The 55,594-nt window shown below is 66.5% G+C and carries 54 protein-coding genes and 5 pseudogenes (1 of these 59 cut by a window edge); 23 read left to right on the forward strand and 36 right to left on the reverse strand.

Annotated features, from left to right (window positions below):
• Positions 1-123 precede the first annotated feature (123 nt).
• The 3 genes and pseudogenes from EJ105_RS14675 to EJ105_RS14685 form a co-directional block, all read right to left on the reverse strand.
• A pseudogene (locus EJ105_RS14675) lies at positions 124-282 on the reverse strand (DUF736 family protein); the annotation flags it as partial.
• A 659-nt stretch (positions 283-941) separates the two neighbouring features.
• On the reverse strand, positions 942-1,382 hold the full coding sequence (locus EJ105_RS14680) for a hypothetical protein (protein WP_250166924.1): 441 nt from the start codon (positions 1,380-1,382) through the stop codon (positions 942-944).
• A 139-nt stretch (positions 1,383-1,521) separates the two neighbouring features.
• On the reverse strand, positions 1,522-1,689 hold the full coding sequence (locus EJ105_RS14685) for a hypothetical protein (RefSeq protein ID WP_250166925.1): 168 nt from the start codon (positions 1,687-1,689) through the stop codon (positions 1,522-1,524).
• Positions 1,690-2,004: 315 nt separating this feature from the next.
• On the opposite strand from EJ105_RS14685, the gene EJ105_RS14690 reads away from it, so the two are divergent.
• Positions 2,005-2,568, forward strand: a complete 564-nt coding sequence (locus EJ105_RS14690) for a flavin reductase family protein (RefSeq protein WP_250166926.1) — start codon at positions 2,005-2,007, stop codon at positions 2,566-2,568.
• Positions 2,569-2,927: 359 nt separating this feature from the next.
• On the opposite strand, the gene EJ105_RS14695 is transcribed toward EJ105_RS14690, so the two are convergent.
• Entirely contained in the window at positions 2,928-3,203 is a 276-nt protein-coding gene (locus EJ105_RS14695) for a chromate resistance protein ChrB domain-containing protein (RefSeq protein WP_250167111.1), read from the reverse strand.
• On the opposite strand from EJ105_RS14695, the pseudogene EJ105_RS14700 reads away from it, so the two are divergent.
• From EJ105_RS14700 to EJ105_RS14735, 9 genes and pseudogenes are all read left to right on the forward strand, one after another.
• Positions 3,093-3,553: pseudogene (locus tag EJ105_RS14700) on the forward strand (chromate resistance protein ChrB domain-containing protein). The gene EJ105_RS14695 and the pseudogene EJ105_RS14700 overlap by 111 nt on opposite strands.
• 47 nt (positions 3,554-3,600) lie before the next feature.
• Positions 3,601-3,705 (forward strand): hypothetical protein, encoded by a 105-nt coding sequence (locus EJ105_RS27840; RefSeq protein WP_347881321.1) that lies wholly within the window; start codon positions 3,601-3,603, stop codon positions 3,703-3,705.
• Positions 3,706-3,757: 52 nt separating this feature from the next.
• Positions 3,758-4,939 (forward strand): annotated as a pseudogene (locus EJ105_RS14705) (MFS transporter).
• 340 nt (positions 4,940-5,279) lie between these two features.
• The gene (locus tag EJ105_RS14710) at positions 5,280-5,675 is read left to right on the forward strand and encodes a hypothetical protein (protein WP_250166927.1); all 396 of its coding nucleotides are present in this window, start codon (positions 5,280-5,282) and stop codon (positions 5,673-5,675) included.
• A 138-nt stretch (positions 5,676-5,813) separates the two neighbouring features.
• Complete coding sequence (locus EJ105_RS14715) at positions 5,814-7,712, forward strand: DUF3141 domain-containing protein (protein ID WP_250166928.1); 1,899 nt, start codon at positions 5,814-5,816, stop codon at positions 7,710-7,712.
• Positions 7,713-7,714: 2 nt separating this feature from the next.
• Entirely contained in the window at positions 7,715-8,326 is a 612-nt protein-coding gene (locus EJ105_RS14720; RefSeq protein ID WP_250166929.1) for a Spy/CpxP family protein refolding chaperone, read from the forward strand.
• 64 nt (positions 8,327-8,390) lie between these two features.
• A complete protein-coding gene (locus EJ105_RS14725; protein ID WP_250166930.1) occupies positions 8,391-8,684 on the forward strand; it encodes a DUF2933 domain-containing protein in 294 nt (97 codons plus the stop codon).
• Positions 8,681-9,355, forward strand: coding sequence for a methyltransferase family protein (locus EJ105_RS14730; RefSeq protein ID WP_250166931.1), 675 nt, complete (start codon positions 8,681-8,683; stop codon positions 9,353-9,355). The genes EJ105_RS14725 and EJ105_RS14730 overlap by 4 nt, the downstream gene beginning before the upstream one ends.
• Positions 9,348-11,726, forward strand: a complete 2,379-nt coding sequence (locus EJ105_RS14735; protein ID WP_250166932.1) for a heavy metal translocating P-type ATPase — start codon at positions 9,348-9,350, stop codon at positions 11,724-11,726. Before EJ105_RS14730 ends, EJ105_RS14735 begins: the two co-directional genes overlap by 8 nt.
• Positions 11,727-12,203: 477 nt before the next feature.
• On the opposite strand, the gene EJ105_RS14745 is transcribed toward EJ105_RS14735, so the two are convergent.
• The 4 genes from EJ105_RS14745 to EJ105_RS14760 all read right to left on the reverse strand — a co-directional run bounded on the left by EJ105_RS14745 (position 12,204) and on the right by EJ105_RS14760 (position 18,001).
• Complete coding sequence (locus EJ105_RS14745) at positions 12,204-13,127, reverse strand: SLOG family protein (RefSeq protein WP_250166933.1); 924 nt, start codon at positions 13,125-13,127, stop codon at positions 12,204-12,206.
• Positions 13,128-13,425: 298 nt separating this feature from the next.
• Positions 13,426-14,472, reverse strand: coding sequence for a DUF7146 domain-containing protein (locus EJ105_RS14750; RefSeq protein ID WP_250166934.1), 1,047 nt, complete (start codon positions 14,470-14,472; stop codon positions 13,426-13,428).
• Between the two features lie 62 nt (positions 14,473-14,534).
• Positions 14,535-16,631, reverse strand: coding sequence for a ParB/RepB/Spo0J family partition protein (locus EJ105_RS14755; RefSeq protein ID WP_250166935.1), 2,097 nt, complete (start codon positions 16,629-16,631; stop codon positions 14,535-14,537).
• Between the two features lie 173 nt (positions 16,632-16,804).
• Positions 16,805-18,001, reverse strand: coding sequence for a DUF932 domain-containing protein (locus EJ105_RS14760; protein ID WP_250166936.1), 1,197 nt, complete (start codon positions 17,999-18,001; stop codon positions 16,805-16,807).
• 449 nt (positions 18,002-18,450) lie between these two features.
• Between EJ105_RS14760 and EJ105_RS14765 the strand changes: the two genes are divergently transcribed.
• From EJ105_RS14765 to EJ105_RS14775, 3 genes and pseudogenes are all read left to right on the forward strand, one after another.
• Positions 18,451-18,732 (forward strand): ribbon-helix-helix domain-containing protein, encoded by a 282-nt coding sequence (locus tag EJ105_RS14765; protein WP_250166937.1) that lies wholly within the window; start codon positions 18,451-18,453, stop codon positions 18,730-18,732.
• Positions 18,729-19,013, forward strand: coding sequence for a type II toxin-antitoxin system RelE/ParE family toxin (locus EJ105_RS14770; protein WP_250166938.1), 285 nt, complete (start codon positions 18,729-18,731; stop codon positions 19,011-19,013). Before EJ105_RS14765 ends, EJ105_RS14770 begins: the two co-directional genes overlap by 4 nt.
• Positions 19,014-19,185: 172 nt before the next feature.
• A pseudogene (locus EJ105_RS14775) lies at positions 19,186-19,770 on the forward strand (HAD-IC family P-type ATPase); the annotation flags it as partial.
• A 385-nt stretch (positions 19,771-20,155) separates the two neighbouring features.
• Here the strand turns inward: EJ105_RS14775 and EJ105_RS14780 are convergent.
• The 5 genes from EJ105_RS14780 to EJ105_RS14800 all read right to left on the reverse strand — a co-directional run bounded on the left by EJ105_RS14780 (position 20,156) and on the right by EJ105_RS14800 (position 24,828).
• Positions 20,156-20,440, reverse strand: coding sequence for a copper-binding protein (locus EJ105_RS14780; RefSeq protein ID WP_250166939.1), 285 nt, complete (start codon positions 20,438-20,440; stop codon positions 20,156-20,158).
• Between the two features lie 21 nt (positions 20,441-20,461).
• Positions 20,462-20,935, reverse strand: coding sequence for a cupredoxin domain-containing protein (locus EJ105_RS14785; protein ID WP_250166940.1), 474 nt, complete (start codon positions 20,933-20,935; stop codon positions 20,462-20,464).
• Between the two features lie 35 nt (positions 20,936-20,970).
• Positions 20,971-22,371 carry a multicopper oxidase family protein gene (locus tag EJ105_RS14790; RefSeq protein WP_250166941.1) on the reverse strand — a complete coding sequence of 467 codons (1,401 nt, stop codon included), beginning with the start codon at positions 22,369-22,371 and terminating at the stop codon, positions 20,971-20,973.
• A 13-nt stretch (positions 22,372-22,384) separates the two neighbouring features.
• Positions 22,385-23,794, reverse strand: coding sequence for a TolC family protein (locus EJ105_RS14795; RefSeq protein ID WP_250166942.1), 1,410 nt, complete (start codon positions 23,792-23,794; stop codon positions 22,385-22,387).
• 494 nt (positions 23,795-24,288) lie between these two features.
• On the reverse strand, positions 24,289-24,828 hold the full coding sequence (locus EJ105_RS14800) for a hypothetical protein (protein ID WP_250166943.1): 540 nt from the start codon (positions 24,826-24,828) through the stop codon (positions 24,289-24,291).
• A 193-nt stretch (positions 24,829-25,021) separates the two neighbouring features.
• Here EJ105_RS14800 and EJ105_RS14805 point away from each other — a divergent pair, with 193 nt between their 5' ends.
• Genes EJ105_RS14805 through EJ105_RS14815 form a run of 3 tightly spaced genes read left to right on the forward strand, consistent with a single transcriptional unit; the run spans position 25,022 to position 25,854 of the window.
• Complete coding sequence (locus tag EJ105_RS14805) at positions 25,022-25,285, forward strand: hypothetical protein (RefSeq protein ID WP_250166944.1); 264 nt, start codon at positions 25,022-25,024, stop codon at positions 25,283-25,285.
• A gap of 57 nt (positions 25,286-25,342) precedes the next feature.
• A complete protein-coding gene (locus tag EJ105_RS14810) occupies positions 25,343-25,582 on the forward strand; it encodes a hypothetical protein (protein ID WP_250166945.1) in 240 nt (79 codons plus the stop codon).
• The gene (locus EJ105_RS14815) at positions 25,570-25,854 is read left to right on the forward strand and encodes an FUSC family protein (protein ID WP_250166946.1); all 285 of its coding nucleotides are present in this window, start codon (positions 25,570-25,572) and stop codon (positions 25,852-25,854) included. The genes EJ105_RS14810 and EJ105_RS14815 overlap by 13 nt, the downstream gene beginning before the upstream one ends.
• A 97-nt stretch (positions 25,855-25,951) precedes the next feature.
• Here EJ105_RS14815 and EJ105_RS14820 read toward each other — a convergent pair whose 3' ends face one another.
• The 8 genes from EJ105_RS14820 to EJ105_RS14855 form a co-directional block, all read right to left on the reverse strand.
• The gene (locus EJ105_RS14820; protein ID WP_250166947.1) at positions 25,952-26,665 is read right to left on the reverse strand and encodes a plasmid pRiA4b ORF-3 family protein; all 714 of its coding nucleotides are present in this window, start codon (positions 26,663-26,665) and stop codon (positions 25,952-25,954) included.
• Positions 26,666-26,752: 87 nt separating this feature from the next.
• The gene (locus tag EJ105_RS14825; RefSeq protein ID WP_250166948.1) at positions 26,753-28,132 is read right to left on the reverse strand and encodes a tyrosine-type recombinase/integrase; all 1,380 of its coding nucleotides are present in this window, start codon (positions 28,130-28,132) and stop codon (positions 26,753-26,755) included.
• 572 nt (positions 28,133-28,704) lie between these two features.
• A complete protein-coding gene (locus EJ105_RS14830) occupies positions 28,705-29,529 on the reverse strand; it encodes an ABC transporter ATP-binding protein (RefSeq protein WP_250166949.1) in 825 nt (274 codons plus the stop codon).
• Positions 29,526-30,566 carry an ABC transporter substrate-binding protein gene (locus EJ105_RS14835; protein WP_250166950.1) on the reverse strand — a complete coding sequence of 347 codons (1,041 nt, stop codon included), beginning with the start codon at positions 30,564-30,566 and terminating at the stop codon, positions 29,526-29,528. The genes EJ105_RS14830 and EJ105_RS14835 overlap by 4 nt, the downstream gene beginning before the upstream one ends.
• A gap of 224 nt (positions 30,567-30,790) precedes the next feature.
• Positions 30,791-31,615 carry an ABC transporter permease gene (locus EJ105_RS14840; RefSeq protein WP_051678713.1) on the reverse strand — a complete coding sequence of 275 codons (825 nt, stop codon included), beginning with the start codon at positions 31,613-31,615 and terminating at the stop codon, positions 30,791-30,793.
• A gap of 11 nt (positions 31,616-31,626) precedes the next feature.
• Positions 31,627-32,466: a fumarylacetoacetate hydrolase family protein gene (locus EJ105_RS14845; protein ID WP_250166951.1), complete on the reverse strand. Its 840-nt coding sequence runs from the start codon at positions 32,464-32,466 to the stop codon at positions 31,627-31,629.
• Complete coding sequence (locus EJ105_RS14850) at positions 32,463-33,221, reverse strand: DUF4286 family protein (protein WP_250166952.1); 759 nt, start codon at positions 33,219-33,221, stop codon at positions 32,463-32,465. Before EJ105_RS14850 ends, EJ105_RS14845 begins: the two co-directional genes overlap by 4 nt.
• Before the next feature lie 11 nt (positions 33,222-33,232).
• The gene (locus EJ105_RS14855) at positions 33,233-34,276 is read right to left on the reverse strand and encodes an NAD-dependent epimerase/dehydratase family protein (RefSeq protein WP_250166953.1); all 1,044 of its coding nucleotides are present in this window, start codon (positions 34,274-34,276) and stop codon (positions 33,233-33,235) included.
• Between the two features lie 294 nt (positions 34,277-34,570).
• On the opposite strand from EJ105_RS14855, the gene EJ105_RS14860 reads away from it, so the two are divergent.
• Complete coding sequence (locus EJ105_RS14860; RefSeq protein WP_024278050.1) at positions 34,571-35,425, forward strand: IclR family transcriptional regulator; 855 nt, start codon at positions 34,571-34,573, stop codon at positions 35,423-35,425.
• A gap of 25 nt (positions 35,426-35,450) precedes the next feature.
• Complete coding sequence (locus EJ105_RS14865) at positions 35,451-36,860, forward strand: enolase-like domain-containing protein (RefSeq protein WP_250166954.1); 1,410 nt, start codon at positions 35,451-35,453, stop codon at positions 36,858-36,860.
• Between the two features lie 587 nt (positions 36,861-37,447).
• Here the strand turns inward: EJ105_RS14865 and EJ105_RS14875 are convergent.
• The 15 genes and pseudogenes from EJ105_RS14875 to EJ105_RS14950 all read right to left on the reverse strand — a co-directional run bounded on the left by EJ105_RS14875 (position 37,448) and on the right by EJ105_RS14950 (position 51,307).
• A pseudogene (locus tag EJ105_RS14875) lies at positions 37,448-37,842 on the reverse strand (enoyl-CoA hydratase-related protein).
• Positions 37,843-37,910: 68 nt separating this feature from the next.
• Positions 37,911-38,198: a Clp protease/crotonase-like domain-containing protein gene (locus EJ105_RS14885; RefSeq protein WP_250166956.1), complete on the reverse strand. Its 288-nt coding sequence runs from the start codon at positions 38,196-38,198 to the stop codon at positions 37,911-37,913.
• A gap of 34 nt (positions 38,199-38,232) precedes the next feature.
• Complete coding sequence (locus EJ105_RS14890) at positions 38,233-38,439, reverse strand: tautomerase family protein (protein WP_250166957.1); 207 nt, start codon at positions 38,437-38,439, stop codon at positions 38,233-38,235.
• Positions 38,440-38,528: 89 nt separating this feature from the next.
• Entirely contained in the window at positions 38,529-39,842 is a 1,314-nt protein-coding gene (locus EJ105_RS14895; protein ID WP_250166958.1) for an MmgE/PrpD family protein, read from the reverse strand.
• Between the two features lie 62 nt (positions 39,843-39,904).
• The gene (locus EJ105_RS14900; RefSeq protein ID WP_250166959.1) at positions 39,905-41,056 is read right to left on the reverse strand and encodes an epoxide hydrolase family protein; all 1,152 of its coding nucleotides are present in this window, start codon (positions 41,054-41,056) and stop codon (positions 39,905-39,907) included.
• A gap of 14 nt (positions 41,057-41,070) precedes the next feature.
• The gene (locus EJ105_RS14905) at positions 41,071-42,150 is read right to left on the reverse strand and encodes a glycerol dehydrogenase (protein WP_284145467.1); all 1,080 of its coding nucleotides are present in this window, start codon (positions 42,148-42,150) and stop codon (positions 41,071-41,073) included.
• A 17-nt stretch (positions 42,151-42,167) separates the two neighbouring features.
• On the reverse strand, positions 42,168-42,962 hold the full coding sequence (locus EJ105_RS14910; protein WP_250166961.1) for an SDR family NAD(P)-dependent oxidoreductase: 795 nt from the start codon (positions 42,960-42,962) through the stop codon (positions 42,168-42,170).
• Positions 42,963-42,968: 6 nt separating this feature from the next.
• Positions 42,969-43,949, reverse strand: a complete 981-nt coding sequence (locus EJ105_RS14915; RefSeq protein WP_250166962.1) for a transketolase family protein — start codon at positions 43,947-43,949, stop codon at positions 42,969-42,971.
• Positions 43,942-44,721 carry a transketolase gene (locus tag EJ105_RS14920; RefSeq protein ID WP_250166963.1) on the reverse strand — a complete coding sequence of 260 codons (780 nt, stop codon included), beginning with the start codon at positions 44,719-44,721 and terminating at the stop codon, positions 43,942-43,944. Before EJ105_RS14920 ends, EJ105_RS14915 begins: the two co-directional genes overlap by 8 nt.
• A 123-nt stretch (positions 44,722-44,844) precedes the next feature.
• A complete protein-coding gene (locus tag EJ105_RS14925) occupies positions 44,845-45,558 on the reverse strand; it encodes an ABC transporter ATP-binding protein (protein ID WP_250166964.1) in 714 nt (237 codons plus the stop codon).
• The gene (locus tag EJ105_RS14930) at positions 45,542-46,285 is read right to left on the reverse strand and encodes an ABC transporter ATP-binding protein (RefSeq protein ID WP_250166965.1); all 744 of its coding nucleotides are present in this window, start codon (positions 46,283-46,285) and stop codon (positions 45,542-45,544) included. The genes EJ105_RS14925 and EJ105_RS14930 overlap by 17 nt, the downstream gene beginning before the upstream one ends.
• Complete coding sequence (locus tag EJ105_RS14935) at positions 46,282-47,325, reverse strand: branched-chain amino acid ABC transporter permease (protein WP_250166966.1); 1,044 nt, start codon at positions 47,323-47,325, stop codon at positions 46,282-46,284. Before EJ105_RS14935 ends, EJ105_RS14930 begins: the two co-directional genes overlap by 4 nt.
• On the reverse strand, positions 47,325-48,209 hold the full coding sequence (locus EJ105_RS14940; RefSeq protein ID WP_029557333.1) for a branched-chain amino acid ABC transporter permease: 885 nt from the start codon (positions 48,207-48,209) through the stop codon (positions 47,325-47,327). Before EJ105_RS14940 ends, EJ105_RS14935 begins: the two co-directional genes overlap by 1 nt.
• A gap of 148 nt (positions 48,210-48,357) precedes the next feature.
• The gene (locus EJ105_RS14945; protein ID WP_250166967.1) at positions 48,358-49,614 is read right to left on the reverse strand and encodes an ABC transporter substrate-binding protein; all 1,257 of its coding nucleotides are present in this window, start codon (positions 49,612-49,614) and stop codon (positions 48,358-48,360) included.
• Between the two features lie 121 nt (positions 49,615-49,735).
• Positions 49,736-51,307, reverse strand: coding sequence for a class I adenylate-forming enzyme family protein (locus tag EJ105_RS14950; protein WP_250166968.1), 1,572 nt, complete (start codon positions 51,305-51,307; stop codon positions 49,736-49,738).
• Between the two features lie 9 nt (positions 51,308-51,316).
• Between EJ105_RS14950 and EJ105_RS14955 the strand changes: the two genes are divergently transcribed.
• The 5 genes from EJ105_RS14955 to EJ105_RS14975 all read left to right on the forward strand — a co-directional run.
• On the forward strand, positions 51,317-52,462 hold the full coding sequence (locus EJ105_RS14955) for a quinone oxidoreductase family protein (RefSeq protein WP_250166969.1): 1,146 nt from the start codon (positions 51,317-51,319) through the stop codon (positions 52,460-52,462).
• Entirely contained in the window at positions 52,459-52,929 is a 471-nt protein-coding gene (locus EJ105_RS14960) for an acyl-CoA thioesterase (RefSeq protein WP_250166970.1), read from the forward strand. The genes EJ105_RS14955 and EJ105_RS14960 overlap by 4 nt, the downstream gene beginning before the upstream one ends.
• Before the next feature lie 74 nt (positions 52,930-53,003).
• Positions 53,004-54,173: an acyl-CoA dehydrogenase family protein gene (locus EJ105_RS14965; RefSeq protein ID WP_250166971.1), complete on the forward strand. Its 1,170-nt coding sequence runs from the start codon at positions 53,004-53,006 to the stop codon at positions 54,171-54,173.
• Positions 54,170-55,264, forward strand: a complete 1,095-nt coding sequence (locus EJ105_RS14970; protein ID WP_250166972.1) for an acyl-CoA dehydrogenase family protein — start codon at positions 54,170-54,172, stop codon at positions 55,262-55,264. The genes EJ105_RS14965 and EJ105_RS14970 overlap by 4 nt, the downstream gene beginning before the upstream one ends.
• On the forward strand, positions 55,261-55,594 hold the beginning of the coding sequence (locus EJ105_RS14975) for an enoyl-CoA hydratase/isomerase family protein (RefSeq protein WP_250166973.1). 473 nt of this gene lie beyond the right edge of the window; 334 of the gene's 807 nt are visible here — the first part of the coding sequence; the start codon lies at positions 55,261-55,263; its stop codon lies beyond the right edge, outside the window. Before EJ105_RS14970 ends, EJ105_RS14975 begins: the two co-directional genes overlap by 4 nt.

Consider the following 55,594-nt stretch of genomic DNA (forward strand, 5'->3'; position numbering starts at 1 on the left):
GCTCCGCTTCCCGCGGGGCGCCCACCTTCCAGCCCGCAATTATGCGGAGCAGAACCCCCGCCGAAACCGGCGGCAACACAGACCTTACAGGCCGGCGCTCTGCATAATCCCGCTCTCCGCATAATCGGCGCGGCCGACGAAGACCCGGTGGCTGGGGGCGTTCTCGCCGGTGCCCCGGACCTCGGGGACGATGCGCACGCCCCGGGCCTGGACCGAAAGGGTGACGATCTCGCCGTTGAACTCGTTCGCGCCGGTCTTCTTGAAGGTGCCGATGGTCGCCATGTTACGTCTCCTTGATGTCTGTCCCGAGCCCGCACCATGCGGTCTCGATGGGGATCAAAGGGCCGGAGGCGATCGACGCCGCACCCCGCCGGGGTCCCCGCTGCGCTTGCGCAACGGGGTGGCTCTGGGGCCGCAGCGCCAGCGAAGGATGGCAGCCAGGCGACTTTCTTGGTTCGCGCGAGGAATGGGGGATCCGGGGTCCCCGCACGGCGTGCCGTGTGGGGTGGTCGCCCAGGGGAAGAAAGTCGATCGGCGCCATTGCGGCACAGGCGATCGAGGCGCAGCCGTCGTCTGGCCAGATCCACCCATCGCAGAGGCCGCTTCGGTGCGCTCGGACCGACGGGAATCGATCAAGGAGACGTGGCGAGGCTCGCTGTACCGCTCCAAGAGCGGCGTGATGTTCAAGGGATCGGCTGCCCACCCAGGTCCGGGCACGGTTTGCATTGTCCTCGGTGTTCCCGGCTGCTCAGGGGTTCGATCCCTCCCGAGGTCCCCGGACGATCGAACGGGACGGCTTCCGGGGCAATGCATCGACGGGCCGGTTGCGGGTAGGAGCCGGCTTCGAGCCGAGCTTGAACACCTCGGCGTTGCCCGACACCGTGGCGATGACCGTAGAGCCGAAGCTGCCTTGTGCCCGCCGCCCCCGCCGAGAAAGGGGATCAGGCCCCGGTGATGTCCCGCCCGGGCGGTTCGGACGGGATCAGTGCCGTCAACCGCACGAATGCCACGATGCCAACCGCGATCGCACCTACGCCTGAGAAGACCAACTGCCAGGTCTCCGACGGCATGGTTTGCTTGACGATGCCATGGGTGGCGGCGTAGCCGGCGACGACAGCGGGAGCGACGAAGGCGAGCACGACGACGAGCTTCAGCCAGAGCGGCCGTACGAGGGCGAGCAAGAGCTGGCCGATGGCGAATGTCGCACCGGCGGCGACCAGGCCGACGATGACGGCGCCGAGCCAGCCTGTGCCGGAGCCGTAGGCCCAGGTGCCGGCGGTCAGCCCTAGGAAGAACGGCAGGGCAAAGACGGCGAGCGTGAACAGCAGCCAGCACAGAACGCCGATGGCCGCGAGCGACCCGAGGATGGAGAGGACGATCATGGTGGTGGTCTCCCGTGCAAAAAAGCTGACGGTTGCGCCTTCCACCACCACCGCGGCGCAGCCAGAATGATAGCCGAAATCGCACCGTTCCGGGAGCGGAGATCGTTGCGATTCCCGCTCATCGAAGTGGCCGCCCCGATCAAGGGGCGAAGGGATCGATCTCGCACAGGATCGCGGTGGCATCGCCATCGAACTCGTTGGCCGGCGTGACCGAGAGGCTGCCGTCGCCGGCTTCGAAGATGACAATGGCGACCATCAGCGTGGCGGCGAGGCTGAAGGCGAAGGCGTGAGCGTCTTTGAGGGACATGGTCCGGCTCCTGTTCCGAGCGGAGGGCCATCCCCCGCTGACAGGCGCCCGACGTGTCGGGCCGAGAGCCGCAGTCACCGCGAAGGCGTCAGCCGATGCGGCGGCACGCACCGCGTCGCCGACCCCTTGTGGGTTGATGGCCCGAGGCGATCGGTCCGACCAAGGATCAGCGCACAAAAGCGGGGGTGTGCTCTGCGACGGGGAGCCGGCGATCTTCACGGGCTCATGTTGAACATTGTCCCATCGCGCTGATGGCCGTACGGCCGCCGGCATCGGCCGATAAGCTGCTTTCGAGAACTGCCGAAAGGACCGGCGATGGCGCGATATCCGAAGAAGAGCGATTTCCCGGTGAGCCAGGTGCGCCACTATCTGGAGCCGGGCCCGGTCGTGCTGGTCTCGTCACGGTGGCAGGACAAGACCAACATCATGACGCTCGGCTGGCACACGGTTCTGGAGTTCTCGCCATCGCTGGTCGGACTGATGATCTCGGCCGGCAATCACAGCTTCCAGATGATCCGGGGCAGCCGGGAGTGCGTGATCAACCTGCCGACCACGGCGCTGACCGACACGGTGGTCGGCATCGGCAATACATCGGGTGCCGAGATCGACAAGTTCGCCCGGTTCGGGCTGACCGCCGAGGCGGCATCCGAGGTCGACGCGCCGCTGATCCGCGAGTGCCATGCCAGCTTCGAATGCCGCCTCTATGACGACGCGCTGGTGGAGCGCTACAACTTCTTCATCTTCGAGGTGGTGAAGGCGCATGTGGCGGCCTCGCCCAGGCACCCCGAGACGCTGCATTATACCGGCGACGGCGTGTTCATGGTCTCGGGCAAGATCATCAGCCGCCGGTCGTTGTTCCGCCCTGAAATGCTCGACTGAGGCTGCTCTTAGCTGGCTACGTCAAAACGCCTGCGGCTCGATGCTGAGGTGCAGGCATGAAGGCGCGTTCGGTTCACGCTGCTCGCGCCCTGGGCCGGGCAGGAGAGTGCAAGTCGTTGCAGGCGGTGACACGCGCCCCGACGCGGCAGGCTTCGCCGAAGGAGATGGCATACTCCCTCGTGGCGGCTTGCAGGCGTGCTGATCCGGCACGCCTGGGCTCGCGCCGGCACCTCTTGGGCGCCGTCCAGATTAGCCATGATGACTTCGTTGAGGTTACGCGCGGCTGGCGTGGAAATACTGGTAGAGCGTGTCGAGCACTCCGGCGCCCTTGGTGAGGCGCTGGGCATCGTCGGGTTCGCTCAAGGCGATGCCGGTGATGAGGCTGGCGATGCTCCGGCTTCCTCGCGGCCGAACTTGCCGTCCTTCAGGTCGATGTCGTGGATGATCTCGCCCACCGCCTGAAGGACGGGATCGGACAGGCCGGCTCGGCCGAGCAGCACGTCGAAGCTGCAGCGATCCCCCTCATGGGTGACCTCGCCCTCGAACATGTCGAAGCGCAGCTCCCCGGGTTTCGGGCCATAGTCCTTGCCGGGAACGAAGCGGATATCGGCATCGGGATCGATGAAGCGCCGGATCCTCCCCGCTTGGCTGGCGGAGCTCCAAAGGCGCCGCTTCCGGCAAGGAGACGGCTCGTGAAGTGGATCACCCGCGCCCGCCCGGTCATCGATCGCATTGCCTGCCCCTGGCTGATCGCGCGCTTCATCGACGCGGCGCCGGAATTCCTGTTCGCGCCACCTGACGAAGTAATCCGCAGGGCCGAGGAGACGGGAGCGACGCCGTTCGACGTGCCAGGCGTGACGTTCGGCCATGTGGGGAGAAGTGCAGCTTCGACGCCTTCGTGGCCACGTACGGCCTCGACAGCGATCCCGCCATTGCCACCCTCGCCGATATCGTGCGCGGGGCCGACATCGGCCGGCCGATCTGACGCCCCAGTCGGCGGGTCTTCTCGCCATCTCCAAGGGGCTGCGCGAGGTGACGCCCGACGACCACGACCTCCTGAGGCGCGGCTTTGTCATCTACGACGCCCTCTATGCCTGGGCGGGCGGGACCGGGGCGAAGTGGCTGGCGACGGTATGACGCCGGAGGAACGCGCGTGCACCAGCCCTTGAGCCCGCCCGGTGCCGCCTCCATGGCGATCTCCCCCGTCTCCGCCATCTATGCGGCGCGGGCGATGCGGGATTTCGGCGATGGCTTCGTGGCCGTGCTGCTGCCGGTCTATCTCTCCGCCATCGGCCTCGATGCCTTCGAGATCGGCGTGGTGGCGACCACGGCGCTGCTCGGCTCGGCGTCGATGACCCTCGCCATCGGCTTCGTCGGCCACCGCATCGACCAGCGCACGCTGCTGATCCTCGCCTCCGCGCTGATGGTGGCGACGGGCCTCGCCTTCACCCGGTCGGCGAGCTTCGGCGCGGTGCTGCTGGTGGCCTTCTGCGGCACCGTGAAACCGTCCTCCGGCAGCGTCAGCATCTTCGTGCCCCTGGAGCACGCGGTGCTCTCCCATCTCGTGGCGGACAAGGCGCGGACCTCCGCCTTCGGCCGCTACAGCCTGGTAGGCGGGCTGGCTGCGGCGCTGGGCGCGCTCGCGGCCATGAGCCCGGAACTGCTCGGGAACCTGGGCATCTCGCGCCTCCGCGCCCTGGAGGGCATGTTCGCGCTTTATGCGATGCTCGGCATCGTCGGCGGCTTGTTCTATGTCCGCATCCCGCGCGCTGCTGCCAATGCTGAGGAGAAGCCGCGGACTGCGCTCGGCCCGTCGCGGTGCATCGTCTACCGGCTGGCAGCACTGTTCTGCATCGATGCCTTCGCCGGCGGGTTGGCAGTGCAGTCCCTCGTCGCCCTGTGCTGTTCACCCGCTTCGGCCTGTCCCTGTCGGTGGCCGGGGTGTTCTTCTTCGCCTCGGGGGTCCTGTCGGCCTTCTCCTTCCCGGTGGCAGCGTGGCTGTCGCGGCGCATCGGTCTCGTGAACACCATGGTGTTCACCCACATCCCCTCCAGCCTCTGCCTGATCCTCGCTGCGCTGGTGCCGAACCTTGAGGTGGCTCTCGGCCTGATGCTGATGCGCGGGCTGCTCTCGCAGATGGACGTGCCGGCGCGCTCCTCCTACGTGATGGCGGTGGTGACGCCGCCCGAGCGCCCGGCCGCCGCCAGCGTCACCGCCGCTCGCCTCGGCGGTGAGCCCGGTGCTCGCGGGCGCGTTGTTCCAGGCCGGCTTCGAGGCATGGCCCTTAATTCTGTGCGGGGCGCTGAAGATCCTCTACGACTTTGCGCTGCTCTGGGCCTTCCGGCACATCAAGCCGCCGGAGGAGCGGTGACGGCGAGCGGGGGGCGGCGGACGAGAGGCATGTGCTGTGCTTACATCGGCCACCGTTTGTCACGGGGCCGGACGCAGTCATCGCCTGGGCCGAGGCGAGGCCTCACACGGCCCCTCGCCGCCTCGCGCGCGGGCTATGACGATATGCGGGTCCACCAGCTGAGCTTCGCCGACTGGGCGAAGGACGAGAGCTGCCCGATCGTGCGGGACGAACAAGGACCCGCCTGATCGGGGTTCAGCGAGAACCATGCGCACGTGATCTCGTCGGCGGGCACGTTGATCCTGCTCAAGGCGGTCCTTTCATGCGCGCCTATGATGAGGCATAGTTCGCCAGTGAGGCGATGGAGCACATGATCAGGCTTAGGTCCGCAGCGGGGTGGGTGAAGGTGCTGCCAGCGATCCTGGTGGCAATGGCCATGCTGTTCGGGCCCATCGCCAGCGCCTATTCCGCGCCGTGCCACGACGACAAGGATCCGGCATACAGCGTTATGGTGGATCATTCGCACCAGATCGCCTCGCCCGATCCCGCAGATCATCATTCGGACGAGCCGACCCAACCCGTTGACCACGGCAAATGCTGTAGCGTCTCGTGCAGCGTCTATGTGCCCGTGGCAGACGGCGTGGACCTGCACGTTCTGGATCTGGCCTTTGTGCGACAGCCCTTTGATCTCGCCAATCAGGCCGCGGACGGCCTGGCGGTCTTGCCCGGCCTCGATCCCCCGCGTTTCCCGAGCTGATAGCGGTCTCAACGCATTTCAGGCGTGAGGCGGACGCGCGAAGCGGCACCCGTTGAGGGTGCCGACGCGTCGACGCGCCGGAAGATGCCTCCGAAATCAGCGTCGGCCTTGTGCCGATGGGGAAACGAGGACCTTTCCATGTATGGTCGCGACACGCTTGCCGAGCCTATGGTCGGCACGGCTGCCCTTGGGCAATCCGGACCGACTGGCACCGGAGCCCCGCAGCAAACCTGCAATGCCCAAAGGGACGCCTTCTCCAGCGACCCCGGAACTTTCGCCCGCGATGCCCTGTCCTATGGCAGGGACGCGGCCGAGCGCTGGATCCTGTTCTGGGACACGCTTCGCCAGCGAGCCGACAACATGCTGGCGCACGAGCGCGCCGGAAAGCCGCCTTTGCTCGACTTCGACTATGAAGTCCTGCTCGATGCCCGCCGGTTCGAGCGCCCGGCAAATTATGCGCTCCTGCGCGTGACCCGCGTCGGAGATCAATGCCTCGACGATTGCCTGGACGCGGCCAAGCCGCCGGTGGTGATCCTCGACCCGCGCGCCGGCCACGGCCCCGGGATTGGCGGATTCAGGCAGGAATCCGAGGTCGGCATCGCCTTGCACCATGGGCACCCGGTCTATTTCGTCACTTTCTATCCCGAGCCTGCCGCAGGGCAGACGCTCGCCGACGTGCTTCACGCGCTGCGGCGGTTCGTCGAGGAGGTGTCACGCCGGCATTCCGGCGCCGCGCCCGTGCTCTATGGGAATTGCCAGGCCGGCTGGGCGGTGACGCTGCTCGCCGCGGACTGCGCGGGGCTGATGGGTCCCGTCGTTCTCAACGGGACCCCTTTGTCCTACTGGGCAGGCGAGACCGGCATCAACCCGATGCGCATCGCGGCGGGCTTCGAGGGCGGCGCGTGGCTGACGCACTTCCTCGCCGACCTCGGGGACGGCCGCTTCGACGGCGCCTTCCTGGTGCAGAACTTCGAAGGGCTGAAGCCCGAGGCGGTGTGGGAGAAGTACACGAACCTCTATGCCCACATAGACACGGAGCGGGAGCGGTTCCTCGCCTTCGAGCGCTGGTGGGGCGGCTACTACTTTCTGAGCCGGGAGGAGATCCTCGCCATCGTGGAGAACCTCTTCGTCGGCAACCGGCTCGAGGAGGGGCGCCTGCGCATCTGCGCGGGGTGCCATGCGGACCTCAGGCGCATCCGCAACCCGCTCGTGATCTTCGCCTCCTATGGCGACGACATCACCCCGCCCCATCAAGCGCTTGGCTGGATACCGGTCGTGTACCGGGACACGGACGACCTGAAGACGGCGGGCCAACGCATCGTCTATCTCGTCAACCGCCATGTCGGCCATCTCGGCATCTTCGTTTCCGCCAAGGTCGCGCGGCTCGAGCACCGGGCGATCCTGCAGAGCCTGCCACGGATCGAGGCCCTTCCGCCCGGCCTCTACGAGATGAAGATCGACAATCCTTCCGGCGATCCCGATTGCCGTGAGGGCGGCTATCAGGTCCGCTTCGAGGCGCGCGATGTCTGCGACATCCGCTTCCCCCGACAGGACGGTGCGTTCGAGCGCGTGCGCGACCTGTCGGAGCGCAACGAGGCCTTCTATCGCGCTTTCGTCAGCCCCTGGGTGCGTGCAATGACGACGCCCTGGTCTGCGGCGATGCTGGAGAACCTGCACCCCATGCGCACGAGCCGCTACCTCCCGTCAGAAGGGTTCATGCCGTGGATGCGTGGCGTTCGCTGGCTCGAGGAGCAGGTCGGCGCCGACCGGCATCCGGCCACTCCGGACAATCCCTTCAAGGTCGAGGAGGAGCGTGTCGTCTCGCGCGTCACCGAGGTGATCGAGCAGGGACGGCGCCTGCGGGACGCCATGTGGGAGCGCCTCTTCGACAGCATCTACGGCGGCGCGGGCAGCACCCGCCCAGTCGATTTGGAACCACAGGACGGGGGCGAGGACACAAGGCCGCAAGACATGCGGAGCGGTTTGGATTTCCAGGCGGCCGGCATCAGCCGCGCCGCAGCAACGGGAGGGAACTGACCATGACGACGTTTCATAATCTGATGCTGGCGGGCGCGCTGCTGTTCGCTACGCCGGGCTTCGCCGAGGACGCGCATCATCCGCCGGAGGCCCAGCCTGCTGCGCCCCAGTCCGCGGTCCCCCAGGTGGCCGTCCCCCAGGTGGCCGCGCCAGCTCCACAACCCTCTCAGGCTGCACCGATGCCCGGTGGTCCTCAAGGCATGATGGGGATGATGGGTCAGGGCGGCATGGGGATGATGGGCGGAGCCGCGGCCGGCGCCATGGGGATGGGCCAGATGATGGATCCCGGCCGGATCGCAGGGCGCATCGCCTTCCTGAAGGCCGAACTGAAGATCACCGACGCCCAGCAGTCCCTGTGGAGTGCGTTCACGGAGGCGCTCAAGGCCAACCGCGCCATGATGGGCGACATGCAGGAGATGATGATGGCCGCCCAGGGCGGCGGCGCCCCGACCCTGCTGCAGCGGATCGACGGTCACGAGCGCATGCTTGTCGCCCGTCTCGAAGCGGTACGGCGCCTCAAGGCTGCGCTCGGGCCGCTCTACGCGTCGTTCGACGATACGCAGAAGCGCACGGCGGACCAGCTCGTGATGCCGGGCGGAATGGGCCCTATGTGAGCGTCAAGCCTCGCTGGTGGGTCGGCGATCTCCGCCGACCCGCGATCAGGTGGAGGAAGACCAAATGTCCTTGCATGACGACACCGACCATATGCCGCGACCCGGCAACGACAACGGCGCGCATTCCCCGCACCGGGGGTTCTGGCGTTCGCCAGGCGGCATCGTTGCCATCGGCTTTCTTCTCGCGGCGGCCTTCCTGCTGTTCTCGGAGCACCGCGCCCATGCGCTGGGCTACCTGCCCTTCCTCCTGTTGCTCGCCTGTCTGCTGATGCACATGTTCATGCATCACGGCCATGGACACCGTGCGGGGCACTCACGACGCAGGCCGGGGCCGGGGCCCGAAGGCGATGTCCGATGACCGGGATGCCGGCCTACGGCCTGTGGGGCCTCGTCATCCTCAACTCGGTGGTCTTTATCCTGTTCGCCGCGAGCTTCACCCGGCTCAGGACGCCGCGGGACTGGCGCACCCTCGGGGCGTTCTCGGCCTTCGTGGTCGCCCTGTTCACCGAGATGTATGGGTTTCCGCTGACCATCTACCTCTTGTCGGGATGGCTCGGCCGGCAGTTCCCCGGCGTCGATTTCTGGTCCCACGACGCCGGCCATCTGCTCGAGACCCTGTTCGGATGGCGTGTGAACCCGCATTTAGGGCCGTTCCACATCCTCAGCACCATTCTGATCTTCGGCGGCTTCTGGCTGCTCGCGGTGAGCTGGAATTTCCTCTACGCGGCGCAGCGCGATCATCGCCTCGCGACCGAAGGCCCCTACGCCCGGGTCCGGCATCCCCAATACGCCGCCTTCGTCGTCATCATGTTCGGCTTCCTGCTGCAGTGGCCGACGCTGGTCACGCTCGCCATGTTCCCGATCCTGGTCTGGGTCTACGTCCGGCTGGCGCGGCAGGAAGAAGTGGCTGCCCGCGCCGAGTTCGGGCCCCTGTGGGACGGTTACGCCCGTCGCGTTCCCGCCTTTCTCCCTCGTATCGCAATTTCATCCCCATACGCCCCTCGCTCCGGAGACGGTCCTCATGACTGAGCATGACGCGCACGCCGGCCATCATCACGACCATGTGGATCACCCGCACGCGGGGAGCGGACGTTCGCCCGCGGAAACGGTCAAGGACCCCGTCTGCGGCATGGAGGTGAACCCGGCCACCGCCGGGTGCCGGTCGGAATACGGCGGCAAGACCTATTTCTTCTGCTCCGCGAAATGCCACGACACGTTCGAGGCGACACCCACCGCCTATGTGGCCACGGAAGCTCAGCCGCGCCTCGCCAAGGAGCAGCCGAAGGGGGTGATCTATACTTGCCCCATGCACCCCCAGATCCGGCAGGTCGGGCCCGGCAACTGCCCGATCTGCGGCATGACGCTCGAACCAGAGGTGACGACAGGCGAAACCGGCCCCAGCGCCGAGCTTCTCGACATGACGCGGCGGTTTTGGGTCGCCCTCGTCCTCGCCGTGCCGGTCCTGGCTCTGGAGATGGGCGGGCACCTCACCAACCTCCACATGCTGCTCGGGGCGCAGGCCGCGAACGTCATCCAGTTCCTGCTGGCAACGCCGGTGGTGCTCTGGGCGGGATGGCCGTTCTTCACCCGCGCGTGGCAGTCGCTGGTCACCCGCCGCCTCAACATGTTCACGCTGATCGCCATGGGCACGGGCGTGGCGTGGGCCTACAGCGTGGTGGCGACCTTCGCGCCGCAGATATTCCCCGCGACCTTCCGCGCCGCCGACGGCTCGGTGGCCATCTATTTCGAGGCGGCCGCCGTCATCACGGTGCTGGTGCTGCTGGGGCAGGTGCTGGAGCTGCGCGCCCGAGAGCAGACCGGCGGCGCCATCCGCGCTTTGCTCGACCTCGCCCCCAAGAGCGCCCGGCGCGTGCGCAACGACGGCAGCGACGAGGACGTGGCGCTGGAGGCGGTCGTGGTGGGCGACCGCCTGCGCGTACGGCCCGGCGAGAAGGTGCCGGTGGACGGCGAACTGATCGAGGGCCGCTCCTCGGTGGACGAATCCATGATCACCGGCGAGTCCATGCCGGTCACCAAGGACGTCGGCGCGAAGGTCATCGGCGGTACGCTCAACCAGAGCGGCGGCTTCGTCATGCGCGCGGGTAAGGTAGGGCGCGACACCATGCTGGCGCAGATCGTCCACATGGTGGCGGAGGCGCAGCGCTCCCGCGCGCCGATCCAGCGGCTGGCCGACGAAGTCTCAGGCTGGTTCGTGCCGGTGGTGATCGCCATCGCGGTCCTCGCCTTCGCGGCATGGGGCGTCTTTGGACCGGAGCCGCGCTTCGCCCACGGGCTGATCGCCGCCGTGGCGGTGCTCATCATCGCCTGCCCCTGCGCTCTGGGACTCGCGACTCCCATGTCCATCATGGTGGGCGTCGGCCGTGGCGCATCCATGGGCGTGCTCATCAAGAATGCCGAGGCGCTGGAGCGGTTCGAGAAGGTGGACACGCTGGTGGTGGACAAGACCGGCACCCTGACGGAAGGCAAGCCGAAGGTGGTCGCCCTGAAGGCGACCGGCGCCTTGGAAGAGGACGCGCTTCTGCGGCTTGCGGCGACGCTCGAGCGGGCGAGCGAGCACCCGCTGGCAGCGGCCATCGTGGCCGCGGCGGAGGAGCGCGGCCTGCCTCTCGGCGAGGCCCAGGATTTCGATAGTCCCGTGGGCAAGGGTGTGACCGGGAGTGTGGACGGCCGCAAGCTCGTCATCGGCAGCCATCGCATCATGGGCGAGGCGGGCGTGGACCTTTCGGCCCTTTCGGCGGAGGCCGAGGCGCTGCGCGGGGACGGCGCCACCGTCATCTTCGTCGCCGTCGACGGGCGCGTCGGCGGCCTCATCGCCATCGCCGACCCGGTCAAGGCGACGACGCCCGCCGCCTTGGCGGCCCTGAGGGCAGCCGGGGTCCGCGTCGTCATGCTCACCGGCGACAACAGGACGACGGCGCAGGCGGTGGCGCGCCGCCTCGGCATCGACGAGGTGGAGGCGGAGGTCCTGCCGGAGAACAAGGCGCAGGTGGTTGCCCGGCTGCGCCAGGAAGGGCGGATCGTCGCCATGGCGGGCGACGGCGTGAACGACGCGCCCGCGCTCGCCGCGGCGGACGTCGGCGTCGCCATGGGCACGGGCACGGACGTCGCCATCGAGAGCGCCGGCGTGACGCTGCTGAAAGGCGATCTTCAGGGCATCGCCCGCGCCCGGCAGTTGAGCCACGCCACCATGAGCAACATCCGCCAGAACCTGTTCTTCGCCTTCATCTACAATGCGGCGGGCATACCGGTGGCGGCGGGCGTGCTCTATCCCCTGTTCGGGCTTCTGCTGTCGCCCATCATCGCCGCCGCGGCCATGGCGCTGTCATCGGTCAGCGTCATCGCCAATTCCCTGCGCCTGCGGCGCATGCCGCTCGGCTAAGGCGTTCTCGTTCTTGGACTGCAGAGACGGGTCCTGCTCCAGGGAGGGAACCATGATGAATTTCGACGGAATGTTGGGCTCCGGCATGTGGGGGATGTGGCTGTTCGGCCTCCTGATCCTGGTCCTGGTCGTCCTCGGGATCGCAGCGCTCCTCAAGTATCTCGGTCGATGAGAGTGCGTCCCGAGGACAGAAGGGGTGGGCAGGCCAAGCCTGCCCACCCCTTCTGTCTGACAGGACCAGCATGCCTCCGGCGACGATAGTCGGCGGGACCGCCTCAGGACTTCCGGCTGAGATCGAAGGTGATCACGAGCGCGGATGCGAGGAGGGCGAAGACGGCGCCGGCGATGAACGTCGCCCGGGCGCCACTGATGTCCCACAGCAGCCCGGCGGCAAGGCTCGCCGCGAGCGTCGGGAGGCCGGTGGTAGGAACGCGCGCTAACGATGGAATTCGGATCGCAGCGCCCCGGAAGGGCGGCTCATGCGCCGCCCGACCCTAACCGATAGACCGGGATGCCAAGCTTGCGGGCCTTGTTGGCGAGATTGTCCTGGATGCCGGTGCCTGGGAATACCATGACCCCGATCGGCAGCACCGCGAGCATCTGGTCGTTGCGCTTGAAGGGCGCGGCGCGGCCGTGCCTGGTCCAGTCGGGTGCGAAGCCGATCTGCGGCACCTTGCGGTGGTCGGCCCAGCGAGCGGCGATCTTCTCGGCGCCCTTCGGCGACTTGCCGTGCATCAGCACCATGTCGGAGTGCTTGGCGTGGACCTTGTCGAGGGCGTCCCAGATGAGCCGGTGATCGTTGAAGTCCAGCCCGCCGGTGAAGGCGACCTTCGGTCCCGGCGGCAGAAGGACCTCCTGTTCGGCGTGCTTCTTCGCCATCAGGAAGTCGCGGCTGTCGATCATCGCCGCCGTCATGGCCTTGTGGTTGACCATCGACCCGGTGCGCGGACGCCACGGTGCGCCACTGTGCTGCTCGTAGTGCTCGGCGGCCTGATCGCGCATCAGCTCGAAGGCATCGCGGCGTTTAATCAGCGTCTGCCCTTCGGCGGTGAGGCGTTCCAGCTCGACGGATCTGACCTCGCTGCCATCCTGTTCCTGCTGCGAGCGGCGCTGGCCCTGTTCATTGTCGTCGAGGGCGCGTTCGATCCGGCCGATGGCGCGGTGGAAGAGGTTGACCGTCGACCAGAGAAGATCGGCGAGGTCGGGCTCGAGGCGGGTGTCGCTGAACGTGGCGATCAGGGCGTCGAAGATGTCGGCGACGGCGCCGGCGAGATGGTTGTCTTCGGGCAGGGGCCGGGGGTCGGGCTCGTCCGTAAAGGGCCGGTAGCCGTAGAGCTGGAGCTCGGTCAGGACCTGGTCGGTGGGGGAAGCGGCGTGGTGTATGTCGTCGTTCTCGCGCATGGGAGGCTCCGTCGGTTGGACCGCGACCGTCGCGGCCTTCATGGCGCCGGAAGCCCACGGGCGGGACGGGCTGGCAGTCCGAGCAAAGCGAGGGCCTTGATGGCCAAGGCCGGCGATTTTGTTTCGCGATGGAACGGCGCGCAGCGCCGACGGAAAATCGTTGGCCGCCGCCATTGCCGGGCCGGCCCGTTTGTGGGCTCGATCGCCCTCTGGAAGGCCGGGGCGAGGTCCTCTCCGGCGGTGGCCGCATCCGAGCGATGCCGGTTACGGCGGGCCGCCTCCCGCGTTCCTGTTCCGGCTATGCCGCGAGAGCCAGGAAGCGACCGACATCCTGTGGGGCGAGCTGGACACGCGTTTCTGCCCGCAGCGCATCCATGCCGAGCATACGGAGATCCTCGTTGAAGTCCCCGAGCCGAGGTGACAGCACGATCGTCTCGATCCCGGCCGTATTCGCTCGTTCAATGAGACTGTCCCGTGCCGCGTCGCCGGCCGGATCGTTGTCGCGTACGATGTAAAGCCGTCGTAGCGTGCCGGGGAACCGGATGGTGACGAGATGGGCCGCAGAGAGCGCGGCCGACATGGCCATCTCGGGCAGGACGCATCGCAGCGACAGCACGGTCTCGATGCCTTCGCCGGCCGCCATCACCTCGCCCAGCGCACCGAAGCGCAGGGCATTGCCGAGCAGGTCGCCCATGGCCCGTCTCGGGGTGTCGATCGGCGCCCTGCCGAGAGTGGCCTCGCTGAAGCCGCGGGGATCGAGCCAGGTCCGATGCACGCCGGTGAGGGTGCCGTCGAGATCGGTAACGGCGGCGATCATCGCCGGCCAGGTCTCGGTGGCCGAAGAGTCTTCGGGCCGATAGTAGCAGCAGGGGTGAAAGCGCAGGGAACCGGTTCCGTGCAGAAGCGTAATGCCGCGGTTCCGCAGATACGTCTCTACGAGCGTGCCCAAAATCGGCTGCGCCATGGCGAAGAGACGCCGCGATGCCTCGGGTGATCTGCTTGGTATGGGAGCGACGGCCCGTTTCGGTGTGGTCGGCTCCGGATGCGGCAAGGCGAGGAAGCGCCGGGCCTCCTCGGCGACGTCCTTGAAATCGACGAGGCCGAGCGCCTCGCGGATGACATCGAGAAGGTCGCCATGCTCGCCCGTGGCGCCGTCGGTCCACTTGCCGGCCGGGCCTTTCGGAGTTTCCCGCAACCGGACGAACATGGAGCGGCCAGGTGCATTGCGCACGTCACCCACCTGCCAATAGCTCCCATGTTGTCGGCCATTGGAGAGATAGTGGCGGCACACCGCTTCCGCGCGCTCGGCGAGACGGCGCGCCAGATCATGGGGCGATTGCGCCATGATGGACCTCCATAAGAAAAGGCCCACCGTCGCCGGTGGGCCAGTCGCGCAGGTCGCAGGCGCTATTCCGCGGCAGAGGGGACGGGAGCGTCCGAGGCTTCGTCAGTGTCCTCGAAGCCGTCACCTTCGACCACGGCCGTTTCGCCGTCGTTTTCCGCCGTTTCCTCGACGACGGCGTCCGGCGCCGTCGCCTCCCCGGTCTCGGGGCTTTTCATGCCGGCCGTGCGCAGCGGCTCGGGTAGCCACCCGGTGTCCGCGAGCAGGGTCTCCGCCTCGGTGGCCATGTCGCCCTTCTTGAGGGGGGCGATCCGCTCGGCGGCGCGCTGGCCCTTCGCCTCCGTGACCGCCTGGAGGATGCGGGCCTTGGTCACGCGGCCGAGGAATGTGTCCATCGTCGGTCGCCAGCCGGCCGCTGCCATGTCGAGGTCGACAGCCTGGGCCAGCCGGTCGGCATGGGCGAGCGCCCGGGGCCGGCGATTCCAGGCCTCCTGCACGGCATTGACCGAAAGGCTGACGACATGGGCGAAGAGGGCGGACCGACTATCGGCGTCCCAGCCTTCCAGGGCGTCCCACAGCTCTGCGGACTCCTTCGGCAAGGCCTTGGCCCAGCTTTCATGCCGCATCCGGATCGCCTCGGCGGCGGCGCTGTCGTTCAGGCCCGGCGCCTGGGTGCCGAAGCTGACACTCTTGAGATCCAGCTCCAGGCAGCTGTCCGAGCCATAATGATAGAAGGCCTTGAGCGTCAAAGCGTGGAGCGCCGCGAGGAAGGCCACGTCCGGCTGCTCGCCGAGCGCCTGGCGCAGGCCGAGGGTGCGGTGGGCGGTGAGCTCCGTCATCAGCCGGTCCGAGATCGGCGACAGGCCGTCATCGTCCTCCGGTTCCGTCGCCTGGGCATCGGCGGACACGGTGTCGTCGGCGTCGTGGATCGCCGACACCGCGGCGACCTCGCCGATGTCCTCCGCGTCGGGGTCCGCCTCGACCGGCAGTTCGTCCTCCGGCCGGACGTAGCCGCGCTCGATCCGCAGGCGGCCCTCAGGACCGATGCTGACGAACGCACCGGCACGGGCGACCCCGGCAGGATCAAAGGCCAGCGGCCGCGCGTCCATCGCCTCCAGAGCCGCCTCAAGCTCGCCCAGGCGCGCGTCGACCTCGTCGGGCAGTTCGTCGGCGTCCTGATACGCCTCGGACAGGCGGTTGACCTCCGCCTGCACGGCATCGCGGGCGGCTTCCTCCTCCATCGACATGGGAACCGGATCGCCGCGCAGCTGGCGCAGGCCGAAGGTGTGGCCGTAGGCGAAGTCGGGGGCGACCTCGATCCACTTCCAGCCCTCGGCGGCGATGGCTTCCGCTTCCGCCTTCAGCTTGTCGGCCACCATCCGGTCCACGAGGGCCACATCCTGCAGCCAGCCGCCGTCGTCGCCCTGGAACAGGTCGCGCAGCACCGTGCCGCCGGCCTCCACATAGGTGTCGACGCCGATAAACCGCGCCCGCTTGTCGCAGGCGCGCACGGCGCCTTCGGTCAGCATGCGTCGGATGACATGGGGCTGCTTGTCGTAGGCCTGCTGCAGCCGATCGAACACCTGCTCCTGGCGCTCATGATCGCCCGACACGGTGAAGGCCATGAGCTGGTCCAGCGACATGCCGTCCTCGGCATAGGTGTCGAGCAGCCTCTGTGAGACCGAGGCGAGCTTCAGCCGCTGCTTCACCACCGCCACCGACACGAAGAAGGCGGCGGCGATCTCCTCCTCGGACTGGCCCTTCTCGCGCAGGGCCAGGAAGGCACGGAACTGGTCGAGCGGGTGTAGCGGCGCGCGCTGGACGTTCTCGGCGAGCGAATCCTCCTCGGCGATACCGCCCTCCCGGATGACGCAGGGCACCGGCGCGGTCCTGGCCAGGCGCTTGCGCTTCACCAGGAGCTCCAGCGCCCGGTAGCGCCGGCCGCCGGCCGGGATCTCGAACAGGCCGGTCTCGACGCCGTCGGCATCCATGACGGCCCGGACGCTGAGGCCCTGCAGGAGGCCGCGCCGGGCAATGTCCTCGGCCAGTTCCTCGATGGAGACGCCGGCCTTCACGTGCCGGACGTTGGCTTGGCTGAGCATAAGCTTGTTGAAGGGGATGTCGCGCGAGGGCGACAGGGTGATCTTGGCGACATTAGCCATCGAGATGGTCTCCGCGACGGACGGCCGAGAGCCTCTCTCTCAGCATCGCGTCCGTCACGAAGCGCAGCGCCGCCCTCTGCCTCTGAGGACGGCGCCGCAAACCCGGCAATCCGGAAAGCCGGGACTACACGGGACCGGAGACACGGCAATCCGCATCTCCGGCTTTCCGGGTTTCAGGCGGCCCGGTCGAGCAGCTTCTTCGCCCGCGCCTCCAGATCGAGCCGGGCGTCCTGGTGGGGCTTGTCCCGCGCGACGGCGGTGATGCCCTGCACGAAGTCGAAGACGCTCTCGGGTGGACGACCTTCCTCCATCAGCACCGTCTCGATGATCCTGGCCGTCTCGGCCTTGGAGAAGCCGCGCTTGCGCAGGAACGCGCTGCGATCCTCATCCGAGCGGGCCACGATCTTCTCCCGCGCCGCCTTGATGCCGTTGACGAAGGGGAGGGGGGAGGAATTGGCGAAGCGGGTCAGCGCCGGCGCCGCCTCATGGGCGAAGCGCGAGGCGGCGTATTTGGAGTGACGGATGGTGATCTCCTCGAAATCCTCGACGCCCCAGAGATTGCGGTTCTGGCACACGGCACGCAGATAGAAGCTCGCCATGCCCAGCGTCTTCGCCCCGACCTCGGAGTTCCAGCAATAGAAGCCGCGGAAATAGAGGTCGGGCGAGCCATCCTCCAACCGGCCGGCCTCGATGGGATTGAGGTCGTCGACAAGGAACAGGAACACATCCCGATCCGAGGCGTAGAGGGTCGTCGTATCCTTGGTGATGTCGACCCGGGGATTGTAGATGCCGGTGGACCAGTCGAGCACGCCCGGTACCTTCCAGCGGGTGTCACCCGTGCCGTTGCCGGCGATGCGCTGCACGGCGGCAACCAACTCATGGTCGAAGATCCGGCCATAGTCGGGACCGGTGACGGCGCGCAGCTCGACCCGGCCGTCCTCGATCTCCAGCGTCTTCACCTGCTCGGCGCGATGAGAGGTCAGGCCATATTGCAGATTAATGCCGGCCAACGGTGCCGGGAGCTGGCGCAAATAGGCCGCCGGAGCGCCGACCAGGCTCGCGAGCTGGCTGAAGCTCCAATGTGTCGGCGCGACTGGCGCGTCCGAGCCGGGAAGCATCAGCGCTAGGCGCTCGGCATCGTCGCGCTTCGCCTCCACCTGGATCGCCGCGCTCTCCACCGTCCGCGTCCGGCTGCGCTCGGTCCGGCCGCGGACGGCTGCGAACAGGTCCGACAGGGACAGGTACCGCTCGTCGTCGGGCCGGGAGAACCACTCCGAGGACACGCGGCCGATCCGCTCGCCGCGGCTCACATCCACCTTGTAGCCGCCAGCACCATCGCGCGCGGCGTCCAGAATCTCCACCTGGGTCATGGCTCGTCTCCACGACGGGCGCCGGGAACCTCTCTCCCAGCCCTCAACCCGTCACGGCCGAACCGGCCAACCTCTCACTCTCGACTCGTTGCAGGACAACCCCACAGACGGGTCGCCGGAGACCCGGAGCGTGGTAGTAGGGAAGCCCTTCCCTCAGAGCCATAAATCCGAGCGGACGCAAAAGAGGGGCGATGGCCATGCGGCTCGGCTCAGGACTGCGGGGATCTTTCCCCCTGGCGCGCTTACGGGCTGTGACCCGTTGCGGCCCTTTGGAACGCTTGCTTCGGGGGCACGAACTGAACCAGCGCGGCCTTAGCCGTTACGCACCGTCATGGCGGTGCGCAGCATCTTTGCTGGAGATGGTGCCGGGCTGCTCCCGACTTCCGAAAACTCTCCGCTTGCTCTTGGTAGTAAGCTTGCCTACCATTGGACAAAAGGAGAACGATGTCATGGCCAATGTTGAGAAGGTGAGTGTCGCCCTCACCCCTGAAATGGCGGCGATGATGCGTGAGGTGGTCGAGACCGGCGAGTATGCGTCGGCGAGCGAGGTCATGCGGGAGGCCCTGCGCGACTGGAAGCACCGGAGGACGCTGCGTGCCAGGGCCGTCGAAGAGCTGGGGCGGTTATGGGATGCCGGCATGAGCAGCGGCCCCGCTGTTGATGGTGAGGAAGCATTCGCCCGGATCAGGCAGAAGCTCGATGCCAAGATTGCTGGGCGTGGGGAAGAATGAGCTACCAGCTTCGACCACAGGCCGAGGCGGACATCGAAGCCATCGCCCTTTACATTGCCGAGGACAATCCTTCAGCGGCCAGACACTGGTACGAAGATATTTACCGCCGTTGCCAGCGGATCGGGGAGATGCCAGGCATCGGCGTTGCGAGGCCGGAGGTACGGCCTGAGCTGAGAAGCCTCCCAGCCGGCAACTACCTGATTTTGTACCGCCAGATCGACGAGGGGGCGGAGATCGTCCGTGTCGTGCACGGCGCACGACAATGGGAAGATCTGCTCTAGATCTCCCCCGCGGATGGCTGTCAAGCTGGGCTGGAGATGACCCATCGCTTCCGTTCGGAAGGTCCGCAGGTGGGCGACGAACTCGCGGTCGCGGGGACTACGGCTGTCCAGACACACTGTTCTCTGCCTCTGCCGCTTCGCAAACAAGACGGCCCTCACCGGAGGGATACGGCGCCTCGGCGGCCTAGTCGCCATCGCCGACCCCATCAAGGCGACCACCCCCGCCGCCGTCGCGGCTCTGCGCGGCGCGGGCATCCGCGTCGTCATGCTGACGGGCGACAACAGGACCACCGCGCAGGCGATCGCCCGCAGGCTCGGCATCGAGGAAGTCGAGGCCGAGATCCTGCCGGAGGACAAGGCGAAAGTGGTCGCGAGGTTGCGGAAGGAGGGCCGGATCGTTGCCATGGCGGGCGATGGCGTGAATGATGCCCCGGCGCTCGCCGCTGCAGACGTGGGCATCGCCATGGGTACGCGTACCGATGTCGCCATCGAGAGCGCGGGCGTGACGCTCCTGAAGGGGGACCTCCAGGGGATCGTGCGTGCGCGTCAGCTCAGCCGCGCCACCATGGGCAACATCCGCCAGAACCTGTTCTTCGCCTTCATCTACAACACGGCCGGGGTGCCGATCGCAGCCGGGGTGCTCTATCCCGCCTTCGGCCTGCTGCTCTCGCCCATCATCGCGGCCCTCGCCATGGCGCTTTCCTCGGTCAGTGTCATCGCCAACGCCCTCAGGCTGCGGCGGACGTCGCTGGGATGAGGGCCGCGGACGTTCTTAGGAGCGAACTTAAGGTCGGTTGCCTGATTTCGACTTGGCGGGTGTTTGAGGCATCGGAGTCGTCCCACGCGGGCCGACGTACCCACGACACTGAAGGAACGGCACGTTCTCGTGCTGGACGTCGCGGAATTCGTGACGCTCTTTCTCCCTCTGCGAGAGCCGCGATGAATAAGGATCTGACAAGGCCGGTGTAACCGAAAGAGCGGTCAGCATTCCCGCCAGGAAAAGATGCTTGATTGCCATTGTTAGTCTTCCTTCGCCGTTGCGATCCCCTCGGATAAGCGGCATGGAATGATCCGATGCCTCCGATCCGCCGGATCGATTGCCGTTACTCGCGGGGCGAAAGACCGCCCCGCGAGTGTTCGAATCACTTCACCTTCTGGATTTTGGTGACGGTGAGCCGTCCGTTGACGCGGTCGGCCTCGAACGTGACCTTGTTGCCCACCTTTACGGCCTTGAGCATCGTCGGGTCGCCCGCGGCGAAGACCATGGTCATGGCGTCCATGTCGAGGTTCGGGATGGCGGCGTGCTTCAGGGTGATCTTGCCCTGGGCCTGGTCGATCTTGGTGACCTCGCCGCTCACGGGAACGGTCTGGGCGAGCGCTGCGGTAGCCGAGAGAAGCAGCGCGGCGGAAAGCAGAAGCTTGCGCATGGTCGGTCTCCTATTGTCGGATCACTTGACGACGATGGTGCCGAACATCCCGGCCTCTCGGTGGCCCGGGATGAGGCAGGAGAAGTCGAAGGTTCCTGCCTTCGTGAATTTCCAGACGATCTCGCCCGTCTTCTTCGGCATCAGGCGCCTGGCGTTGGGATCGTCATGCTCCATGTCCGGGTTCTTGCGCATCTCCTCGGCGTGCTTGAGGTTGTTCTGGAGCGTCGCGAGGACGATCTCATGGTCGAGATCGCCGTTGTTGCGGAGCACGAACCGGACCTGCTCTCCGGTCTTGATCTCGATCTTGTTCGGGATGAACTGCATCTTCCCGTCCGCCTCGCTCATGACGACCTGAATCACGCGGGACGGCTGCTTCGGGTTTCCCGGCTCGCCATAGGCGCGTTCGTCGCCATGGGCATGCCCCGCGTCGGCGAACGCGGGAGCGGCGGACGCGATCGCCGAAAGCAATGCGGCGGCGATGAGATACGTCTTCATGGTTGGTCCTCTCTTTGGATTTGGGATGGGGAAACTCAGTGCTCGTGGCCGCCCGGCCGCGCGGCGCCGGGCTTGACCACGTCGACCTCGATGGTCCGTGCGGGATCGAACGCGGGCGCAGGCGCGCGCTCGGCGGCCTTGCTCTCGCCGGTCCACTCGTAGGCGACGGTGCCCGGAGGGTTCCTGAACCAGCCTGGGTCCTTGTAGTCGTCGTGGGCGAGGCCCTCGCGCACCTTCACCACCGAGAACATGCCGCCCATCTCCACCGGGCCGAACTGGGCGAAGCCGGTCATCATGGGCAGGGTGTTGTCGGGCAGCGGCATCTCCATCTCGCCCATGTCCGCCATGCCCTTGGCGCCCATGGGCATGTAGTCGGGCACGAGCCTTCGGATCTTGCCTGCCGCCTGCTTCAGGTTGGCCCCGATGTAGGTGCGCACGTCGTGGCCCATGGCGTTCATGGTGTGGTGGGACTTGTGGCAGTGGATCGCCCAGTCCCCCTCGTGATCGGCCACGAAGTCGAAGGCGCGCATCTGGCCCACCGCGCAGTCGATGGTCACCTCCGGCCAGGCGGCCGCCTCCGGCACCCATCCGCCATCCGTGCATGAGACTTTGAAGTCATAGCCATGCATGTGGATGGGATGGTTCGTCATGGTGAGATTGCCGAACCGGATGCGGACCTTGTCGCCCTTCCCCACCACAAAGGGGTCGATGCCGGGGAAGGCGCGGCTGTTCCAGGTCCACAGGTTGAAGTCGAGCATGGTGTTGACCTTGGGCACGTAGGCCCCGGGCTCGATGTCGTAGGCGTTGAGGAGGAAGACGAAGTCGCGGTCCACGCGGCGGAAGGACGGGTCCTTCGGGTGCACCACGAAGAAGCCCATCATGCCCATGGCCATCTGAACCATCTCGTCCGCATGGGGGTGGTACATGAAGGTCCCGCTCCTGAGGAGCTGGAACTCGTAGACGAAGGTCTTGCCCGGCTTGATATGCGGCTGGGTGAGGCCGCCAACGCCGTCCATGCCGTTGGGCAGGATCTGTCCATGCCAGTGGACGGTGGTGTGCTCGGGCAGCCTGTTGGTGACGAAGATGCGCACCTTGTCGCCTTCCACCGCCTCGATGGTGGGACCCGGCGACTGGCCGTTATAGCCCCACAGATGGGCCACCATCCCCGGCGCGATCTCCCGCACCACGGGCTCGGCGACGAGATGGAACTCCTTCCAGTCACCGTTCATGCGCCAGGGCGCGGTCCAGCCGTTGAGGGTGACCACGGGCTGGTAGTCCGGGCCCGTGGTCGGGAACAAAGGCGGCTGCATGGCCGCCTCCTTCATGGTGGCGGCTTCGGGAATGGAGGCCGCCTGGACGCGGCCGGAGACCGCGCCAGCGCTGACCAGCGCCAGGGCGCCGGAGGTGCCAAGAAATCCTCGTCTTGAAACGGGCATGGTTTCTCTCCGATCAGTCGCTGGCACCGGCGGACGCGGACGCGAAAACGGTTTCCCCGCCTCCCGCGCCGCCGCCGATGATGGCCGTCTGGAAATCGACCTCCGCCAGGAAGAAGTCGCGCTGCGCGCCGATGGCGGAGACGTTGCTGTCGATGCTCTCCCGCTCCGTCGTGAGGAGCTCGAAGACGTCGATGAGCATGCCGTTGTATTCCAGCAGCGCCTGCTCATTCACGGTCTTGCGCAGGGGGAGGATCCTAGCCTGGTACAGGCGGGCGATGTCGTAGCTCGCCCGATAGGTCACGTAGGCGGCACGTGCCTCGGAGCGGACGTTCACCGCCTTCTCCATGAGGCGGTTCACCGCCTGCATGTAGGTCTCCTGCGCCCGGCGGACATTGGTCTCGCCGAGGTCGAAGATCGGCACTTGGACCTCCAGCTCGAAGCCCTGAGGACGCAGGGTCTCCCCGTTCGCGCGCTGGTAATTGCCCCGATATCCCCCCTCGAGCAGGGAGATGAAGCGCGTCGCCTGTGTGAGGCCGAGGGACTTCGCCATGGCATCGAGTTCCAGCCGCGCCGCGATGAGGTCGGTACGCTTGAGGACCGCCTCGACCTCCACCTGGGGTTCGGTCCGGATGCGCCCCGGCAGGTGCGGGAGCTGGGACGGCAGCTTGTAGCCGACGTCGTTGCCCCACAGGCCGAGCTGCCGGGTCAGGGCCTCCCGGTCCGTCGCGGACTTGAGGCGTGCCCTAGCGAGCTCGTTCGATATCTCGGCATAGAAGGCGCTGGCTCTCGCCTGGTCGAGCTTCGTCGCCGCCCCCGTCTCGCCGAGCTTGACGGTGAGATCGGCGGCCGCGTCGGTCGTCAGGCGAGCCTTCTCGAGTAAGGCCTCCGTCTGGCGCGACGCCACGGCCCGGTAGTAGGCGCGACGTGCCTCGGCGGCGGTTCTGAAGGTCGCCTCGACCGCCCGCTGGCGGGCAGCCTCGAACTGGGCGGCGGCGATCTCGCTGCGGGCGGGCAGCGTCAGGAGCGCGAGCACGTTCGCCACCAGCCGCCGCTCCACGTCGAGTTCCCCGCCGCCGTTCAACCGCTCCACCCCGAAAGTGGGATTGGGCGGAAGGCTTGCCGCCACGTAGGCGGCCTCGGAGATGCCCAGGGCATTGTACTGCGCCTGGAGTCCCCGGTTGTTGAGGAGAGCGACCTGGAGCGCCGCACGGGCATCCAAGGGCCGGGACAGGAGCGCGGACACGCGTGCCCGCGCCGACGCGGCCTCTTCCTCGGACGTGATCTTCACCACCTGCCCGCCGATGTCGCCCGAGACCTGGCTGGCGACAGGCGCCATGCCGCCGTCGGCGGTGAAGGTGACGCAGCCAGCGAGCAGCAGCGCCACCGGGATGGCGAGGACCATCCCAGAAGGAAGGAGAGCCATCATCTCCCTCCCTGACCGGGCGCCAGGCCCTGGTTCTGTTCGATCCAGGAGCGGGGCGGCGCCGGGCGATAGTCGACGTCGCCCGCCAGGACCGGAGCGTACCGGACTGCGGGCACGGCAACCGAGGGATCCGCGGGGTCCAGGCCGCTCGCGATGGGTGGCGGACCGGAACAAGCGGAGACGAGGACGGCGAGTGCCGTCGGAAGCAACGACTTCATGAATGACCTCGGGATGCGGCCCCATTGGGGGCGCCGCTCTACAGCCGGGAAGGGATGGGCTATGGGCGCAGGCGCGCGGTGCGCGGCTGCGGCCTACCGTCGGCTGGGTCGGGGATCGGTCGAGGGGATGAGGATTGCCGACCACCGAATCCGGATGCTGGGGCAACCGGGCTCGGACGGCCCTGGTCCATGGACGTCAAAACCCGCTCGGCAGGGATGAACGAAGATCATCCGCGGCGAGCGCGTCCGATAGTCCTCGACGAATCGCGAGACGGATCAGCCGATCTGGGGGCTGGAGAGCTTCGGCGGCCGGTCGAGCCGCATCATCGAGGCCTGGAAGCCGTCGATATCGGGCGGCAGGGCCTGTGTGCCGAGGGTCAGAAGGGTTACCGACGGCGCGTGGAACGTGGTCGGGATGGCCATATGGCACGCCGCTGCGCAGCACGAGTTCGCGTCGCCGGCATGGGCGTGGCCCTCGCCGCAAGCCGCTTTGCTCGTGCAAGGATCGGCAGCATCCGAGGCATGATGATGGCCATCGGAGGTGTGCTGCGCCTCATGTCGATGCCCGCCTTGCGCCTCGGCCATCGCCCGGTGATGGGCGGTGTCCCCACTTCCGAGGACGGTGCTTGCGTTCGCATAGCCCCAGCCGATCCCGGACGCCGCGAACGTGATCGCGGCGACGAGCAGCAGGAGGTTGCGAAGGGCACGAAGCATGGGGCGCAGGATAGGGGCTTCCTCCCGCATGGCAAGGGGTGAGTCCATCGTCGGTATCACGGTCATGGGAACATAGCATTCACACGCGGCGTAGGCGGTCATCACATTGAAAGTGCTAGCTATTTTACAGGTCTGTACCGTTGGTATTTAAGTAAAATAATTGAAGTCGGCTTGCCGCTGTGCCATGAACTCTGTATCAAGACACCTCTAACGGAGTTAGGTTTGCCTGGTAGGGAAATGCTGCAGGCAGCGGTGGTCGCTGGCGTGAGCCTGCGAGATGTGAACCGGATCGTGGATGACCTTCGCGGTGCTCGCCATGTCAGCCGCGGCTTGGCTCGGCGCGCCTTATCCCGTCCAGCACGGCCTGCTGGCCCTCGCCTGCGGATTTTTCTTCTTTGTCGCCATCACCGGGCCGTATGGCCCGCCCGGCGCGCTGATTTTCGCGTTCGCCGCCAGCGCTGCCATGGGGCATGTGGCGTCCTGGCAAGACGTGCTCAAGCGCATGGTCGCCACCGGCCTGGCGGCGGGGTTGTCATGGATGATCTGCACCGGCACGTAAGCGCTCCGTCAGCAAGCGACGCCCGAGGCGCCGTTTCCCGCGGAGCCGGTCCGGCCTTTGGACCACCGCCTCATCGCGGCCGCGCGGATCACCCTCGGCTCGGCGATCGCGACCTTCGCCGTCTATGCCGCCGGCGCCTCGCATCCGGCCTGGGCCGCCATGGGTGCCCAGGCGGTGATGCAGGGCACGCATCTGCACATCAACATGAGCCGCGCCTTGCAGCGCATGGCGGCACCGTGGTCGGCGCCGGCCTGGTCTGGCTCATCCTGGCCCAGGAGCCGTCGGTGTGGAGCGTGATCGCGGTGCTGGTCTTCCTGCAATTCGCCATCGAGATGATCATCGGCGCCAACTATGCCCTCGGCCAGATCCTGGTCACGCCCATGGCGCTGCTGATGAGCTACCTCGCAGCCCCCGGCGCGGCGGGCACCGCCATGGCACCGGAACGGGTGTTCGACACGCTGGTGGGCGCCGGCATCGGCATCGTCCTGGCGGTGGTGAGCTCGACGCTCGACGACAGGATCTATCTTGCCCGCGATCACGCGGCCAGCAAGGGACGCGACGGTTTTTGACCGCTGCGCTGCACGAAGCTGAGCGTCTGCCATGGGGCTTTAAGCGAACGTCTTTTTTTGGCGTAAGCTGCGCGTTAAGGCAAGGATGGGTTAGAGGCTATTGGCTTGGTCTGGGTTTGATGAATTTGGCGTTGGCGTGACCGGCTTTGCCGTATGTACGCCGCTTGGTGAGCTTGGCCATGCGGGCTTGGATTTCGTCGCGGCTGATGTCGGCGGGATCGAAGGGGCGGCCGTACCACTGCAGCATGGATTTGCGGGAAGGGTGCCGGGGTTTGGCCATGGCATCGAGAAACTCCTCGAAGCCGGGGAGGCCGCCGATGTCCTCTGGCGGCGCGCGGCGCTCACCATCGACGAACCGGGGGTAGTCGGTGGCGGGATCGGCGGTGAAAACACCTTCGATCTCGATGCGGTGCCGCCAGTCGTCGCCAAAGTCATAGGTGTAGGTGAAAGTGGTGACGCCACGTTGGGCAAGCTTGGCAAGGCGGATATTCGCGGCGTCGCGCGTGGGTGGGTCCATATCGTCGTCATCGAGCGGGAGGCCGTAACTGGCCTCGCCGACATCGAATCGGAACAGGTGGTCGTTCTCGAACAGCATGACGACTTGGATGGCGAGGTGCAGCGTCTTGAGGCTGTTGGAAAGCGGCAGTTCGATCCGGCGCCAGATGGCGGGCTTCACATCCTCGATCGTGATGCGCATCCGGACGATCTGGTCGGTCATGCCGCCATGCTGACGGGCGCCCGATCCGTTGTCCAGTTCTAGGGCGTAGGGAAGTTCTCCGGCCTCACGCGGCAAAATGCTCGCATTCAGCATGTTCCGCATCCTCATCGCCGGCTGCCACATGCCGTTGTGCGGGTGTAGCCCTTCGGGCCGTCATCCAAATTTGCGGCATTCCGTTGCCTAGGCGGCAGTGAATGAACCCTCCCGGACGGCTTCCTGTTTGGCGGCCTCAATGACCCGTTGTGTCGCGCGTGGGCCAAGCCAGGAACGAACGGCAGTGTCCTTCCGAGTCAGGTCGCCCAGTGCGCCGAACATCGTGTTGCTGATCGCCTGCTGCTGGGTGCGAAGGTGATCCACCAGCAGCTTGTGCCGGGAAATATAGCCCGCATTGACGCCCGGAATGGCGTGGTTCATCAGCAGACGCGCGTCAAACTCCGAAACACCAGCAGGGGTTGCGAGGGTTCGGAACGTCTGGCGCAGATCATTGCCCCACTTCGCCAGGACGTCCCGATCCTCCTTCTGCTCGGCCAGATGTCCGCTGTCGCTGTCCGCTGGGAACAGCCAGTCGTTGGCGTCGGCCGGATAGAAATGCCGGGCGAATCGGATCACCCGCATGAGGCACAGGATCATCTGCCGCGATAGTGGAATGTCGAACGCGCGGTCGGCGCCACCTTTGGGGCGGGGAATGTGCAGGACCCGGCGGCGCAGGTTGAGGTGGTTCGGCTTCGCCTCCATCACCGCCGTAGGCCGGCATCCTGAGAGCAGGGAGAACAGGTGGAACTCGCGCCGAATAGGGTTGGGCAGGGCCGCCGCTTGCTGGAACCAGTGCGGCAGGTCATCCAGTCCCATGGCGGTGTTCCGGCGTTCCTCCGAATTCCAGTCAACGACGCTTGCCGGATTGTCCGGTGGGAGGGAGCGATGCGCCTTGCGCGCGTGATTGTAGATGGCGCGAAGCGTCCGCATGCTGCCATTAGCAATGTAGGGACCGTGCTCCGCTGTGATCTCGTCGTGCCGAGCAATGACCTTTCCGGGATCGTTGGCGAGTTCCTGCAAGGGGAGGTCGAGCCAATCCTTGAAGAGGCGCTCGACGTGATCGCGGTAGCCTTCAATCGTTCCTTCGCTTCGCCCCTTCCGGATCAGGTGCGCGTCCCGATAGCGTTCCCATGCTTGTCGCAGGGTGACGCCTTTGGGAGTCATGTTCTGATCTGGCCCCTGAGCTGCCTCCCCAGGGCTCTGTATAATCTCTTCTCCGGACGCTTGGGTGTCAGCCGCTTTCGGATTGGGATGCTCGCCGTTGGAGATCTGCGCGAGGTATGTTTTTGCGGTTGCGCGGGCCTCACGAGTGGACATGGTGGTCGCGTCGCCAATGCGCACTGAGACCGAAGCGACGCGCTTGCCATCCTTCCGGAGGTCTCCTTGAACGGCGAAGACCTTGGTTCGCCTGCCGACCACGACGTGGAAGCCCTTGAGCTGGGTGTCGCGGGCGCGGTACTGCCCCGAACCGGGTGGTTTCAGGTCGCCGACCGACCTGTCGTTGAGGAGGATACGGATGTCGGCCATGGCGCAAATCCTGCCATTCCAGCGTATATCGGCCCAAAATTCAGCCGGTTTTTCAGCCGGTTTTAGACTCGCACAGGGTCAGGTGGTATGTCCACGCCAGAATGCGATATTTCTAACAGTGGCATGATAAACAACATGAATTTTTGACTTGGGCGAAAGCCGGATAGAGGCGGCGAGCGATAATAGTAAACTACGAATCTGGGGGTCGGGAGTTCGAATCTTCCCCGGCGCGCCACCTAAATCCAAGAAAACACGCGATAATCGGCTGTCCGTCCAGTCGCGGAAAGCATCTTCGTGATGTCGGGTCATCACCAGAACCAGCGTGCGCGCGGGCGGGCTGTCGGCTTCTCCCGGACTGCGGTCGTGAGGGAGGAGTGTGGCTCTTCAGGCGACCTCCCACACCCGGTTGAGGATCTTTGCTGCGCGCGCGGCTCTGTCCAGCCGTAGAACGCCGCCGTCGTGGTTCGCGACCATCTCGGGCGTGTCCTGAATGGCAAAAATCGCCTGACCCGAAGGTGGCCTGACGAAAAGCGCCCGCCGTGTGGGGCGGGCGCCGTGTCTCTCCGGATCGCTCAGTGGTCCAGATCGCCCTGGGCGAAGAAGTGCTTTCGGATCTCCTGGGTGTAGCGGACGAACCGGCCTTCCCCCATCACCGAGAGGTCGCGCGGGCGGGGCAGGTCGATGTCGTAGACGGCCTCGATGCTGCCCGGCCGGCTGGACATGACCACCACCCGGTCGGCCAGGAACACCGCCTCCGGGATGGAGTGGGTGATGAGCAGCACGGTCTTGCGCGTCTCGTACCAGATGCGCTGCAACTCGGCGTTCATCTTCTCCCGCGTCATGGCGTCGAGGGCGCCGAAGGGCTCGTCCATGAGCAGCACTTCGGGATCATGCACCAGCGCCCGGCAGATGGCGGCGCGCTGCTGCATGCCGCCCGACAGCTCCCACGGAAAGCGCTCCTCGAAGCCGTCGAGGCCGGCGGTGTGGAGGAGGCGTGCCGCCGCCTCGCGATAGGCGGCGACCGGCCGCCCGCGCATCTCCACCTGCAACAGCACGTTGTCGCGCACCGTGCGCCAGGGCAGCAGCACCGGGCTCTGGAACACCATGCCCACGCCATCCGGCGGCTGCGTCACCTTCACGCCGCCGATGGTGATGGTGCCGGTGGTGGCCGGCAGAAGCCCGGCAACCAGCTTGAGCAAGGTGCTCTTCCCGCAGCCCGAGGGGCCGACGATGGCCACGAACTCGCCCTTCGAGATGTTGAGGTCGATGGGCTTGAGCGAGGGCACCGAACCGCCGCGCGTCTTGTACGTCTTGGTGAGGCCGGCGATGGCGATATGGGTGCCGGAGGCCTCGGCGCGCGGGGCGAGGGTGTCGATCCTGTGCAGGGCAGCGCTCACGGAAGGAACTCCAGCGTGAAGTAATCCTGCGCCTTGCTGCGCGCGGAGGGGTCGAGGCCGCCGTACTGGGTGAGGATCTCGAGGCTCTCGTCCATCAGCGCCGGGTTCATGCGGAAGGGGCGCGTGCTCTTGTCGTCGGAGGCGCGGTAGAGCGCCTGCGAATATTGCAGGCTGCGCAGCTGCGCGTCCGGCAGGCCGATCTTGGGATAGGCCTCCATGAGGATGTCGATGGCGGCCTTGGGGTTCTTCTCCGCCTCTTCCACCGCGCGGGTGGTGGCGCGCATGAAGCGCTTCACCATGTCGGCGCGCTTGGTAAGCGTGTCGGTGTTGGCGACGATGCCCAGCGACACGAGGTTCACCCCCGCATCGGTGTAGCGCAGCATGGTCACGGGCTTGTTCATGATATCCGGCAGGCGCGCGCCCTGCTCGGTGGTGAAGCCGATAAGGCCGTCGGCCTGGTTGTTCACCACGGCGTTGAGCTTGGCCTGGGCATCCGCCGCCACCATCTTCACCGCGCCCTCGGGAATGCCGAGCTTCTTCAGATAGAGCGGCCAGATGGGCGTCACGGCATCGCCGGGCGTGAACATGATGGTCTTGCCGGGCAGGTCCTTCGGGCCGTTGATCTTGCCCTCGGGGGCGACCACCGCGCCCGGCGTGCGCTGGAGCAGCACGCCGATGGTCTTCACCGGCGCGCCCTTGGCCACCGCCTTGATCATCACGCCGATGTCCGCGAGGCCGAAGGTGGCCGTGCCGGCGCCCACCGCCTGGATGGTCACCGCCGAGCCGCGGCCTTCCTGGATGTCGAGGTCGATGCCCTCTTCCGCGTAATAGCCCTTCTTGAGGCCGAGGATGAAGGGCGCGTGCTCGCCATAGACGTACCAGTTGAGCATCAGCACCGCCTTGTCTGGCGTCTTCTCCGGCGTCTTGCCCGCCTGCGCGGCCGCCGGCAGCGTGGATGCCGTGGCAAGGCCGAGGGCGAACGCGCCGGATAACAGGTTCGTGGCGAATGTCCTTCGAGAGATATTGCGCGAGATCATGGTTTCCTCCACCGGTTTTTCTGGTTTTGCTTGGGTCGTCGTGTTGCGTCTTTGCTTGGGGCGTCTCTCGCTTTCGTCATGCCCGGGCTTGTCCCGGGCATCCCCGTCGGGCCGATGGGACCGAAGCCGGGCGGGTGCTCCCGGCCTTTCCACGTGGATGGCCGGGACAAGCCCGGCCATGACGGCCGTTTATTTCCCGACCAACGGCGGGAGGGCGCGAGCCCTCACGTCCCGCTGTTGGGGTCCGGCCGGCGCGAGGCGTGCCAGGGGATGAGGAAGTGCTCGATGGCATCGAGCGCCATGAAGAGGATCACCCCCATCATGGAGAGCACGAACAGGGCGGCGAACATGAGCGGCAGGTCGAAATTGCCGTTCGCCACCTGCAGCACGTAGCCGATGCCCGAGTTGGAGCCGACGAACTCGCCCACCACCGCGCCCACCACGGCGAGCGTGATGGCCACCTTCAGCCCAGAGAAGATGCCGGGCAGGGCATGGGGCAGGCGGATGCGGATGAAGGTGCGCAGGCCCCCGGCGCGCATGGAGCGGGCGAGGTCGATCATCTCCTTGTCCACGCTCTTGAAGGCGAGCACGGTGGAGACCACCACCGGGAACACGCCGAGCAGGAAGGCGGAGATGATCTTCGGCAGCACGCCGAAGCCGAACCACACCACGAACAGTGGCGCCACCGCGATCTTCGGCACCGATTGGGAGAAGACGAGGAGGGGATAGAGATAGCTCTCCACCGTCTTCGAGGAGGCGATGAGCATGGCGAGCGGAATGCCCACCAGCGCACTCAGGGCGAAGCCGCCCAGGGTGGCGGTGAGGGTGGGCATCGTCTCCCGCAGCAGCATGGGCCACTGGGCGATGACCTGCTCGATCACCAGGGTCGGCGCGGGGATGAGATAGGGTGGGATGCGCAGCAGGCGCACCGCCAGATCCCACCCCACCAGGATCACGGCAACCAGGATGAGCGGGCGGATGGCATCCATGCTCATGAGCTTGGAGAGCACGTTGGCGCGCGTGGACTGGACGAGAAGGGTGTCGGTCATGGCATGCCTCCTCAGACCACGGATTGGCGCTGCTCGCCGAGGCGGGCGATGCCGAGGCGCACCTCCTGCCCGCGGGCGAGATAGACCTGCGGCTTCAGCCCCAGCCCCACCCCCGCCGGCGTGCCGGTGATGATGAGGTCGCCCGGCTCCAGCGTCATGAAGCGGCTGACGTAGGAGACGATCTCCGCCACCTTGAAGATCATGTCGCTGGTGGAGCTGTTCTGGCGCATCTCGCCATCCACCGCGCACCAGAGGTCGAGGGCCTGCGGGTCGCCCACCTCGTCCGCCGTCACCAGCCAGGGGCCGATGGGGCAGAAGGTGTCGTGGCTCTTGCCCTTGGTCCACTGGCCGCCATGCTCCAGCTGGTGGGCGCGCTCGGACACGTCATGGGCGATGCAATAGCCGAAGACATGAGCCAGCGCGTCCGCCTCGGACACCTTGCGGGCGGTGGTGCCGATGACGACGCCCAGCTCCACCTCCCAGTCGGTCTTCTCAGACCCCTCCGGCAGGCGGATGGCGTCATAGGGGCCGCAGAGCGAGGTGGTGGCCTTCATGAAGAGGATGGGCTCTTCGGGAATGGGCAGGCCGCATTCACGGGCGTGGTCGTGATAATTGAGGCCCACACCCACGATCTTGCCGATGCCGGTGAAGGGCGGCGCGAGGCGCACCTCCCCCTCCACCACGGGCAAAGAGAGCGGGTCCACCGCCTTCAGCGCGTCGAGGCGGGCGGGATCGGCGATGAAGGCGGCGTCGATGTCAGCAATGACACAGGAGAGGTCACGGACCGTGCCGTCGGCGGCGAGGAGGCCGGGCCGCTCGGCGCCGGCCGCGCCATGGCGCAGGAGCTTCATGGGGTGAGCCTTTCGGGAATGCGGGTGTCCGCAGCTGCCTCAACTGGCGCGGCAACGGGCCGGCGCAGTTCGGCGGACTGGATGCGGTTCTCCAGCCAATAGAGGCCGGGATTGATCTCGCTGGCGCCCTCAGTGATCAGGGCGTCGAGCCGGCGCCCGGCCGCCTCCGCCTGGTCGCGGTCGAGGGCTTCGATGGTGAAGAGATATTGCTGGCGCCCGGGCCCGCCGGAATAGATGCGGCGCTCGGCCGTCATGATGCCGGAGATGGCCTCGTCCACCTCATAGAGCCCGCCGGACAGCGTGCCGGATGCGTCCGCCGCGACGACCGCGCGAACCATTCCCGCCAGCGTCGCGGCATCGGCCTTATGGTCGAAGCGGCGCTGGAGGATGTAGGGGGCATAGCCCCCCGCACGGCCCACCCGGCAATGGTTCCGGTAGAGCGAGCGCACCGGATTGCGGAAGTGGGTGAGGGACTCGCTGGTCCAGGGTGTCGGCCGGTTCAGCGCGGCGAGATAGGCCGGGCTGCCCAGCACCTCGGGGCCATCCGTGACATAGCACATGAAGAAGCGCGGGCTGCCGAGGAGGGCGCGATAGCGCCGCCCCTCGATGAAGCCGGGAATCCCCACCCGCTCCGGCATGTGCTCGCAATTGTGCCATTCCTGATAGCGCAGCTCGTAGTCCGCATCGATGTCGGCCCAGAAGCCCATAAAGCCGAGGGCCGGGCTGGGGGCGGGGTGGGGATCTTCGCTTGTCATGGCGCGGCCCCTCAGAAGAGGCCGTCGCGGACTTCGTACCGCGTGGGCTTGCCATAGATGGCGCCGCCCTTCTCCACCCAGTGGGCCACCCAGTCGATCATCCGGGCCAGCGGCACGTTGGGATAGCCGAACAGGCGCTGGGCCTGGAACGTGCTGTTGGCCCAGCCGGTGGGCTCCTCCTCGCCCTCGAAGATGGGCGCCTTGCCGAACTTCTCACCGAAAGCATGGGCGATGGCCCGCACGCTCGCCTGCTCCGGCCCGCCGATATTGATGGGGCTGGTGGGCACCGTGCAGTGCTTCAGGCAGCGCAGGATCTGCGCGTTGGAATCCCCCTGCCAGATCACGCTGGCATGGCCGGTGCGGATGGGGATGGGCTCGCCGCGATGCACCCAGCTGGCGATGTCGTGGAGCACGCCGTAGCGCAGGTCGATGGCATAGTTCAGCCGGGCAAGGCGGCCAGGCGTGCCATGGATGTGGGAGCCATACTCAAACGCCCGCTCGCGGCCGACGCAGGAGTTCGCATAGTCGCCCACCGGCCGCGGCTGCACCCGTTCGTCCCAGCCATTGTGCGCGACGACGCCGAACGGATAGACGCACAGGGTGGAGAAGGCGACGATCCGGCTGTCGCGGAAGTGCGAGGCGACGGTCGCGGGCACCATGGTGTTCATGGCCCAGGCGAAGGAGGGATCGTCATTGGTGCCGAACTTCTTGCCGGCCATGTAGACGACGTTTTTCACCTTGGGCAGCTGCGCCACCGCCTCGGCATCCAGCAGGTCGCAGCGGATGGTCTCGATGCCGAAGCCCTCCAGCTCCTCCTTGGACCCAGCCTCCGAGAAGCGCGCCACCCCGATCACCCGCTTATCCGGCGCCGCGCGCTTGGCCATGCGGGCGAGGGAGGGGCCGACCTTGCCGGCGACACCCAGAACGATGATGTCCCCGTCCAAAGTGGCGAAGTCGTCCACCAGCCCCTGGGTGGGACGGGAGACCAGCTCCTCGAGCTGCTCCTCGGTCTCGATCAGGTCCGGCACGGTGTCGAAGGTCAGGCGTTCACTCACGAATCCGCTCCCATTTTTGCTGACAGGCCTGGAATGGCACCTGAACGGTGGGGTGAACCGCACCGAACCGGGGCCTGAACCGCACCGAACATGGAGGGGTTCGGGTGCCGGCCTGCTCATTTATTGGGTAACGCCGTTACCCATATCTATAGGGCTAGATTCGTCCAAAGTCGGAGTCAAGCGGGTATTTTCAGAGGAGGTCCGCTGTTTTCGCGCCTATCTGGCCTTGCCACGCTCGAATTCATGGATAACATCGTTATCAGTGAAGGCGTGGTGCGTCGAAGGGTAGATGAGATGGCGAAAGTTGCGGCCGGGGCCCGTCCCGAAAAGATCGACGAGACCATCGTCTCCGTGGAGCGCGCCTTCGACATCATCGGGATGCTGGCCGATTCCGTGGATGGCTTCCCCCTGGCGGAGATCGCGCGGCGCCTGGACCTCAACAAGGCCATCGTCTCCAAGCTGTTGAATACGCTGGAGTCGCAGATGCTGGTGTGGCGCGACGAGCGGGCCCAGCGCTATTACCTCACCTACCGCATCAGCAATCTCGGCCTGCGCCACCTCCAGACCAGCCGGCTGCTGGACCAGTGCTCCGCCGCGCTCCGCCAGCTGGCGGAGGAGACCGGTGAGCTGGTCCGCCTCGCCATCGTCGAGCCGGGCGGGCAGAGAATCGTGTGGGTGCAATCTTTTGCGGGCAGCAAGAGGTCGCTGCGCATCGATCCCAACTACACGCTGGAGATCGGCCTCCACACCCACGCCACCGGCAAGGCGTGGCTCTCGACCCTGCCCTTTGCCGATGCCCTCAAGCTGTTGATGCATCAGGGAATCGAGGCCTCTACCGCCTATTCCAAGACCTCCATTTCCGACATCCGCGCGGAGCTGGAGGAGGTGGCGCGGCGCGGCTTTGCGCTGAGCTATGAGGAGAACGAGCTGGGCGTGGGCGCCGTGGCCGCGCCCATTCTTGCCTCGACCCTCGGCGGTGCGCCGGAATGCGTGGGCGTGGTGAGCCTCGCCGCCCCCACCAACCGCATGAGCCGGGCGGATCTCGAAAGCTGCGGCTCCTTCGTGATGGCGACCACCCGCCGCCTGGGCGAGACCTGGCCGCTGGAGGCCCGCGCCCGCAGCGGCGCCTTCCCGCGCATGGTGGAATAACCACCTCAATTCAAAGGATAAAATCATGGGAGCGAACGCGGCGCCGCGTATGCGGCTGGCCGAGGCGAACCTGCGCGAGCGCGCGGCGAAGCTGCGGATGCCGTTCCGCTTCGGCGTCGCCACGCTGCGAGAGGTGCGGCAGGCTGAACTCACCGTGCGGATCGAGGCGATGGACGGGCGCGGCGCGGTCGGTATCGCCGCCGAATGCCTTCTGCCCAAATGGTTCGACAAGAACCCCGCGCTCTCCGACGACGACAATGTGGAGCAGCTGCGAGCCTCGCTGGCGATCGCGCTGGAGCTGTACGCCGCTTTGCCGACGGACACCCCGTTCGGCCTCTCCGCGGCGGTCTATCGGGAGCAGCAGGCGCGCTGCGCCGCGCTGGGCCTCAATCCGCTGGTCGCGGCCTACGGTCCGGCACTGGTGGACCGGGCCATCCTCGACGCCGCCGGGCGGATGCTGGGGATGTCCTTCTCCCAGATGATCCGGGGCAATGTGGCAGGTATCACCGTTAGCTCCGGACTGACGGGGGACCTTCAGGGCGTCGACATCGCCCAGTTTCTGGGCAATCTGCGGCCGCAGGATACCATCGGCGTGCGCCACACGGTGGGCATGGTGGACGCCCTCACGGCCTCCGACCCGCTCGAAGGCCCGGCCGATGGCTTGCCACAAACCCTTGAGGACGTTGTCAAAACCTACGGATGCCGTTTCTACAAGCTGAAGGCGGGCGGCGATATCGCCGCCGATCTCGACCGCCTCACCCGCATCGCCGCGGTGCTGGACGCCGGCCCTGCCGATTATCGCGCCACATTGGACGGCAATGAGCAGTATTCGGATGTGGATGGCATCGTCGAATTGTGGCGACGCATGTCAGAAACGCCAGCTCTTTCAAGGCTTTGCGCCTCCACCCTCTACATCGAGCAACCCATCCGCCGCGCCGTCGCGCTGGAGCGGGAGGTGGGGGCATTGGCCGCCCTCAAGCCCGTCATGATCGACGAATCGGACGCCACCCTGGATGCCTTTCCCCAGGCTATCCCATTGGGATATAAAGGAGTTTCCAGCAAGACCTGCAAGGGCTTCTACAAATCCATCCTCAACGCCGCCCGCATCGCCAAGGCCAATGCGGAGTTGGGCGAAAGCCGATTTTTCCTTTCCGCAGAAGACCTTTGCACCTGGGCCGGCATCAGCACCCAGCAGGACCTCGCCCTCGTGTCCCTCCTGGGCCTCGCCCATGTGGAGCGCAACGGCCACCATTACCTCGACGGCATGTCCTTTGCCCCAGAAGAGGAACAGTCAGCCTTCCTCGCCGCCCACGGCGACCTCTATCACCGTCCCCCCGGCGGGCCTGTCCGCCTCGCCGTCGCCGATGGGGCCGTGCGGCTGAAATCGCTGGACTGCCAAGGCTTTGCGGTGGGCGTTCCCCCCGTCATGGGTTGATGCGGCACCCGACTGGAGGGGCCGGACCGCTTTAGCCCAGCACGCACGCCCTGTTGTCGTTCTCGGCCATCGCCGCTTCGGCGGACACCTGCGTCGCCAACGCCGACGCGAAGAAGCTCGCCGGCGCGGCGCGCACCAGCTGGAGTGAGCCCTTCCGGGTAGACGGATTGAACTTAGGAATTGACCGTGGGCCGGGCTTTCAGAGGATGAGAGCCCATGACACGCATCGATCTCGCAGCATCGCGTTCAAACGTCAGGTCGCGCAGGAGTTCATCTCCGGCGAGACGCTGCATGGCCTTGCGAAGCGGCATGACCTGTCGCGCAACCTGATCCGTTGTGGGTGCAGAAGCACGAGACCGGCGCCTTCGATGAGGACGCCGAGACTGCGGAGCGGATGCAGGAATATGAGGCGCGGATCGCCGCACTCGAACGGCTCGTAGGCCGGCAGGCTCTCGAGCTCGAGTTCCTAAAAGGGGCTCTTCGAAGCGGACAGCGGCCGAGAAGCGCGCCTACATCCGCGCTCACCGGTCCCGTGGCATTCCCGTCGCCAAGGGATGCCGGCTGATGGGCATCGCTCGATCGACCTATTACGACGAGCCCGGACGGGCGCTGCTCAGCATGAGGCGCCTCTGTGCGGTGCCAAACTCCGCGACCGCGGCGGGCCAGCCGGCGAATACTGCGGTGCGTGCTGAACGTAGGGTTTCCGCGACCGCGAGGGGAGCTTGGCCGGCGATCCGCTCGGCCAGTGAAAACGCCCGATCGAGCTGCTGGCCGGGATCCACGATCTCCTGAACCAGCCCGAGACGCAGCGCCGTGTCCGCATCGAACTCGTCGCCGGTGAGCAGGTAGCGCATCGCATTGCCCCATCTGGCGCGCTCGACGATCCTCAGCGTCGCGCCGTGGTTGGGAAAATGCCCCTTCGGACTTCGAGCTGACCGAAGCGTGCATCGCGGGCCGCGACGACGATGTCCGCCGCCACCATCAGCTCGATGCCGACGGTGAAGCAGAGCCCCTGAACCGCCGCCACCACGGGTTTGGTGCGCAGCGGCGTCACCAGATCGCAGGGATCGACCGCTCCCGGCTTTCCAAGATGCCGTCCCTCCGCGAACCAGTGCTGGATCTGGTCAAGCTGGACCCCGCGGTGAAATGCGGGCTGAAGGCGTGCAGCACGCCGACACGGACGTCCGGCTCATCCTCCATGGCCTGGTAGGCGTCGGCGAGGGCAGTCACCATCCTGCCTGAGAAGCCGCTGAGCTTCCGCGGCCGGTCGACCCCGATCAGCATCAGCGCGCCGCGCCTTTCGGTCCTGATCGTACCTTCGCCACTCTCGTCATTCATGCGGTGGGTTCCTGGTCGGCGTGCATGCGATGTTTCATGGCGATTCCCGTTCCGCGTTGCTCCTGGCAACGGATTTGCCGGCGACTGCGAAGTCGCCGTCGGACATGTCCTCAACCCTGATGCGGACCTGCTCCGGCCGGCAGTCCAGTGTCGCGCACAGCGCTTCTGTCACGCGTGCGAACATTGCGTCCTTCTGCTCCTGCGTACGCCCTTCCATGAGAGCCACAGTAACGATGGGCATGATCTTTCCATTCGCTGGCGATACAGCTCACCGCCGCGGGCGCGGGGTGGCAAGGTGAGACCTGGTCCGGGCGCCAGACCAGTCATGGGTCAGTGCCCGGAGCGCGTCCCGCACCGTATCGGGCCTGAGGCTCGGCAGATCGCGGCGATGAGTTCGTCTCGAGGCAAACGGCCGAGGGGACGATCGCAGAGAGGCGCATCGAGATCGTCCGGTTCTAGCCCGACATGTGCGCGGAATTTCGCCTCGATGATGTCCTCCCAGCCCGGATCGCCGGCATCGCCGTCGGCGGTGACCGGGTCGGAGTTGAAGAGTTCGCCGCTATCGGTTTCGATGGAGACATCGGACACGCGCTTTGCCGGATAGAGAGCGTCGTATTCGGCCAGGATGGAGACCTCGATCCTGCCCATGAGTGCCGCCGCGTCAGGATCGGAGAGGCCGTCGATGACGTCCTGTACGTCGAAGCGACCATGCACGAGGGCGTAGGCCACGGGCCATGGTAGGCCGTACTGCGCCTCCTCCGTCACGGTGGGGATGAGGCGCGGCAGATTTGCTGAGTTGGCGAAGGTACGGATGGCAACGCGCGCGATGCGGTGGTGATCGAGCGCGTGCCGGCCGCGCAGGTCGAGTGCCGCCTTGATCGCCGGCTGCGAGAGCCGGATCACGGGGAATGGCTTGACGTAGCCGTCGAGGCATCGCCAGGTCCGGCCGATATCTTCGAAAGGGTCCGCATTGAAGAATTCAGAATCATGCGCGGTGAAGCCCGCCTCGGCAAGTTCCGCCGCCGTCGCGCCAAGGAACGCGCCCCAGCCGATGGCGTCCTTCGTCATCGCCGGCTGCGAGAGCGAGGGCAGAAGCGGCGCATGCGGCGCGTGGAACTCGGCGAAGCCGATCGCGTGCCGGATGACATTGTCCGACAGGCGCCGCAGATGGCAGATGGCGGCGGCGGATGCCATCGGGCCCCAGGCGCCCGCTGCGCGATAAACTGGGCTGCGGGCGTGCAAATCCATCGCCGCGCGCACCGCGAGCTCATAGCCGAAAACGACTGAAGCCAGGAACTCGCTGAGCGTTGCGTCGGCCTCCTCCGCCGCAGCGAGCACCGCGGGAATAGTGTTCGCGCCCGGATGGCCCTTGGCGAGGACATGGCCGTCATTGAGGCTCAGCGCATCCGAGAGCATGCCGTTGGCCAGCGCCGCGCCTGACACCGTCGAGCGCGCGCCCGAGGCGAGGATGGTCGCGCCACCCGATCTGAAATTGCGCTCCACATGTGCCGCGGTGATCGCTGCCGAAGCCACGCCTGCACCCGGCAGAGAGGCGGCGACGAGATCCCGCACGAGCCAGACGGCACGGCGCTGGACCGTAGGTGGCAGGTCCGCCCAGACGAGGCGCGGGATAGGCTTGGGCATTGTGTCCATCGCTCCGTTGGGCACGGCGCCGGCAGACAGGATCACTACGGCCTTGCCCCCAGTCACGATTGCAGGGCCGCGGCGAAGGATCGGATCTCGTGCGCCAGCAGTTCGGGTTGCTCCAGCGCCGCGAAATGCCCTCCCCGGGGCATTGAGTTCCACTGACGGATGTCGGCGAACATCGCGCCGGCGAGCGTGCGGGGCGGCCGTACCATCTCGTGGGGAAATTGCGCATAGCCCATGGGTACGCCGATGCGGGTACCGCGCGGTATCGGCCAGTCCCGGTGCATGCGCGCGTAGTAAGGATGGAAGGAGGAGCCGATCGCGCCGGTGAACCAGTAGAAGGCAATGTTCGCCAGCAGTCTGTCGCGCGGGATGGCGTTCTCGATTGTCCCGTGGCAATCCGACCAGGAGCGGAATTTTTCGACCTGCCAGGCGGCGAGGCCGGCCGGAGAATCCGTCATGGCGAAGGCGAGGGTCTGCGGCTTCGTGCCCTGGATCCACTGATAGCCGGTCTCTTCCCGCAGCCAGACGCGCAGCCGGTCAAAATGGGCAATTTCCTCCGGCGAAGCGTCTGGGGATGGGCCGCCATCGCGTGGCAGCGGCAGCAGGTTGAGGTGCAGGCCGACGATCCGGTCGGGATGGGCGTGGGCCATTCGGGCAGCGACGAAGGCGCCCCAGTCCCCGCCTTGGACCAGGAAGCGCTCGTGACCGAAGGCGCCCATGAGATCGACGAGCCTGTCGGCCATTTCCTCGACGCCGAAACGCGCCTGACCGGGTTCGAAGGAAAGGCCGTAGCCCGGCAGCGAGGGAGCAACGACCGTGAAGGAGAGCCGTGGGTCGAGCCCGAAGCGCTCCGGATCGGTCAGGCGCGGGATCAGCTCCAGGAATTCGAAGACCGATCCCGGCCAGCCATGGCAGAGCAGCAGTGGCACGGGATCGGGGCCACGCCCCTCGACACGCAGGCAATGCAGATCGACGTCCGGGAGACGCAGCTGGAATTGCGGGAAGCCGTTCAGCAGGCTTTCCTGCGCGCGCCAGTCGAATTGGTCCCGCCAATAGGCAAGAAGGTCGGCCAGATAATCGTTGTCGGTTCCAAGCTCCCACGCGGCGCAGGGGGGGCGATCCGGCAGCCGCGTGCGGGCAAGCCGCTCGCGCAGATCGGCGATGGCCACGTCCGGGACGTGATAGGTGAAGGGGCGGGGTTCCGTCATGGCACCGACGCGGCTCAGCCCGCCGCCAGACGCTCGATCCGCCGCATGGCGGCAGCGATCCAGGCTTGGTCGAGGTCGATGGCCAAATTGGGAATGTGCGGGGCGGTCATGGTGCGGCGCGCGATCTCGTCGATCTCCTCATTCGTGACGTTCTTCATGCCGAGATCGGCCAGCCGCACCGGCAGGCCGATCTCGCGATTGAAGCCCATGAGATCGAGGACCTCCGCATCGGGGCGGTTTTCCGCGGCGAGTTGCACGAGGGTGCCGTAGGCGACCTGCTCTCCGTGGGGAGCCTTCATGGCGTCGCGCGCCTTGACCAGGCCGCGCGTCATCGAATGGGCGAGCGACAGCCCGCCGTTCTCGAAACCGAGCCCGCTCATCAGGATGCAGGCCTCCACGGTCGCCTCGACATCGTCGGTCACCTCCCGGCGCTCGACCGCGGCTAGCGCTGCGGCCGCATGGGCACGCAGGGTTCGATAGCCAGCATCCGCGATCACCATGCCGGTCCGCAGCGGACGGGTGCCGAAGGGCGTCTTGCCCCGCCCCGCCCAGCAGCCGTCCGCCTCGAACTTCTTGGTCAGCGCGTCGCCGATGCCCCAGCGCAGGAATTTCGCGGGCGCGTTGGCGATCAGTCGGGTGTCGACCAGCACGGTGTGCGGGTTGCCGATCATGCGATCGGTCGCGATCATCGTATGGCTGTCGTCGTAGACGGCATAGGTCGCGCTGGTCGGCGCGTCGTTGGAGGCGATGGTCGGCACGGTCACGGTCGGCACGCCAAGGCGCTCGCCGACGCCCTTGCCGACGTCCAGCCCCTTGCCACCGCCGGCGGCGATGACGAGGGCGGGCGAGACGGGACGCGCGCGCTCCGTCAAAGCCTCGATCCGGGCATAGGTGATCTCGCCGGAGAAGGGCAGGACGAGGGCCGCGACACCCGCCTCCCTCAGGCTACACTCGATCGGCGCGCCGACCAGATCCCTTACGCCGTCGTCGACGATCACGCAGGCGCTTGCGCCGATTGTCTTGGCGATCCGGCCGATGTCCGCGAGCACGCCCGGCCCCTGGATATAGCGCCCCGGCGATCCGAATATCCTCATGATGATCGTTCCGTGGTTCAGCCGATGGCGCCGGTCAGCTCGCCTGTATAGGCGTCGCTCGGGGCACCCCAGGCGCAGTAGCCGCCGTCGACAGGGATGATGACGGTGGTGATGAAGCGGGCGCGATCGGAGCAGAGGAAGATCATCGCCTCGGCGATGTCTTCGGGCCGCCCGAGCTTGCCCATCGGCGTGCGCCGCCGGACGCGATCGGAGTCGATCTTGCCCTCGCGGATCAGCTCCTCCGTCATCGGCGTCAGGATGTAGCCCGGCGCGATCGCATTGACGCGGACATTGTGGGGGCCCCATTCGCAGCCGAGCACGCGCGTCAGCATGCTGATGCCGGCCTTCGCGGCGCTGTAGGCCGTGCGCACCGGCAGTCCGAGCACGCCGGCGATCGACGACAGGTTGACGATAGAGCCGCTGCCCTGCGCGATCATGTGCGGCGCGACCTTCTTGGAAACCAGGTAGGTCCCGGTGAGATGGATGTCGATCAGCCGCTGCCAGTGCTCCAGCGGCTGGTCGACCGTCGGCACGAAGCTGTCGGGCACGCCGGCATTGTTGATGAGGATGTCGATCCGGCCATAGCGATCAAGAGTCGCCCGGACCATGGCGTCGACATCGGCTTCCCGCGAGACATCGCCGCCGATGGAGGCGTGTCCCCCTCCCAGCGCGGACGCGGCGTGGCAAGCAACGTCCTCGCGGAGGTCGTTGATCATGATGCACGCGCCCTCTCGCGCGAAGGCCTGCGCTGTCGCGAGACCGAGCCCCGAGCCGGCACCGGTGATCAGAGCGACCTTGTTCTCGAGTTGCATCGGCACCTACCTCCCCTCGACAATCGCCTGGACCAAGCGCGGCAGGTCGATGCCGTATTTGTGCTCAAGCCAGGCTTGCGCGCCGCATTCGAAGAAGCTGTCAGCAAGCGCGACCTTGACCATCGGCTTCATCAGGCCGGCCTCGTAGAGCGCCTCCACCACCAGCGTGCAGAGACCGCCCGAGATCTTGTGGTTCTCGGTGACGACCAGCCTGTCAAAGCGCTTGGCGAAAGCGATGACACCGTCCTTGTCGAAGGGCTTGAGGGTGGAGACATGGAGGACGGCGGCACTCACGCCGCGTTCGGCCGCGACCTTGGCCGCGTCGCGCGCCCGGGCCGACATGAAGCCCGTCCCGATCACGCCGACACTCTGGCCCTCGTGGATCACCTGCGCCTTGCCGGGAATGAAGCGATAATCCGCGCCGAGTTCCACCGGCACCTTGCCGCGCAGGTTGCGGACATACACGGTGCCGGGAATGTCGGCGACGGCCCGGACGACCTGCTTGAGTTCGGTCGCGTCGCACGGGTCGATCACGGTCAGGTCCGCGATGCCCCGCATCATCGAGATGTCCTCGGTCGCCTGATGGGTGGCGCCGTAACCGTTCATGAAACCCGGCATGCCGGCGAAGATCTTGACCTCCGCCAGGGCGTGCGCACAAGCGATGGCCACGAAGTCATAGGCGCGCCGCGTGATGAAGGCCGAATAGCTGGTGCAGTATGAGATCTTGCCCGCCTTCGCGAGGCCGGCTGCGGTCATGATCAGGGACTGCTCGGCGACGCCGACGTTGAAGAAGCGCTCGGGATGCGCGTCGCGGAACGGCAGGATGTCGCTGTAGCGTCCCATGTCGGCGGTCAATCCGACGATTTCGGTGCGTTCCTTCCCGAGCTGCGCGAGCTCCGTGCCGAAGGGGGCGAGCTCGAAGGGCTTCGCACCGGTGTCGACGATCTCGCCCATGCCGAGCGTGCGCCCGGAAACTTGCTCAGCCATGATAGTGAGCCTCCATCTCGGCGGTGAGGTCATCCCATTCGTCGTTGCCGACGCGGACGAAATGCGCCCGCTCGCGCTTCTCCAGTGTCGGAATGCCCTTGCCCGGAACGGTCCGCATGACGATCGCCTTGGGAGCGCCGTCCGGCTCTCGGGAGGCGGCGAGCGCCGCCGTCAATGCGGCCAGATCGTTGCCGTCGACCTCGCGCGTGTCCCAGCCGAAGCTGCGCCATTTCTCCGCGACCGGCTCGATCGCGACGTGGACCGCGCCGTCGGCCTGGATGCCGTTGCAGTCGATGAGCGCGACGAGATTGTCGAGCTTGAAGGTCGTTGCCGACATGGCCGCCTCCCACGTCGAGCCTTCCTGGAGCTCGCCGTCCGAGAGCTCGCTGAAGACGCGGGCGCCGTTGCGGTCCAGCCGGGCCGCCAGCGCCATGCCGACCGATTGCCCCAGTCCCTGCCCCAGCGAGCCGCCGCAAACCTCGATGCCCGGCACGTTCTCGAAGGTGCTCATCGGCAGGCGCGAGCCGTTCAAGCCGTAGGTCGGCAGTTCCTCAACCTGCAACATGCCCGCCTCGGCGAGGCAGGCGTAGAAGGCGATCGAGTAGTGCCCCGTGGAGAGCACGAACCGGTCGCGACCCGGCCAGTGAGGATCGGCGGGGTCGTAGCGAAGCTCGTGGAAATACATCGCCGAGAGAAAGTCGGCGATCGCCAGGCCCTGGGCGATGTAGCCCTCGCCTTTGCCGCTCGCCATCCGCATCATCAGGCGGCGCATATTGTGGGCCCGCTCCGCCAAGGCCTTCAGGTCGGGCTCCGTCGGAGGATGGTTTGTGTGCGTCATGGCAGGAGGGTCCGCGATCGTGACGGTGAAGGAGGAGATGCTGATGGCCGTGCCATCTCAGATGCCCAGATAGGTCGAGCGCAGATGCTCGTTCTCGAGCAGTTCGCGACCCGTGCCGGAGAGCATGACCTTGCCGCGCTCCAGCACGTAGCCGCGGTCAGCCATCGACAGCACTTGAAAGACGTTCTGCTCGATGATGAGGATCGAGATGTCGAGCTTCCGGACCTCGCCGATCGCCTCGAACAGCCGGTCCACCATCAAGGGCGCGAGGCCAAGCGAGGGTTCGTCGAGCGCCAGCACCTTCGGTCGGGCCATCAGCGCGCGCCCGACGGCCAGCATCTGCTGCTGGCCGCCCGACAGCGTCGAGGCCAGCTTGTGCCGGCGTTCCGCCAGGATGGGGAAAAGCTGGTAGACCTCCTCCATCGTCGTCTTCATGCGCGGGTAGGCGCGGTCATTATGGGCGCCGACCATCAGGTTCTCCTCGATGGTCATGCCCGTGAAAAGCTGCTTGCCCTCCGGGGACTGGACGAAGCCGGCGGCCGTGATCCTGTGCGCCGGCAGCTTGTCGATGCGCTCGCCATAAAGCGTAACCGTTCCCGCCGTCGCGCGGACGAGGCCGGATACCGTGCGCAGCAGCGTCGTCTTGCCGACGCCGTTGGCCCCGATCAGGGCGACGATCTCGCCAGGCATCAGCGCGAGCGACACGCCGTCCAGAACCTGGACGTCGCCATAGCCCGAGCGGAGTTCATCGAGTTCAAGCGCGGGCTGCATATCCCTCACCGAAATAGGCTTTGAGGACCTCGGGCTGCCGGACGACGTCCTTGGGCTTCCCGTTGGCGATGAGCCGGCCCGACTCCATCACGATGACGCGTTCCGAGAGCGCCATGATTACTTTCATCACATGCTCGACGATCAGGATCGTCACGCCCCGGTCGCGAATCCGGCGGACCAGCTCGACCATCTCCTGCGCTTCCGAGGGGGTGGCGCCTGCCACGACCTCGTCCATGAGCAGCAGCTTCGGTTCGGTTGAGAGGGCTCGGCCGAGTTCAAGCTTACGCCGATCGAAGGCCGTCAGGTGCTGGACCTCCGTCGCAGCCTGATGCCCCATCCCGAGAAAGTCCGCGATCTCCAGCGCTTTTGCCCGGATCTCGTCGATCTCGCTTCTGCGGACGAAACCGCCGACCATCAAGTTCTCGGCGACGGTCAGGTCGCTGAAGGGCTTCGAGAGCTGAAAGGTGCGCGCGATGCCGATCCGGCAGATGTCCCAGGGCTTGCGCCCGGCAATGTCGCGCCCCTCGAACAGGATGCGGCCCTGATCGGTGCGGAAATAGCCGGCGATCATGTTGAAGGCGGTCGTCTTGCCGGCACCGTTGGGGCCGAGCAGCGCCAGGATCTCGCCCCGGCGCAGGTCGAAAGAAAGATCATGGACGGCCTGCAATCCGCCGAAGCGCTTGGAGATGCCGCGCACCTGGAGCAGGGGCGTGCCGTCGCCACTCATGCCGACCTCCCGTTCTTCGACAGGCGCGACAGGATGCTCCTGAGAGGGTCGATCAGACCCTTCGGCAGGTAGAGTACGGCCAGGATCAGGATGATCCCGTAGATCACGATGTGCAGGCCGGGCAGCACGCCACCGAGATGACCGCGCGTGATCTCCGCGATCGGCGTGAGCAGTACCGCGCCAAGCAGCGGGCCGAAGACCGTGCCTTGGCCGCCGATAATGCTCATCAGTGCCAAGTCTATGGAGAATTCGACCCCGATCAGACGATCCGCGTTCACGTAGCGAAAGAACTGGGCGTAGAAGCCGCCGCCCACTCCGGTCATGAACGCGCTGATGGCCAACGCGACGAGCTGATAGCGCGCCGGGCTGATGCCGAGCGCTTCCGCCGCGTCGCGATCACCGCGGATCGCCTTGAGATAGAAGCCGAGCTTGGACCGTTCCAGCCGCCAGGTGGCGAGCAGGGCCAACACCAACATGACAAGGATGACATAGTAATAGGGCGTCTTGCCGTTGAACTGGAAGGCCACCCAGCTTTCTCCGACGAGCGGCACCGTGATGCCGGCCGCGCCGTTGAGCGGAATGCCGAGAAAGGTGTCGGTGTTCTCGACCCAGATCCGGATCATCTCGGCGAAGGCGATCGTGGTGAGGGCGAAGTACGGCCCCTTCAGCCGGAAGGTGGGGTAGCCCACGACGACCGACAGCATGGCCGCGAGGACGCCTCCCACCAGCATCCCGAGCCAGGGCGAAATGCCCAGGCGGGAGAAGATCAGCACCGTGGCATAGCCGCCAACGCCGGCGAACATCGCATGGCCGATCGAAAGCTGCCCGACATAGCCGCAGACGAAGTTCCAGGATGTCGCCATGTAGGCGAAGAGGAGAACGACGATGCAGGAATGGACGAAGTACGGATCGGGCATTGCGATCGGCAGAGCAAGCGCGACCACCCCTGCCGCGACCACGAGCAGAGTTGCCATGCGGCCATATCCCGACTTCGTCGCCAGCTGTGGGGCGCCCATGTTTTTGCTGATCCTGAGCGCCATCACAATTTCCCCATGAGGCCACCGGGACGCACCAGCAGGATCAGGATGAAGAGACCAAGCGAGAGAATCGCGGCCGAGGTCGCGGGCACGAACTGAGAGGCGATGGCCTCGAACACGCCGATGACGAGACCGCCCAGGATCGAACCCGGTATTGAGCCGATGCCGCCGAGCACCACGACGATGAAGGAGCGGATGCCGAAGGATAGGCCGACATTGGGCGTGATCGGGATGAAGGTCGCGAGCAGCGAGCCGAAGAGCCCGAGCAGCGCCGTGCCGACACCGAAAGTCACCGCATAGATCATCGGCACGTCGATGCCGGAGAGCGCGGCGGCGTCACGGTTCTGTGCCGTCGCCCGGATGGCGCGGCCCATGCGGGTCTGGCGCAGCCAGACCACCAATCCGATCGCGGCCAGGATGGCGGCCGAAAAACCGATGAAACGCTGCATGTTGACCGGAATCGGCCCCAGCATGATCGGCGGCATGTCCAGGCTGGTCGAGGCCGAGCGGACATCGGGCCCGAATGCCATCAGGGCGAGGTTATCGATAACGAGATAGACGCCGGCGGTTAGCAGCAGCGCCGACAGCGGCTCGACGACCAGCGCGCTCTCGCGCCAAATCAGCGGCGCGATGATGACGCGCTGGATGAAATAGCCCATGCAGAAGAGCAGTGGCACGGTGAATATCACGCTGGCATAGGGGTCGATGCCCGCCAGTGCTTGCAGCCAGTAGGCAGTATAGAGGCCGACCATCAGCAGCGATCCGTGCGCGAAGTTGACCACGCGCAGGACGCCGAAGATCAGGCTCAGGCCGAGAGCGACGCCTCCGTAGATGCCGCCAATCAGCAAACCGTTGACCACGGCGAAGCCAAGAATGAGTGGATCCATGAAATCGTCGGTTGCCTCTCGCTTTCCCGACAGCGCAGGAAAGCTGTCCTGCTCCAGCAGGAGGTTGAGGGTGACGACGGAGCGCAGTTGCGCTGCCGTCGTCGCGTGACGCGGCTGACCGGGTGGGGGCCTGGATCGACTGCTCCGCTCAGGATCGCGCCCCGAAGGCAGGCACCGGCCAGATCGGCTTGATGTCCTTCGCCCTGCTCTCTGCCGGCCATACGGTGCGGCGCTGGCCGTCGAGATTCTGTGAGATAGCACCGTGCGCGAAGGTATTCTGGCCGTGCTCGTCGAACTTGATGCGTTGGTAGCCGACATAGAGGGCTGGCCCCGAGGTGATGTCGGTCTTGGCGAGTGCGTCGCGCAGCTTGTCGCGATCGCTCGACGCGGCACGCTCCAGCGCGTCCTTCAGCACGTACATCGTCGCGAAGCCCTGCGCGCCATAGGCGCTCATGTTGTATCCGAGCAATTCGCGGAATTTCTTCTCGAGATCGTCGTATTCGGGGTAGCGCACGCCCTGCAGGGCGTCGACCTGCCGGTCCTCCTGCACGAAATAGTAGGCGACGGCCCTGGGTGAGATTGCCTTATAGAAGGCTGGATCTTCGGTGCCGCCGCCGACCGAATGGACGCCGTAGGGCAGATCCAGTCGCTGCTCCATCATCTGGCGCGAGAGCAGCAGTTGGTCCGGGGTGTAGAACGCGACGATGAGGGCGTCGGGCTTGGCGGCGCGAATCTTGAGGAGCTGGGAGGAAAAATCGACCTGGTTTGGCGGGGCGGCCTCGTCGAGCACCACGTCGTAGCCCCGTTCCTTGGCGAGCTTTCGGACATTGGCGGCGTGCGAGCGGCCCCAATCGGAGCCTTCGTAGAACATCGCGAGCGTCTTCGGCCCCTTGCCCGTCTCCTTCTTGAAGAAATCCATGGCGTCGATCTGCTCGCGGGCGTCGTAGATTGCCTTGTTGTTGAGGCGGAATACGTATTCGAAGCCACGCTCGGTGATCTCATCCTTGACGGCGCCCATGGTGAGCCAGGGCGTCTTGTAGCGCTGCGCCACTTCGCTGGCCGGGAAAGTGACGGCGCTGTTGAAGGCACCAGCCACGGCGGCGACGTTCTCGCGCTGAATCAGCCGCTCGGTTTCCGAGACGCCGATATCGGGTTTCGACTGGGAATCGCCGAAGACCAGCCTGATCCGGGCTCCACCGAGCGATTTGATGCCGCCTGCGGCATTGATCTGGTCCGTGGCGATCTGGGCCCCGACGCGCGTCTGCTGGCCGACCGAGGCCGAAACGCCCGTCAGAGGCAGAATCCAGCCGATCACGACCTCAGCCGGCTGCGCGAAAGCCTTCGAACCGAGTGCCATCGTCGCTGCTATGCCGAGCACGCCGCGCCGCGAGATCGAATGTGTCATCGTCTCCTCCCTGAGGTGAGCGTTTCCCGAGGGCTCTGTCGGCCCTTTGAGTGCTTCAGGTTCACCTGCTTCATCATGAGCGGCAAGGGGGACGCTGGCCCGCTGCGAAGACCATTCGGGCCTATGGGGCCGTCGCGGCGAGACGCTGGCGCAACTCCTTCTTCAGGACCTTGCCCATCGGGTTCTTCGGCAGTTCATCAATGACGAGCCAGCGGCGCGGCCGGGCATAGTCGGCGAGGCTGCGCGCGCAGAAGGCCGACAGGTCCTCGACATCGAGCGTCGCGCCGTCGCGTGCGACTACACAGGCCGCGACGTCCTCCCCGAGCGCGGGATGCGGTATCGCCACCACCGCCGCCTCGCGGATGGCTGGATGGCGGTAGAGCACCTCTTCGACCGCGACGGAGGCGACCTTGAGTCCCCCGCGATTGATCACGTCCTTGCTACGGTCGGTGAAGAAGAGGAAGCCGTCTTCGTCGAGATGGCCGACGTCCCCGGTGCGGATGCCGCCAGCGACGAAAGCTTCGGTGCTGGCTTCGGGCAGGCGAAAATAGCCCCGGGCCACGCCGGGTCCCTTGATCAGGATCTCGCCGGTCGTCCCGGCCGCCACGGGATTCGCCTGATCATCGACGACCTGGATCTCGCAATAGGGCATCGCCTCGCCGATCGAGCCGAGCTTGCGCCAGAGGTCGGCGGGTCTCAGGCGGGTTCCGGCCGGACCACTTTCCGTCATGCCGTAGATCTGAACCTGCTCGGTGTGCGGCCATTGCTGGTCGATCCGGCGGATCACGTCGGGCGGCATAGCCGAGCCGCCATACCCGATCCGCCTCAGCCGCGAGACGTCGCTCGGCTGCTGCGCATACTCCTCCATCAGGAAATGCACGACGGACGGAACGCCGTGATAAAATGTCGTGCCCTCGCTCGCGATCAGCCTGAGGCGGCCGCCATTGTCGAGTGGTTCCTCGAAGACCAGGCAGGCGCCGTAAACCCAGCACGACATTGCTCCCAGATTGAGCGCCGAGCTGGTGAAGAAGGGCCAGCCTCCCTGATAGAGATCATCGGCGCGAAGCTCCAGCGCCGCGCCGCAGCTAAGGCCGGCGCCGATCATCGTGCGCTGGCTGTGCATCACCGCCTTGGAGCGCGCGGTGGTGCCGGAGGTGAACAGCAGGCAGCCGAGGTCATCGGGATCTGCGTCCTCCGGCGGAGCGGGCGGCCACGCGCCGGTGGTTGGCTCGGGCCAGGGCTGCGCCTGCTCCGGAGCACCCGCCAGATCGCCGCAGACCAGCAGCCGCGCGGCGGGATAAAGGCCCGAAATTCTGTGTGCGCTGCGGGCCGTCGTGACGATGGCGGCAGGCTCGACGAGTTCCAGGGCGTGCGTCAGCTCTTCATCGGCGGAGCGCGTGTTCAGCGGAACGACGGCGGCTCCCAGCCGGAGCGCGCCCAGAGCCGTGAGCATGCACTCGCGACCGGCCTCGTTGCCGAGGAACACGCCGATCCGGTCGTTCCGGCCGAGGCCGAGCGCGTGCAGGCCGCTCGCCACCGCCTCCATGCGCGCCACGAGCTGCGCATAGGTCAGCCGGTCGCGGTAGCCGGTGATCGAGCGCGCGGAAAGTGACAGCGCATTCGGCCTCGCTTTCGCCCGCTCGCCGAGCAGCCGGGGGATCGTAAGGGCAAGGGCGGTGGATAGATCTGGCATGGGAGAACCGTGGCGTCGTTGCCATCGAGCTTGCCGTTTCGACCGGGCGCGTCAAAAGGCGGCTGGTCTCGCGCGCGGACCAATCACCCGATTGCCGAAGCGCTTCCGTGCGGCGAGCTTCGCGTCATCAGCAAATCCGCCGCGGGAGCGACCGAATTGAAAGCCACGGAAATCCGCATCGAGGCCTATGGCGATCCACGACAGCTCGCACCGGCAGCGGTGAGCCTGCCTGATCCGCAGAAGGGGCAAGTGCTCGTGCGCCAGACGGCTATCGGCGTGAACTTCATCGACTGCTACCATCGGCGCGGCGTGTTTCCGCTGCCAGCCCTGCCCGGAGCCATCGGCGTGGAGGCGGTGGGCGTCGTCGTGGCAACGGGACCGGAGGTCGCGGGCATTTCCGTGGGAGACCGCGTCGGCTATGCCGGCCCCCCCATCGGCTCCTATGCCAGCGCGCGCCTCCTCCCGGCCCGCAGCCTCGCGCGGCTGCCCGACGATATCGACGATCGCACCGCCGCGGCGCTGATGCTCAAGGGCATGACCGCGCACATGATCTTCACGCGTGTCCGCCCGCTGCGGTCCGGCGATAGCGTCCTCGTTCATGCCGCGGCAGGCGGGCTCGGCATCCTTCTCGCCCAGTGGGCCAGAGCTAAAGGCGCACGGGTCATCGGCACGGTCAGCACCGAAGCCAAGGCAGAGATCGCGCGCGCGGCCGGCTGCGATGAGGTGATTTTCTACAAGCGACAGGACTTCGTCGAGGAGACCCGCCGCCTGACCGGCGGCCAGGGCGTCGACATCGTTTGCGAGGGGATCGGCGGCGCGACGCTCGAGCGTTCGCTCGACTGCCTGAAGCCGTTCGGCACTGCCATCAATCTGGGGCAGATCGGCGAGCCGCTCTCCGCCGTGAACCTGGCCAGCCTCGGCCCACAGAGGTCGCTTTCTGTTGCCGTTCCGGGCGTCTTCGCGCATCTGCGCACGCTTGCCGACTTGCAGGCGGGGGTCGACGAGATGCTCGCACTGGTAAGAAGCGGAGTGCTCACCCCGCGGATCGGCCTTGAGCTGCCGCTCAACGATGCGAACGAAGCGCACCGCGCGCTCGAGGCCGGCGAAACGACGGGCGCCATCGTATTGGTACCGGCAGCGGAGTTCGGTGCATGAAGCAGACCCTGCAGGAAGAGCCCATGCTCGCCAGCCGCCGCTTCTTCAGGCACTGGCAAGGCACGACCGTCCGCCACTGCGATCTCGATCCGAACGACCACGTCACCAATTCGGTGTTCGGCGCCTGGTTCGACGACGGTCGCTACGGTCTGTTGAAGCAGTACCTTCGGCCGATCGTCGCTCAATCGGACGTCTTCGCGCTCGTGTCCGTCACCATCGACTTCTCGCGAGAGATCGCCTTCGGCGAGTTGCCGGAGGTTGGAACTGCGATCCTCGGGGTCGGCCGCAGTTCGATCATCATGGGGCAAGGGCTTTTCATCGCCGGAGCCTGCGCGGCAAGTTGCCGTTCCGTGACGGTGATGATGGACGGCGTGAGCCGCAGGCCACGCCCGCTGAACGAGGCAGAACGGGACATTCTGATGTCGTTTGCCGGCCTGCGCGAGAACGCGGCGGCCGATTGGTCTTGAGGGAAGCCGGGGGAGAACTTGCCGCACGCCTGTCATCCTGACGAAAACAGGCGGGCCAGCAACGGATCAAGACTTTGGATGCTTTCCTGACACCTGAAGAACGCAGCTTCCGCCGCGAGATCCGCGACGCCGTCGCTGCCATGCTGCCGCCCGAACTCGCGCAAAAGACCCGCGAGGGCATCCATCATTCGCGGCAGGACATGGCGCGGTGGAATGCGTTGCTCGACGCACGCGGATGGGGCGCCCACCATTGGCCTCAAGACCATGGTGGGCCGGGCTGGACACCCGTGCAGCGCTTCATCTTCGAGGCGGAATGCGCCGCCGCCGACGCGCCGCCGACCAGCGTCTTCGGAGTCTATCTGGTCGGCCCGACCATCTACAGTTTCGGCTCCGAGGAGCAGAAGCGGCGCTATCTGCCCGGTATCCGCTCGGGCGCCGAGTTCTGGTGCCAGGGCTATTCCGAACCTGAGGCGGGATCCGATCTCGCGGCCGTGCGCACGACCGCGCGGAAGGTCGAGGGCGGCTGGCGCATTGCGGGCCAGAAGGCCTGGACGACGGAGGCGCATTTCGCCGACCTGATGATCTGCCTCACCCGCACCAACACGGCGGTGAAGTCGCAGGCGGGTCTCTCTCTCTTCGTGCTCGACATGCAGGCGCCGGGCGTAACGATCACCCCCGTTATCACGATCGACGGCGCGCACAGCGTGAACTCGGTATTTCTCGACGATGTGTTCGTGCCCGACGAGGCGCTGATCGGCGAGGTCGACAAGGGTTGGACTTACGCCAAGTTCCTGTTGAACCACGAACGCACCAACAACGCGCAGGTGCATCGGTCTCGGCGGGAATTCGAACGGCTGAAGGCCGCTGCCGCGCTCTGCATCGGCGAGAGCGGCCGGCCGGCGCTCGACGAGCCGGGCCTGCGCCGCCGCTTCGCGATCGTCGAGCAGAAGCTTGGGGGGCTTGAGGTCACGGTGCTGCGCGTCCTCATCGATCAGACCCAGGGGCGGGAACCCGGTCCCGAGGCCTCGATCGTCAAGATCATCGGCTCGCAGCTCCAGCAGGCGATCACCGAACTTGCCATGGATGTGTTCGGCGCGGCCGCGGTCGTCGCCCCCGAGGCCGGCGGCGGAGAAACGGCCGGATGGACGGAGCGCCACCTCTTCCGACGGGTCGTGACGATCTATGCCGGCGCGAACGAGATCCAGAAAACGATCGTCGCGCGTTCAACACTGGGGCTGCGATGATGCGCCGATCTGCCGAACAGCTCGACGACGACCGCATGCTGCGCGAGAGCGCACGGAATTTCCTCGAGGCCCGTTGCGCCTGGATGCCGGAACCGCGAAGCGCCGCGATGTTCGCCGACTGGCATCGCGAGATCGCCGAGCTCGGCTGGTTCGCCGCAGGGCTACCGGAAGAGCTCGGTGGTCTCGGGGCGGACTCGTTCCAGGGGCTGTCGCTGATCGAGGAGGCCGGACGCGTGCTGCTGCCGCTCCCCCTCGCGACCGACATCCTGATCATGCCCTGGCTGATGCGGAGGCTGCCGAAAGCGCTGGCGTCGCTGGCTGAACCGCTGGCGGCGGGCCGCGCAAGGTTCGGGATCGTCCGCGAAGACGTTCGCTCTGGTGGATTGCGCCATATGGGCGGGAAACTGTCGGGGCGGGGACATCTCTCGCTCGACGCTGCCGCTGCGACGCACTGGGTCGTCCTGGCCGGGATGAGGTCCGTTGGGGACGCGGCCTTGCTTTGTGTCGAGGCCGCCGGAGCGGGGTTCCAACCGGTCAGGCTCCTCGACGGGCGCAGCGGCGCTCTGCCGCGTTTCTCGGGCTCCGAAGCCGCCGTTGTGTTGGCGACTGGCGACGAGGCGATCGAACTGGCCGCGGAGATCGAGGACCGGGCCGTCGCGGCCCTTCTGGCTGATGCCTACGGCGCGCTCGCGGCCGGGCTGGCTCTCACCGTCGACTATCTCAACCAGCGCAAGCAGTTCGGCCAGAGCCTAGGCTCGTTCCAGGCCGTGCAGCATCTCATGGCCGATGCCTTCTGCGATCTGGAGACCCTGCGCTCGCTCGCGCTGTGGACGGCGACGGCCCTGACGGGCGAGCCGACCGAGCGCACCCGCGCGGCAGCGTCCGCGAAGATCGCACTCGGACGCGAGGGGCTCGCGGCCGCCTCGCGGCTCATCCAGGTCTCCGGCGGGATCGCTATGACCGAGGACTACAGGATCGGCCACATCTACAAGCGCCTGCAGGTTTCAGCCGCCCTGCATGGCGGCACCGAAAGTCACATCGACAAGCTGGCGGCGCTTTCGCTGCCGCCGACAGGGAGGAACGAGGGATGAAACGTCCGCCGCTCGAGGAGCGTTACGAAAATCTCGTGATCACACGCGAAGGGCGCCTGCTTACGATCACGATGAACCGGCCGGACGCCCTCAACGCCGCAGACGAGCTTCTGCACGAGGAACTCGCCGACGTCTTCTACGACGTGGCGAATGACGAGGGATCGGACGTTGTCGTCCTCACCGGCGCTGGCCGTGCCTTCTCGGCCGGCGGCGACATCGACTGGATGCAGTCGGCGATCGACCGGCCCCACACCTTTGAGAAGACCATCCGCGAAGCCAAGCGTATCGTCTTCTCCATGCTCGATCTTGAAAAGCCGCTGATCGCGAAGG

The sequence above is a fragment of the Xanthobacter aminoxidans genome (assembly GCF_023571765.1).
GTDB classification, from domain to species: domain Bacteria; phylum Pseudomonadota; class Alphaproteobacteria; order Rhizobiales; family Xanthobacteraceae; genus Xanthobacter; species Xanthobacter aminoxidans.

Coding starts and splice junctions, on each gene's coding strand:
- EJ105_RS14680 (WP_250166924.1), bottom strand. CDS start 1,382: ATGATCGTCCTCTCCATCCTCGGGTCGCTCGCGGCCATCGGCGTTCTG.
- EJ105_RS14685 (WP_250166925.1), bottom strand. CDS start 1,689: ATGTCCCTCAAAGACGCTCACGCCTTCGCCTTCAGCCTCGCCGCCACG.
- EJ105_RS14690 (WP_250166926.1), top strand. CDS start 2,005: ATGGCGCGATATCCGAAGAAGAGCGATTTCCCGGTGAGCCAGGTGCGC.
- EJ105_RS14710 (WP_250166927.1), top strand. CDS start 5,280: ATGGAGCACATGATCAGGCTTAGGTCCGCAGCGGGGTGGGTGAAGGTG.
- EJ105_RS14715 (WP_250166928.1), top strand. CDS start 5,814: ATGTATGGTCGCGACACGCTTGCCGAGCCTATGGTCGGCACGGCTGCC.
- EJ105_RS14720 (WP_250166929.1), top strand. CDS start 7,715: ATGACGACGTTTCATAATCTGATGCTGGCGGGCGCGCTGCTGTTCGCT.
- EJ105_RS14725 (WP_250166930.1), top strand. CDS start 8,391: ATGTCCTTGCATGACGACACCGACCATATGCCGCGACCCGGCAACGAC.
- EJ105_RS14730 (WP_250166931.1), top strand. CDS start 8,681: ATGACCGGGATGCCGGCCTACGGCCTGTGGGGCCTCGTCATCCTCAAC.
- EJ105_RS14735 (WP_250166932.1), top strand. CDS start 9,348: ATGACTGAGCATGACGCGCACGCCGGCCATCATCACGACCATGTGGAT.
- EJ105_RS14745 (WP_250166933.1), bottom strand. CDS start 13,127: ATGCGCGAGAACGACGACATACACCACGCCGCTTCCCCCACCGACCAG.
- EJ105_RS14750 (WP_250166934.1), bottom strand. CDS start 14,472: ATGGCGCAATCGCCCCATGATCTGGCGCGCCGTCTCGCCGAGCGCGCG.
- EJ105_RS14755 (WP_250166935.1), bottom strand. CDS start 16,631: ATGGCTAATGTCGCCAAGATCACCCTGTCGCCCTCGCGCGACATCCCC.
- EJ105_RS14760 (WP_250166936.1), bottom strand. CDS start 18,001: ATGACCCAGGTGGAGATTCTGGACGCCGCGCGCGATGGTGCTGGCGGC.
- EJ105_RS14765 (WP_250166937.1), top strand. CDS start 18,451: ATGGCCAATGTTGAGAAGGTGAGTGTCGCCCTCACCCCTGAAATGGCG.
- EJ105_RS14770 (WP_250166938.1), top strand. CDS start 18,729: ATGAGCTACCAGCTTCGACCACAGGCCGAGGCGGACATCGAAGCCATC.
- EJ105_RS14780 (WP_250166939.1), bottom strand. CDS start 20,440: ATGCGCAAGCTTCTGCTTTCCGCCGCGCTGCTTCTCTCGGCTACCGCA.
- EJ105_RS14785 (WP_250166940.1), bottom strand. CDS start 20,935: ATGAAGACGTATCTCATCGCCGCCGCATTGCTTTCGGCGATCGCGTCC.
- EJ105_RS14790 (WP_250166941.1), bottom strand. CDS start 22,371: ATGCCCGTTTCAAGACGAGGATTTCTTGGCACCTCCGGCGCCCTGGCG.
- EJ105_RS14795 (WP_250166942.1), bottom strand. CDS start 23,794: ATGGCTCTCCTTCCTTCTGGGATGGTCCTCGCCATCCCGGTGGCGCTG.
- EJ105_RS14800 (WP_250166943.1), bottom strand. CDS start 24,828: ATGACCGCCTACGCCGCGTGTGAATGCTATGTTCCCATGACCGTGATA.
- EJ105_RS14805 (WP_250166944.1), top strand. CDS start 25,022: ATGACCTTCGCGGTGCTCGCCATGTCAGCCGCGGCTTGGCTCGGCGCG.
- EJ105_RS14820 (WP_250166947.1), bottom strand. CDS start 26,665: ATGCTGAATGCGAGCATTTTGCCGCGTGAGGCCGGAGAACTTCCCTAC.
- EJ105_RS14825 (WP_250166948.1), bottom strand. CDS start 28,132: ATGGCCGACATCCGTATCCTCCTCAACGACAGGTCGGTCGGCGACCTG.
- EJ105_RS14835 (WP_250166950.1), bottom strand. CDS start 30,566: ATGATCTCGCGCAATATCTCTCGAAGGACATTCGCCACGAACCTGTTA.
- EJ105_RS14840 (WP_051678713.1), bottom strand. CDS start 31,615: ATGACCGACACCCTTCTCGTCCAGTCCACGCGCGCCAACGTGCTCTCC.
- EJ105_RS14845 (WP_250166951.1), bottom strand. CDS start 32,466: ATGAAGCTCCTGCGCCATGGCGCGGCCGGCGCCGAGCGGCCCGGCCTC.
- EJ105_RS14850 (WP_250166952.1), bottom strand. CDS start 33,221: ATGACAAGCGAAGATCCCCACCCCGCCCCCAGCCCGGCCCTCGGCTTT.
- EJ105_RS14860 (WP_024278050.1), top strand. CDS start 34,571: ATGGCGAAAGTTGCGGCCGGGGCCCGTCCCGAAAAGATCGACGAGACC.
- EJ105_RS14865 (WP_250166954.1), top strand. CDS start 35,451: ATGGGAGCGAACGCGGCGCCGCGTATGCGGCTGGCCGAGGCGAACCTG.
- EJ105_RS14885 (WP_250166956.1), bottom strand. CDS start 38,198: ATGAATGACGAGAGTGGCGAAGGTACGATCAGGACCGAAAGGCGCGGC.
- EJ105_RS14890 (WP_250166957.1), bottom strand. CDS start 38,439: ATGCCCATCGTTACTGTGGCTCTCATGGAAGGGCGTACGCAGGAGCAG.
- EJ105_RS14895 (WP_250166958.1), bottom strand. CDS start 39,842: ATGCCCAAGCCTATCCCGCGCCTCGTCTGGGCGGACCTGCCACCTACG.
- EJ105_RS14900 (WP_250166959.1), bottom strand. CDS start 41,056: ATGACGGAACCCCGCCCCTTCACCTATCACGTCCCGGACGTGGCCATC.
- EJ105_RS14905 (WP_284145467.1), bottom strand. CDS start 42,150: ATGAGGATATTCGGATCGCCGGGGCGCTATATCCAGGGGCCGGGCGTG.
- EJ105_RS14910 (WP_250166961.1), bottom strand. CDS start 42,962: ATGCAACTCGAGAACAAGGTCGCTCTGATCACCGGTGCCGGCTCGGGG.
- EJ105_RS14915 (WP_250166962.1), bottom strand. CDS start 43,949: ATGGCTGAGCAAGTTTCCGGGCGCACGCTCGGCATGGGCGAGATCGTC.
- EJ105_RS14920 (WP_250166963.1), bottom strand. CDS start 44,721: ATGCGCCGCCTGATGATGCGGATGGCGAGCGGCAAAGGCGAGGGCTAC.
- EJ105_RS14925 (WP_250166964.1), bottom strand. CDS start 45,558: ATGCAGCCCGCGCTTGAACTCGATGAACTCCGCTCGGGCTATGGCGAC.
- EJ105_RS14930 (WP_250166965.1), bottom strand. CDS start 46,285: ATGAGTGGCGACGGCACGCCCCTGCTCCAGGTGCGCGGCATCTCCAAG.
- EJ105_RS14935 (WP_250166966.1), bottom strand. CDS start 47,325: ATGGCGCTCAGGATCAGCAAAAACATGGGCGCCCCACAGCTGGCGACG.
- EJ105_RS14940 (WP_029557333.1), bottom strand. CDS start 48,209: ATGGATCCACTCATTCTTGGCTTCGCCGTGGTCAACGGTTTGCTGATT.
- EJ105_RS14945 (WP_250166967.1), bottom strand. CDS start 49,614: ATGACACATTCGATCTCGCGGCGCGGCGTGCTCGGCATAGCAGCGACG.
- EJ105_RS14950 (WP_250166968.1), bottom strand. CDS start 51,307: ATGCCAGATCTATCCACCGCCCTTGCCCTTACGATCCCCCGGCTGCTC.
- EJ105_RS14960 (WP_250166970.1), top strand. CDS start 52,459: ATGAAGCAGACCCTGCAGGAAGAGCCCATGCTCGCCAGCCGCCGCTTC.
- EJ105_RS14970 (WP_250166972.1), top strand. CDS start 54,170: ATGATGCGCCGATCTGCCGAACAGCTCGACGACGACCGCATGCTGCGC.